This window comes from Pseudomonas sp. DVZ6 (assembly GCF_024259445.1).
Classification (GTDB): Bacteria; Pseudomonadota; Gammaproteobacteria; order Pseudomonadales; family Pseudomonadaceae; genus Aquipseudomonas; species Aquipseudomonas peradeniyensis.
On sequence record NZ_JANCLM010000029.1, the window covers coordinates 1 to 56,619 of the forward strand.

Sequence of the window (56,619 nt, forward strand, 5' to 3'; positions counted from 1 at the left end):
CCCCACGAAGCCCCGTTTCCCTGGAGCCAACATGCAACACAACGTCATCCTGGTCCTGCTCGACGGCCTCAACCACCAGGTCGCGCACCATGCCATGGGCCACCTGCACGCCTACGTCGAGGCCGACCGCGCCGCGCTGTACCGGGTGGAATGCGAGCTGCCGTCGCTGTCGCGACCGCTGTACGAGTGCATCCTCACCGGCGTGCCGCCGATCGACAGCGGCATCGTGCACAACAACGTCAACCGCCTGTCCAACCAGCGCAGCGTCTTCCACTACGCCCGCGAGGCCGGCCTGGGCACCGCGGCGGCGGCCTATCACTGGATGAGCGAGCTGTACAACCGCTCACCCTTCGACCCGCTGCGCGACCGCCACACCCACGCGCCGAAGCTGCCGATCCAGCATGGCCTGTTCTACTACGCCGACCACTACCCCGACTCGCACCTGCTGGCCGACGCCGAGTACCTGCGCCGCCGCCATGCGCCGAACTTCCTGCTGGTGCACCCGATGAACATCGACGACGCCGGCCACCGCCACGGCCTGGACAGCAGCCAGTACCGCAACGCCGCGCGCAGCGCCGACATCCTGCTGGCCGACTACCTGCCGCGCTGGCTCGAGGAGGGCTACCAGGTGCTGGTCACCGCCGACCACGGCATGAACAACGACCGCTCGCACAACGGCTTGCTGGCCGAGGAACGCGAAGTGCCGCTGTTCGTGTTCGGCGAGGCGTTCAGCCTCGATCCCGCGGCCAAGCCGTTGCAGACCGAGCTGTGCGGCACGATCTGCGAGCTGCTCGGCGCCGCCCACGACAAACCGGTCTGCCGGGAGCTGCTCAAGTGAATGCAAGCCATCGCGGCCGCTACCTGGCCCTGCTCTGCCTGCTGCCGTTCGCCGTGTTCTTCATCATCTTCCAGGTCGCGCCACTGGCCTGGGTCGCCCTCAACAGCCTGCAGAGTGAAAGCGGCTGGGGCCTGGCCAACTTCAGCAAGATCTTCGCCTCGAAGTTCTACCTGCAGGCGCTGCAACGCAGCCTGGAGATCAGCTTCTGGTCGAGCCTGTTCGGCATCGTCATCGCCACCCTGGGCGCCTATTCGCTGCGCCGGGTCGACTCGAAACTGCGCGACTTCGTCAGCGCCTTCGCCAACATGACCAGCAATTTCGCCGGCGTGCCCCTGGCGTTCGCCTTCATCATCCTGCTCGGTTTCAATGGCGCACTGACGCTACTGCTCAAGCAGATGGGCCTGCTCGGTGACTTCAGCATCTACTCCAAGACCGGCCTGATCCTGGTGTACACCTACTTCCAGATCCCCCTGGGCGTGCTGCTGCTCTACCCGGCCTTCGACGCCCTGCGCGAGGACTGGCGCGAATCGGCGGCCTTGCTCGGCGCCAGCCACTGGCAGTTCTGGCGGCATATCGGCCTGCCGGTGCTCACCCCGGCACTGCTCGGCACCTTCGTCATCCTGCTGGCCAACGCCCTGGGCGCCTACGCCACCGTCTACGCCCTGACCACCGGCAACTTCAACGTGCTGCCGATCCGCATCGCAGGCCTTGTGGCCGGCGACATCAGCCTCGACCCGAACCTGGCCAGCGCCCTGGCGATGGTGCTGGTGGGCCTGATGACCGTGGTCACGGTGGTCCATCAATGGCTGCTCAAGAGGAGCTACCATGCGCGCTGAAAACAACGCCGGCGGGCTCTACCACCGCGCGGTGGTGTACCTGCTGTTCCTGATCCTGCTGCTGCCGCTGGCCGGCACCCTGCTCTACTCGCTGGCCACCAGCTGGTCAGCGACCCTGCTGCCCAGCGGGCTGACCTTCAAGTGGTACGTCGCGCTGTGGAGCGAGCCGCGCTTTCTCGCCGCCTTCGGCCAGTCGCTGCTGGTGTGCGTCGGCGCGCTGCTGCTGTCGGTGCTGCTGATCCTGCCGTTGCTGTTCGTGGTCCACTACCACTTCCCCAAGCTCGACGCGCTGATGAACATCCTCATCCTGCTGCCGTTCGCCGTGCCGCCGGTGGTGTCGTCGGTGGGCTTGCTGCAGCTGTACGGCAGCGGGCCGATGGCCATGGTCGGCACGCCGTGGATCCTGATCGGCTGCTACTTCACCATCGCCCTGCCGTTCATGTACCGGGCCATCACCAACAACCTGCAGGCCATCAACCTGCGCGACCTGATGGATGCCGCCCAGCTGCTGGGCGCCAGCACCTGGCAGGCCGCCTTCCTGGTGGTGCTGCCCAACCTGCGCAAGGGCCTGATGGTGGCGCTGCTGCTGTCGTTCTCGTTCCTGTTCGGCGAGTTCGTATTCGCCAACCTGCTGGTGGGCACCCGCTACGAAACCCTGCAGGTGTACCTGAACAACATGCGCAACAGCAGCGGCCACTTCAACAGCGCCTTGGTGATCTCCTACTTCGCCTTCGTGCTGGTACTGACCTGGGTCGCCAACCGCCTGAACAAGGACAAGACCTGACATGAGCTTCGTCAGCGTACAGAAACTGCAAAAGAGCTACGCCGGCAGCCCGGTGTTCGAGAACATCGACTGCCAGATCGAGCGCGGCGAGTTCGTCACCCTGCTCGGCCCGTCGGGCTGCGGCAAGTCCACGCTGCTGCGCTGCATCGCCGGCCTGACCCCGGTGGACAGCGGGCGAATCCTCCTCGACGGCCAGGACATCGTGCCAGTGAGCCCGCAGAAGCGCGGCATCGGCATGGTGTTCCAGAGCTACGCGCTGTTCCCCAACATGACCGTGGAACAGAACGTCGCCTTCGGCCTGCGCATGCAGAAGGTCAAGGCCGACGAAAGCCAGGCGCGGGTGCGCGAAGTACTCGATCTGGTCGAACTCGGCAGCTTCGCCGGGCGCTACCCGCACCAGCTGTCCGGCGGCCAGTGCCAGCGTGTGGCCCTGGCCCGCTCGCTGGTCACCCGCCCGCGCCTGCTGCTGCTCGACGAACCGCTGTCGGCGCTGGATGCGCGCATCCGCAAGCACCTGCGCGAACAGATTCGCGCCATCCAGCGCGAGCTGGGGCTGACCACCATCTTCGTCACCCACGACCAGGAAGAGGCGCTGACCATGTCGGACCGCATCGTCCTGATGAACCAGGGCCGCATCGTCCAGAGCGGCGATGCCGAGACCCTCTACACCGCGCCCGTGGACCTGTTCGCCGCAGGCTTCATCGGCAATTACAATCTGCTCGACGCCGACAGCGCCAGCCGCCTGCTGCAACGCCCGGTCAACGCTCGCCTGGCGATCCGCCCGGAGTCCATCACCCTGGGCCTGAACGGCGAACTGGACGGCGAGATCCGCAGCCACAGCCTGCTGGGCAACGTCATCCGCTACCGGGTACGGGTGCGCGACGTCGAGCTGGTGGTGGACGTGCTCAACCGCTGCGCGGCCGACCTGCACGCGGACGGGCAGCGGGTATCCTTGTCGATCGACCCCACGGCGCTACGGGAAGTGGCCTAAGGAGATACAACGCATGGCACTGGCAATCTTCGATCTTGACGAAACCCTGATCCACGGCGACTGCGCGTCGCTGTGGAGCGAGCAGATGGCCCGGCTGGGTTGGGTCGACGGCAAGGCTTTCCTCAAGCGCGATCATGAGCTGATGGAAGCCTACGGCAAGGGCCACCTGGCCATGGAGGACTACATGGCCTTCAGCCTGGAGCCCATCGCCGGGCGTACCCTGGAAGAGGTCGAGCACCTGGTCGAGCCCTGGGTGGAGGACGTGATCGAGCCGATCATCTACGGCGACGCCTGCCGCTGCATCGCCGAACACCGCAAGCGCGGTGACCGGATCCTGATCATCTCGGCCAGCGGCACCCACCTGGTCGGGCCGATCGCGGCAAGGCTGGGGGTGGACGAATACCTGGCCATCGAGCTGGAGGCGGTCAACGGTGTCTATACCGGCAAGACCCACGGCGTGCTCACCTACCGCGAGGGCAAGATCACCCGCCTGCTGGAGTGGCTGGACCAGGAACAGGAGAACCTGGAGGGGGCGAGTTTCTACTCCGATTCGCGCAACGACCTGCCGCTGCTGCTGAAGGTCGATCACCCGCACGTGGTGAATCCGGACTCGGTGCTGCGCGAGCATGCGCAGACCAATGGCTGGCCGATTCTGAGCTGGTCCTGAACGGGCCTTTCGCGGGTAAACCCGCTCCCACAGGTATTGCGTAGCATCAAGCCTGTGGTGATCCTGTGGGAGCGGGTTTACCCGCGAAGAGGCCGGCACAGGCACCATTGATCCGCCACGCTTGCCTCTCCTGCCACAAATGTGCAGTATAGTGCGCACTGTGAGGACGGCCTCACGACGCTGTGCGTGAACATACCGGGGACGGCCCCATCATTGAATCGATGGAGACTCACCATGTCCTGGATCATCCTGTTCTTCGCCGGCCTGTTCGAAGTCGGCTGGGCTGTCGGCCTCAAGTACACCGACGGCTTCACCCGCCCCATGCCCACCATCCTCACCGTCGGCGCCATGGTCATCAGCCTTGGCCTGCTGGGCCTGGCCATGAAGGAGCTGCCGCTGGGCACCGCCTATGCCATCTGGACCGGCGTCGGCGCGGTCGGCACGGTGATCGCCGGGATCATCCTGTTCGGCGAATCCATGGCGCTGATCCGCCTGGCCAGTGTCGCCCTGATCATCACCGGCCTGGTCGGCCTGAAGGTCAGCGCCAGCTGACCTCCCTGCGTTTCCCTTAGCGAACGTCGCCGCGCAGCAGGCTCACCTGCTCGCGCAGCGCCTCGGGCTGCGCCGCCTCCACCGGGATGGCGGCGCCGGCCACCAGGGTCACCCGCGACCACAGGCGCTTGAAGAAGCCCTTGTTCGGGTCACGACTGAAGAAACTGCCCCACAGCCCCTGCAACGCCAGCGGAATCACCGGCACCGGCGTCTCCTGCAGGATGCGGTTCACCCCGCCCTTGAACACATCGATCTCACCGTCCGAACTCAGTTTGCCTTCGGGGAAGATGCATACCAGCTCGCCGTCGGCCAGGTACCGGGCGATACGGGCGAAGGCGCGCTCGTAGGTGGCCTCGTCCTCGCCGCGCCCAGCGATGGGAATGGCGCCGGCGGTGCGGAACACGAAATTGAGCACCGGCAGGTTGTAGATCTTGTAGTACATGACGAAACGGATCGGCCGGCGGATCGCCCCACCGATCAGCAGCGCATCGACGAACGACACATGGTTGCACACCAGCAGCGCTGCGCCCTCGTCGGGAATGCGCTGCAGCTCGCGATGCTCGACCCGGTACATCGAGTGGCTGAGCAGCCAGATCAGGAAGCGCATGGTGAATTCGGGCACGATACGGAAGATGTAGGCGTTGACCGCGATGTTGAGCAGCGACACCACCAGGAACAGCTGTGGGATGCTCAGCTTGGCCAGGCTCAACAGGACGATGGTGATGATCGCCGACACCACCATGAACAGCGCGTTGAGGATGTTGTTGGCAGCGATTACCCGAGCTCGTTGGTCTTCCGGGGTGCGCGCCTGGATCAGCGCGTACAGCGGCACGATGTAGAAGCCGCCGAAGATGCCCAGGCCGACGATCGACAGCATGATCCACCAGGCCTGGCTCATGCCCAGCAACGCCAGCCAGTCATGGGGCACGACGCCGACCGGCACATCCCCCGAATGCCACCACCACAGCAAACCGAACAGGGTCAGGCCGAACGAGCCGAACGGCACCAGACCGATCTCCACCTTGCGCCCGCTCAGGCGCTCGCACAGCAGCGAACCGATGGCGATACCCACCGAGAACAGGGTCAGCACCAGGGTCACCACGGTTTCGTCGCCGTGCAGCCAGTCCTTGGCATAGGCCGGAATCTGCGTGAGGTAGATGGCGCCGACGAACCAGAACCACGAGTTGCCGACGATCGAGCGCGACACCGCCGGGGTCTGGCCAAGGCCAAGGCGCAGGGTCAGCCAGGACTGCTTGAAGATGTTCCAGTCCAGTTTCATTTGCGGCGCGGCGGCGGCGGCGCGGGGGATCCAGCGGCTGGCCAGGTAGCCCAGCACCGCAGTGCCCACCACCCCGGCGGCGGCCAGCACCGCGTACTGGCTGGAGGACATCAGCATCCCGGCGCCGATGGTGCCGGCCAGGATCGCCAGGAAGGTACCCATCTCCACCAGGCCGTTGCCGCCTACAAGCTCCTCCTCACGCAGGGCCTGGGGCAGGATCGAGTACTTCACCGGGCCGAACAGCGCCGAGTGGGTGCCCATGGCGAACAACGCCACCAGCATCAGTTCCAGGTGATGGGTGACAAACCCGGTCGCGCCGATGGCCATGATGACGATCTCGGCCAGCTTGATCGCGCGGATCAACCGGTCCTTGGCGAACTTTTCGCCGAACTGTCCGGCCAGTGCCGAGAACAGGAAGAACGGCAGGATGAACAGCAAGGCGCAGAGGTTGACCCAGATCGAGCGGTCGCCCTCCAGGCTCAGCTTGTAGAGGATCGCCAGGATCAGCGACTGCTTGAACAGGTTGTCGTTGAAGGCGCCCAGCGACTGGGTAATGAAGAACGGCAGGAAGCGCCGCTTGCCGAGCAGGGTGAATTGCGAGGGGTGACTCATCGTCCTTGTACCTGGTTGGGCTTTGTCATTGGAGGCACGTACAGCGTGATAAGCCACAAATCTGCACGGGAATGCCTGGTCATGGCAACCTTGCCGGCACGCTGGAAAGACAGCCAGGGCGATGGCAGACTGCCAGGCACCGAAAACAGCCGCCCATCCAGGGCGCATGAACGAGACCAGGCGCACCGAATGCCTCTCCGCAGGACGCCCCCCAGGAAATGGACATCGAAATACCATGAATGAAGACAAGCGGTTGGCGGCGATGATCGAAACCGCCACCGAAGCCACGAAATCGGCGAAAAATACCGCCGATCTCCTGACTATCGTGGGCAAATTCGTTGACTACAAGGGCAAGCTGCGGTTCGAGTACAAAGCCGACTGGCAAGCGATCCAAGCCTTCACGGTCCTGGCGATCGTCGCCCTGGCGGCCAACTACCTGGGGCCCTGGGCAATCCTGACCTGGTTGGCCGAGGCCTGGGGTTTAACACCGTCGACCTGCGCCTGGATCATCGCGGGGCCAAGCATCCTTTTCGTCACCGGCACGCTTTCCTACATCGCTCGCGGCCGCCACCTGCTGCCCGAACTGTCCAGGGCACTGGCACTGCGCTCGAGCAGGTTCGCCAACGGCCTCGGGGAAATCGGCACGTCCCCCGAACAGTTGCTGGTCCGGTTGCAGCAATCCTTCCGTGATTACGCGCGAGGCAATCACCGTCGCCAGATACAACTCGCGTTGAAAGGCACGTTCAAAGGCCCTCTGCACACCCTCACTTACCACTATGTCGACCTGGAATACGTCGACAGGCATACACAGACCTATACCGAGACAAACAGCAAGGGTGAAACCGTGACACGGTCCCGAAACGTCTACGACCAGTATCGGCGCTACAGCCTGGTGGTGGATTTCCCGTGGGTGCAAGGTATCGCCGTGCGCAGCGACAAACAGACCAAGATCGACCTCGACCACACCTACGAAACCACCTCAAGCGCCTTCAACAGCACACTCACCCTCAGCGGCACAAGTGCGATGGCCTGCGCCCGGTTCGCCAAGCCCGTCACGGTACTGCACCTGCTGAGCATGACCGCGCGCCTGCGCAACCCCAATCTGGAATTCGCCGCCGACGGCGCCGGGCTCTGCCTCAGCTTCGACGATGACAACCTCATCGACTTCGAGATGCCGGGTGACTTGAACAACCCAGGGGCCTTTTACAAGGCCATCGAAGCTGGCATCGACTTGCCCGCGCTGACTACCTTGCTGGAAGCGATCCACGTGCTCGCCGAGCAGCATGACGACAATTTCGAATCACCCACCCCAACCGCCATTCAGAGGGAAAACTGACAATGGATCTACCCGTCATCATCGGCATTAGCGTCGCCGTTCTGGGCCTGCTGGCCGTGATCAGCTATTACAACGCGATCATCGGCGGCCACAACCGTGCGCAACGGGCCTGGGCCGACGTGCTGACCTACGAGCGGCAGAAGAGCAAGGTACTCGACGGCTTGCAGCCGCATGTCAGCCACTATCAGGACTACGAACACAACCTGATGAGCGAGATCACGCGCCTGCGCAGCGCCATTGCCGAGCTGCCGAGCGCGGCCAACGGCACTTCGTTGGTCGCCGCCGAGAGCGCCACTCGCTCGCTGCTCAATGGCCTGCGCGTTGCCGTCGAAGCTTATCCTGACCTCAAGGCGTCCGAGGTGCTCGGCAACTTCATGCGGGAAATCACCGAACAACAGGAAAACGTCGGTGCGGCGATCGTCATCTTCAACGGCGAGGTGGAGCGCTTCAACAACAGCATCCAGATGTTACCGGGCTCGATGGTCAATGACATGCTGAACCGCAAGGCACCGATCGCCCCGTTCACCGACGCAGAGGCCTCAGGCAGCTTCAACTACACGCCCAATCTCTGAATCCCCGCCGTTACTGCCGGGCGATGCAAGGCGAGACGAACAGCTCGCCACGCCACGCCCCACGCAGGGTACGGCTGGCCACCAGCAGCCAGAGCAGCGCCAGCGCTACCACCAGTGCCTGGCCAAACACACTGAAGAAACCCAGCTCAAGCCAGGCCGCCAGCTTCAGGGTGGCCAGGCAATACACACCCAGCGGGAACGTGAACCCCCACCAGCCGAGGTTGAACGGCATGCCCTGGCGCATGTAGCGCAGGGTGATCAGCACCGCCGTAAGCAACCACCACAGCCCCGCGCCCCAGAGCACGATGCCGGCCACCAGCCCCAGCCCGCGGGCCACCTCGCCGAGGCCGCCCAGGCCATTGGCGGCGAACACCGCAGGGGCATCGCCGCCGAGCACCAGCATGCCCAGCGCGCCGGTACCGATCGGGCCCAGCGCCAGCCAGCTGGAGGCGGCCATGTTCGCTGGCGGCAGTTTATGCAGGGCCATGCGCAGCATGAGGATGGTGAGGATGCTGAACGCCACCGGCAACGACACCGCCCACATCACATAGCTGGTGATCACCACCAGAAACTGCCGGTGCGCATCCACCAGGTGCGGCGCCAGCAACCCGCCACTGGCGGCGGCGACTTCCGCCGCCACCACCGGCAGCAGCCACACCGCGGTCATCTGGTCGATGCTGTGCTCCTGGCGGGTGAACATCAGGTAGGGAATGGCCACGCCGCACAGCAGCGCCAGGCCCACGTCCAGCCACCAGAGCATTTCCACCCACGGCACCACCGACTCGCCCCAGCGCGCCAGGCCGAACACCAGGGCGCCGTTGAGGATGGTGGCCAGGCCCATGGGGATGGTGCCAAAGAACATCGACACGGTGGAGTGGGCGAAGATCCGCCGCGCCTCATCGAAGAACATCACCCAGCGGGCGCCATACAAGACGCAGAACAGGGTGAACAGGCCAATGGTCAGCCACCACAGGCCCTCGGCAAGGGTGTCCAGCAGTGGCACCTGCACCTGGTGCAACGCCAGGGCCAGTACGCCGGTGCCCATGGTCGCGGCGAACCAGTTGGGGGTGAACTGGCGAATCACTTCACGGGGATGGGCCAGATGGCTCAACGGGCGCCACGAGGGGGCGCGGGTCTGGGTGCATGGCATGGGATGTCTCCTGGCCTTGTGTAAGGTGGATTTATCTTATGCCCTCGAAGAATATCTATATAACGGGTAATTTCTCTATCTGTTATCTGTTTTGCAGATATAGCTAAAGGCATAGGCTCTGGAATATGCTTGGCGCGGTTTTCCTGATGACAATAATGACAAGGACCTGTCGATGCTCACCGCCCTCAAGCGCTACCCCAACCCGGTACGCCTGCTCCTGCTCACCACCTTCACCCTGACCATGGCCCGGGCGATCACCCTGCCCTACCTGGTGGTCTACCTGGCCGACAATTTCCAGCTCTCGGTCGGCCGTATCGGCCTGGTGATCGGCGGCGCGCTGATCGTCGCCTCGCTGCTGAGCCTGTACGGTGGGCACCTGGTCGACACCGTGCGCAACCATACCCTGGTGATCGCCAGCCTGCTGGTGTTCGCCCTGGCCTTCGTCGGCGCCATCGCCAGTCGCTCGGCCGCCCTGTTCTTCCTCTGCCTGGTGGTGATCAACCTGGCCCTGGCGCTGGTCGACATCGCCGCCAAGGCCGCCTTCTGTGCCCTGTTGCCGGTGGAGCAGCGCGCCGAGGTGTTCGCCATCAAGTACACCCTGAGCAACATCGCCTATGCCGTGGGGCCGATGCTCGGCGTGGCCCTGATCGAGGTGGACGGCCACCTGCCCTTTGTGGTCTCGGCGCTGATCGGCCTCGCCATGTGCCTGGCTTACCAGCGCCTGGGCGTTCGCGACCTGCAGCCCCAGGACCGGCCGCAGCCCGGCGCCGGCTTCGGCCAGGTGGCGCTGGGCCTGCTGCGCGACCGGCGGCTGGTATGCTTCACCCTGGGCGGCGTGCTCAGCGCGGTGGTGTTCGGCCAGTTCACCGCCTACCTGTCGCAGTACCTGGTGGTGACCCGCAACCCCGCCGAGGCGGCGCGGCTGGTCGGCTACCTGGTGACCACCAACGCGGTGACGGTAATCGCCTTGCAGTACCTGATCGGCAAGCGCATCGACCGGCGCCGGCTGATGCCCTGGCTGATGGCCGGCATGGGCCTGTTCGTCGCCGGGCTGCTGGGTTTTTCCCTGGCCGGCACGGCGCTGGCCTGGTGCCTGGCGATGCTGGTGTTCACCCTGGGCGAGATCATCGTGATTCCGGCCGAGTACATGTTCATCGACCTCATCGCCCCGGAGCACCTGCGTGGCATCTATTACGGCGCACAGAACCTGGGCAACCTGGGCGCGGCACTGGGGCCGGTGCTGGTGGGCGTCGCGCTCGGGCACCTGGTGCCGGTGGCGGTGTTCTATCTGCTGATCGGGTCGGTGATACTGGCCGGTGTGTTCTACTGGCTGGGGACGCGCCGAGCTGAGTGATGCCATCGCGGGGCAAGTCGCATCGGCGCACCGCCGCTCCCACGCCCAAGGGCAGCTCGACATTCGTGGGAGCGGCGGTGCGCCGATGCGACTTGCCCCGCGATGGTCCCTGCGACGTCCTGCCACTGCGACCATGGTCGGCGCTGACGAACCGCGCCCTGCGTGCCAGACTGATTGATCGTGACCGCGTTTCATTTTTTGCTCCGGAGTTTGCATGTCGTTGTCCAGCGGGCTGATCGCCGTGGTCGCCCTGGCCTACATGGCCATCATGTTCGCCATCGCCTTCTATGGCGACCGCCGCAGCACGCCGTTGCCGCCGCGCCTGCGCGCCTGGGTTTACAGCCTGTCGCTGGCGGTGTACTGCACCAGCTGGACCTTCTTCGGCGCGGTCGGCCAGGCCGCCGAACAATTGTGGGCGTTCCTGCCCATCTACCTGGGTCCGGTGCTGCTGCTGATCTTCGCGCCCTGGGTGCTGCAGAAGATGGTGCTGATCAGCAAGCAGCAGAACATCACCTCGATCGCCGACTTCATCGCCGCCCGCTACGGCAAGTCGCAGACCCTGGCGGTGGTGGTGGCGCTGATCTGCCTGGTCGGCGTGCTGCCGTACATCGCCCTGCAGCTCAAGGGCATCGTGCTGGGGGTGAACCTGTTGATCGGCGCCAACGCCGATGCCACCGGCAGCCGGGTGCAGGACACCGCGCTGGTGGTGTCGCTGGTGCTGGCGCTGTTCGCCATCGTCTTCGGCACCCGCAGCCTGGACGTCACCGAGCACCACCGCGGCATGGTCCTGGCGATCGCCTTCGAGTCGCTGGTCAAGCTGCTGGCCTTCCTCGCCGTGGGCGCCTTCGTGGTGTTCAACCTGTATGACGGCTTCGACGACCTGTTCACCCAGGCCCGGCAGTCGGTGCACCTGAACGATTATTGGGAAGAAACCATCAACTGGCCGTCGATGGTGGTGCAGACCGCCGTGGCGATGATGGCGATCATCTGCCTGCCGCGGCAGTTCCACGTCACCGTGGTGGAGAACATCGAGCCCCAGGACATGCGCCTGGCGCGCTGGGTGTTCCCGCTGTACCTGGCCCTGGCCGCGCTGTTCGTGGTGCCCATCGCCCTGGCCGGGCAGATGCTGCTGCCGGGCACGGTGATCTCCGACTCGTTCGTGATCAGCCTGCCACTGGCCGAGGCCCACCCGAGCCTGGCCCTGCTGGCGTTCATCGGCGGCGCCTCGGCGGCCACAGGCATGGTCATCGTCGAGGCCGTGGCGCTGTCGACCATGGTCTCCAACGACATGCTGCTGCCCTGGCTGCTGCGACGCAACAACGCCGAGCGGCCTTTCGAGGTGTTCCGCCACTGGATGCTCTCGGTGCGCCGGGTGACCATCGTGGTCATCCTGCTGCTGGCCTACGTCAGCTACCGCCTGCTCGGCTCCACCGCGAGCCTGGCGACCATCGGCCAGATCGCCTTCGCCGCGGTGACCCAGCTGACCCCGGCGATGCTCGGCGCGCTGTACTGGAAACAGGCCAACCGCCGCGGCGTGTTCGCCGGCCTGGCCGCCGGCATCTTCCTGTGGTTCTACACCCTGGTGCTGCCGATCGCCGCCCACAGCCTGGGCTGGTCGCTGCAGTTGTTCCCGGGGCTGGCCTGGTTGCACGGCAACCCGCTCAACCTGCCGATCACCCCGCTCACCCAGGGCGTGGTGCTGTCGCTGGCGGGCAACTTCACCCTGTTCGCCTGGGTCTCGATCCTCTCCCGTACACGGGTTTCCGAGCACTGGCAGGCCGGGCGCTTCATTGGCCAGCAGACCAGCGCCCGACCTTCCAGCAAACCCCTGCTGGCGGTGCAGATCGACGACCTGCTCAAGCTTGCCGCGCGCTTCGTCGGCGAGGAGCGCGCCCGGCAAAGCTTCATCCGCTTCGCCTACCGCCAGGGCAAGGGTTTCAACCCCAACCAGAACGCCGACGGCGACTGGATCGAGCACACCGAGCGGCTGCTGGCCGGCGTGCTCGGCACCTCCTCGACCCGCGCCGTGGTCAAGGCTGCCATCGAAGGCCGCGACATGCAGCTCGAGGACGTGGTGCGCATCGCCGACGAAGCCAGCGAGGTGCTGCAGTTCAACCGCGCGCTGCTGCAGGGCGCCATCGAGAACATCAACCAGGGCATCAGCGTGGTCGACCAGAACCTGCGCCTGGTGGCCTGGAACCGGCGTTACCTGGAGCTGTTCAACTACCCCGACGGGCTGATCAGCGTCGGCCGGCCGATTGCCGACATCATCCGCTACAACGCCGAGCGCGGCCTGTGCGGCCCGGGCGAGGCCCAGGTGCATGTGGCGCGGCGCCTGCACTGGATGCGCCAGGGCCGGGCCCACTCCTCCGAACGGCTGTTCCCCAATGGCCGGGTGATCGAGCTGATCGGCAACCCGATGCCCGGCGGCGGCTTCGTCATGAGCTTCACCGACATCACCCCGTTCCGCGAGGCCGAGCAAGCCCTGCGCGATTCCAACGAAGGCCTGGAACAACGCGTCGCCGAACGTACCCACGAACTGTCGCAGCTCAACCAGGCGCTGACCGAGGCCAAGAGCCGCGCCGAGGCGGTCAGCCAGTCCAAGACCCGCTTCCTCGCCGCCGTCAGCCACGACCTGATGCAACCGCTCAACGCCGCCCGGCTGTTCTCCGCCGCCTTGTCGCAACAGGCCGAGGCCATGAACGACGAGGCCCGGCAGCTGGTGCAGCACATGGACAGCTCGCTGCGCTCGGCCGAGGAGCTGATCAGCGACCTGCTCGACATCTCGCGCCTGGAGAACGGCAAGGTCACCCCCGACATCAAACCCTTCGCCCTCAACGAGCTGTTCGATACCCTCGGCGCCGAGTTCAAGGTGCTGGCCGCCGAAAAAGGCCTGGAGTTCCGCCTGCGCGGCAGCCGCCTGCGGGTGGACAGCGACATCAAGCTGCTGCGCCGGGTGCTGCAGAACTTCCTCACCAACGCCCTGCGCTACGGCAAGAGCCCGCTGCTGCTGGGCGCACGGCGCCAGGGCGAACGCCTGTGGCTGGAGGTGTGGGACCGCGGCCCGGGCATCGCCGACGACAAGCTGCAGGTGATCTTCCAGGAGTTCAAGCGCCTGGACAGCCACCAGACCCGCGCCGAGAAAGGCCTGGGCCTGGGCCTGGCGATCGCCGACGGCCTGTGCCGGGTGCTCGGGCATTCGCTGGAGGTGCGCTCCTGGCCGGGCAAGGGCAGCGTGTTCCGCGTCAGCGTGCCCATCGCCCACAGCCCCGCGCCCGCGACGCCCGCCCCCGTGGAGCAGGCCGGGCAGCCGCTGGCCGGGCTGCAGGTGCTGTGCGTGGACAACGAGGACAGCATCCTGATCGGCATGAACAGCCTGCTCAGCCGTTGGGGTTGCCAGGTGTGGACGGCGCGTAACCAGGCCGAATGCGAGGCCCTGCTCGGCAAGGGCCTGCGCCCGCACCTGGCGCTGGTGGACTACCACCTGGATGACGGCGAGACCGGCACCGGGCTGATGGGCTGGCTACGGACGCGCCTGGGCGAGCCGGTGCCCGGGGTGGTGATCAGCGCTGACGGACGCAACGAGACCATCGCCCTGGTGCATGCCGCGGGCCTTGACTACCTGGCCAAGCCGGTCAAGCCGGCGGCCCTGCGCGCCCTGCTCAATCGGCATCTGAGCCTGGTTCAGTAAGCGCTTCGTCGGCCAGGGCGCGCTCGATCAGCTCGGCGGGCAGGCTCTTGCTGGCCCGGGCACCGAGCAGCTTGAGCTGCTCGCTGCGGCTGACCAGGTTGCCGCGCCCCTCGCACAACTTATTGCGCGCCGCGGCGTAGGCCTTGTCCACCTGGGCCAGGCGCGCGCCGAGCTCGTCCAGGTCCTGGATGAACAGCACGAACTTGTCGTACAGCCAGCCGGCGCGTTCGGCGATCTCCCGGGCGTTCTGCCCCTGGCGTTCCTGCTTCCACAGGCTGTCGATCACCCGCAGGGTGGCGAGCAGGGTGGTCGGGCTGACGATCACGATCTGCCGGTCGAAGGCCTCCTGGAACAGGTTGGGCTCGGCCTGCAGCGCCGCCGAGAAGGCCGCCTCGATGGGCACGAACAGCAGCACGAAATCGAGGCTGTGCAAGCCCTCGAGGCGGTTGTAGTCCTTGCTCGACAAGCCCTTGACGTGGTTGCGCAACGACTGCACATGCTGCTTGAGCGCGGCTTCGTCGTTGTTGCCGACGAACTGCTGGTAGGCCGTCAGGCTGACCTTGGCGTCCACCACCACCTGCTTGTCGCCCGGCAGCATGATCAGTACATCGGGCTGGAAGCGCTCGCCGTCGGCGCTGCGCAGGCTGACCTGGGTCTGGTACTCGCGGCCCTTCTCCAGGCCCGCGTGCTCCAGCACCCGCTCCAGGATCAGCTCGCCCCAGTTGCCCTGGGTCTTCTGGCCCTTGAGCGCCTGGGTGAGGTTGGTGGCCTCGTCGGACAGGCGCAGGTTGAGCTGCTGCAGGCGCTCGAGCTCCTTGCCCAGGGAGAAGCGTTCGCGGGCCTCCTGCTGGTAGCTTTCCTCGACGCGCTTCTCGAACGCCTGGATACGCTCCTTGAGCGGATCGAGCAATTGCCCCAGGTGCTGCTGGCTGGTCTGGGCGAAGCGTTGTTCGCGCTCGTCGAAGATCTTGGTGGCCAGGTCGGCGAACTGCGCGCGCAGGGTGTCGCGGGCCTCCTGCAGGTCCTCGAGGCGTTGCTGGTGGCTCTCCTGCTGTTCACGCAGCTCGGCCTCCAGGCGTGCGGTTTGGGCCTCGAGGCGACGCAGCTCGGCCTCGCGGTTGGCGCGCTCGAGGTGCCAGGCATGGGCGGCGTCACGGGCGTTGTCGCGGTCGATCTGCAGCAGTTCCAGTTCACGGCCCTGGGCGGCCAGTTGGGTCTGCTTGACGGTGTTGGCCTCGCTGAGGTCGCTGACCTCGTCGCGGCTGGCCTCCAACTGCGCCTGCAGGCCGGCCTGGGTCAACTGGGCGGCATTCAGGCGCTCCTCGAGCAAAGCCTGCTCGGCCTTGCGCGCGCCCTGGCCGCGCTGCACCTGCATGACCCAGCCCAGGCAGGGCACGGCGCCCGCCACCAAGCCCAGCAGAATGCTGGTCAGATCCACTGTCATGCTTACCCCGATCGAACATTGACGAATGCTGCGCAGCTTATCAGCCTGGTGGCAGGGCTGCCTGGTCAGTGCCCCCTGTAGGAGCGGCCTTGTGCCGCGAAAGGGCCGTGCAACGGCCCCGGGGATTCGGTGTTGACGCAAAGATCGCCGGGGCCGCTGTGCGGCCCTTTCGCGGCACAAGGCCGCTCCTACAGGGGGACGCGAGGATCGATACCCCTAACCACCGAACCACTGGCGCAACAACCGCCGCGCCTCCTGCGAGCCCTGCCCCGCCGCCAGCTCCAACCAGTAGCGGGCCTGCTCCGGCTCCTGGGACTGGCACAACCGGCCATATTCCAACTGGGCTCGCCGATCACCGGCACGGGCCGCCTGGCGCAGCAATTCATGGCCGATGCGCCGGTCGCGGGCATTGCCGCAATCGCGGCAGAGCATCTGCCCCAGGCGACTCTGGGCCACCACCACGCCCTGGCGCGCCGGCTGCTTGAGCATGCGCCCGGCCAGGTGCTTGACGCTGGGCTTGTCGCCCAGGCGTGGGCTGTCGAGCAGCCACAGGGCCACTTTCAGGGAAAAGCGCTTGGGGGAAGGCAGCGATGGCGAGGCATCAGGACTGGCGAGGTGTTTACCGCGAAGCTTCATGACCAACAGCAAGGGTGACTCGAGAGGCGCGCCACTCTACTCCATTTTTCGTGGTCTGGCCCGGGCGACCTTCGGCTGATCGACATTTTTTTCCATGATTTTTTCTTGACGTTTTCCCAGGGAAAATGCCCATGCCACCTCAATCCACCGATTGTCGGACAATCGATGAAACAGCTGGCACGCCCGTCCTAGAGCAAGCGCCCGGGACAATCCACAGAACCTGTGGATAACTCGGTGGACAACCCCTTGAGGCAGCCCGCAAACCCCTGTGAAATGGGGCTTTCGCTCAAACTGTCGATTTTTTCACCAGCAAAAATTAGTGTTTTTTTTCATTGACTTAAGCCCCCAGTCAAGTCATTGGCGAGCCGTCCACAGGATGTTGCAGGAGGGTTACAACTGTTCAGCCGAGTGTGTACAAGTGCACCAACAAACGGCAGCACGGTGCACGAAAACGGTACAGCCGGGCGATTGCCGGGGCATTTCCCCCTCTTCACAGCAGGCGCGATTGACGACATAATGATCGGCTTCCCGCCAGAATGCCAAAAGCTTGCCAACCCCGAAATGTTCGTGTAGGGTTGCGCCCTGTTAGTACCCAGCTGAAGTCATTCTGGCCACTCAGTCCCCGCAGCCCACCGCTCGACAACGAGCAGGCACTGCCCCATCGGGACCGGCCCATTCGATGATTCACTCGGCAGACCTTGCCCAGCACGAATCACGTTTCAGATTGATCAGGATCTTCCCCGACGCCCAGAACCCTGGTGTCGGTGTGCTGCCTGCCTTCTGTCGTACCTACCAGTCAGCCCAGCGCCCACCTATTGCATGCGCCCCTCTGGCTGCCCTGTTCCAGTCAGGTTCTGCGTCTCCTTAATAAAGACGTCACTGGAACGTTTCTATTGTGCACGGATCAAACACCGTGTCTTACGCAGGAACATCCAACAATATGAGTAACCATCAACAGATCCAGGCTGCCTTTGGCACCCTTTCCCAGGCCTTCGCCCCACTGAAGTGCCTTATCGTTGCCCCACGCAAGGGCAGCTTCAGCTTCACCCTGGTCGACGAGCATGGCATCGCCTGCCACAGCGAGCGGCTCTACCCGGAACAATACAACCGGGCCGAACCGCTGCAGGCAGTGATCGAGCGCACCCGCCAGTCGCTGACCGCATGAACGAATGGCGGGTGATTCACGCCATGAATACGCCATGCAAAACCCAGCCTGAAGGCAATTGGCCTAATCGCCAGCGGGCATATGCCCCGCGCCTTCGGGCTGCAATCGATTTAAAAACAGCCCTTTACACCACAGTTATCACACTACACTTCAACTCGAGCGGCTCCTGCCGCTTCCGGCGGGCCTGACCACTCACCAGCTGCCAAGCTCCAGCGCCCGTCGGCCCTTTCCAGCAGAGGGCATCCAGCAGAGGGCATCATGGGCATCGCTGCGAACGAGTTGAGTCGATATGTGATCCGGCCGACCCTGGTCTACCTGGGTCGTCACTGCGACAGCGCAGAAGCTTTGTTACTGGGCGTTGCCGCAAGCCAGTCTGCGCTGGGGGCCGCCCTGCATGACCGACGCGGCCATGGGCTCTACAGGATCGGTGGGAATCGTCACCGCTGCCTGTGGGACGAATACCTGGCCCGCGACCCCGAACTGGCCAGCCTGGTACGTGGCCTGGCCAGCCAGCACGCCTTCCTGGGCGGCCCGCACCTCGAGCTGACCGTCAACCTGCGCTACGCCACTGCCATCGCCTGGATGCTCATCGAAGAGCAGGCCATGCCGTTGCCGGCGGCCGACGATCTGCTGGGCCTGGCGCGGATCTGGCGGCAGACCTTCCAGCCCCAGGGGCGCCTGCGGGATTTCACTCAGGCCTGGCAACACTGTATCGAGCCAATGCTCACCCCAGCCTCCTGAGCCAACACGTCCTACAACCGGAATAAACGGAATTTTGGTCGGATTGTCCTACAAAACCGCTCTATCTCCTGTGTTTCAGCCTATGGCGCAGCGCGGCATTTGTTGGTAGCTTTTCGCCCCGGAGATCCCAAGGAGTTTTCTAATAATGAAAAAAGTTATGCTCAAAACCTCTCTCGGCATTGCCGTTGCCCTCGCTTCCAGCCAATTGCTCGCCAGCGGCTTTGCCCTGAACGAACAGAGCGTCAGCGGCATGGGGACAGGTTTCGCGGGTCGTTCTTCTTCTGCCGAAGATGCCAGCACCGTGTATGGCAACCCGGCGGGCATGGCCCGCCTGAAGCGCGACCAGATGACCGTCGGTGGTGCCGCGGTCATCGCCAAGTCCGATATTTCCGGACGCGGCAGTAACAAAGGGGGGGAAATGGACGGTGACATGGTGCCCGTGGTCGGCGTGCCGATGGGTTACTACGTCAAGTCCATCGATGACCACTGGAGCGTCGGTTTCGGCGTCTACGTGCCGTTCGGCCTGGTCACCGACTACGGTAGCGACGATGCCGCGCGCTACTGGGGCAAGAAGAGCCATGTCGAGGTCGTGACCTTCCAGCCGACCGTGAGCTATGCGTTCAACGACAAGGTCTCGATCGGCTTCGGCCCGACCATCAACCGCATCAAGGGCGAGCTGGGTTCGAACCTGGCCAGTATCTCGCCGCTGCGTCCGGCTGATGGCGAGGTGAAGATCAAGGGCGACGACACCGCCGTCGGCTACAACATCGGTGTCCTGGTGCAGGCCACCGACCGCACCCGCGTCGGCCTGACCTACCACTCGATGGTCGACTACAAGCTCGAAGGCAAGACCAAGGTCAGCTACCCGCTGCTCGGCCTGGACGGCAACAAGTTCGATGCCACCCTGAAGATCAAGACCCCCGAGTCGGTGGACTTCTCGGTCACCCACGAACTGGACGACCAGTGGACCCTGTACGCAGGCAGCACCTGGACCCGCTGGAGCCGCCTGGAAAACATCACGGTCAACAACGAAGTGCCGGCAGGCCCTGCCGGGCAGTTCAAGACCATCAACGAGGAACAGAACTGGCACGACACCTGGGCTCACGCCATCGGCGCCTCCTACAAGGTGAACAAGGAGTGGGTCCTGCGCACCGGTTTCTCGGTTGACCAGTCGCCGACCAACAACACCAACCGCTCCCCGCGCATCCCTACTGGTGATCGCAAGATTTTCAGCATCGGTGCCGGCTGGAGCCCGACCGACGACATGACCATCGACGTGGCCTACTCCTACCTGTGGGAAGAAGACACCAAGGTCAACAACCAGCCGCACAGCGCGACGGAAGCTGGCCTCAAGGGCAGCTACCAGGCCAAGTACGAAAACAGCGCCCACGGCGTTGGTGCTTCGCTGACCTACCGCTTCTGAGTGGCACCCGCAGCATGAAAAAACCGCCCTCGTGGCGGTTTTTTCATGCCTGCACCCGCCACTGCTCGCCCAGGCGTTGCTGATGTGTATCGTGAGTACTGCGGCCAATCGTGATGCACTGGTGGCAGTGATGATAGATTCCCGCCGAAAACAACCAAGCACCTTAATCAAACAGCTGCATTGCCAGGCTGCCCGAGACCTTCGCCGTCACGAACCGGTCGCACCTTGACTAAAGGAACCTGAGGCCCTCCTTCATTCTCCACTTTTTGACTGCCAAACCCGGGGTAATAATCCTTGTTCGCCTTAAATGCCGCGATATCCATCCCCAATGCCAGTGCATTAGCCCAGGTGAGCCCCCGGTCAAAAATACCTTGCTGAGCCTTATCTCTCTTATTGAACTCACTTCTAGGTTTAGCAGACTGAGGCGTCAACTCGAACAAACCAACCGCTGAGAAGCCTGTGGCCACGCCTCGCGATACAGTTGCTGCGGACTGCAAAAGGACTTGCTTGAACGTTGGAACAGGTCGTCCATCCGCACCATCTACACGCCATGTTCTGTACATCTGGCCGAGCGCCGCAGCGTCCACGCCCAACCAGGGAGTCATCATTCCACCTACGGTCTGCGAGAGTTTGCCGTGGAAGAGACTATTGTTGTATCGCCCATTACGATCCTCACGATTGATCGGATCCCCACTGCAATATGCATACGCATTGATGCCGCCATCTCCAAACGGACTCAGCCGATCAGGAGAGTGGAAACGTTTCAACTCAGGATCGTAGGTCCGGTGCCCATTCCCCGGAGAATAGTTACCCGTCAGCACCTCACAGGGCATCCCACAGTAGGCCAATCGGGGGCCGGCAACCTGCGGCAACGCGCCATAGGGTGTATAGCGCCTGCCCACCTGGCCATCACCAAGCACCGATTGCTGCCAGTCACACATTGCAAGATAGGTAGTAGACATGTCAGACCCAACCGAGCGGTAGATGCCGACAACCTAACATCTGCTCGACCAGCGAATAACTGGCAAAAATGCCAGGTACCCCCTCAAGGCTGCGAAGCAATCGCCTTGTCGATCGCCGCCCTGAACGCCGGATCATCCGGCTTGGTCAGGCTGGAGAAGTTGCCGATCACCTTGCCCTTGCGATCCACCACGTACTTGTAGAAATTCCACTTCGGCGCGCTGCTCTGCCGGGCCAGCTCGACGAACAGCGGGATCGCGTCCTTGCCGCGCACCGGCTGGGCCTTGGTCATGGTGAAGGTCACGCCGTAGTTGGCGTAACAGACCTTGGCGGTCTTGTCGCTGTCGGCGTCTTCCTGCTTGAAGTCGTTGGACGGCACGCCGAGCATTTCCAGGCCCTGTTCGTGGTAGTCCTTGTAGGTCGCCTCGAGTCCTTCGAACTGCGGGGCGAAGCCGCAGTAGCTGGCGGTGTTGATCACCACCAGCGGCTTGCCGGCGAAGCGCTGGCACAGGTCGATCTGCTCCTTGCCACGCAGCTCCGGCAGGCTGCCCTGGAGCAGTGCCGGGCAGTCGGCTGCCCAGCTCGAAGTGGCGGCGGCCAGGGCCAGCAGGGGGAGGGTCAGCCAGCGGGCATGCATGATAGCGGTCTCCTGCACATGATTCCTTGAATGTGCAGGGTAGCGCTTAACACAGGCTCATGCCCAACTGCATCAACGCCAGCCCGCCCTTGTGCCAGCCCCACCACACCAACGCCAGCACCAGCACGGCGGCGACCAGCATCAGGCCACGCCCGAGCAGGCGGTTCATGCGGCCTGGGCCTGCAGACGGGCGACCGGGCGTTCACGCACTGGCCAGTTGAGGGCCGCGGCCAGCAGGCTGAGCAGGATCGAGATCTGCCATACCAGGTCGTAGCTGCCGGTCTGGTCATAGACCACCCCGCCCAGCCAGCCACCCAGGAACGCGCCCAACTGGTGGAACAGGAACACAATGCCGCCGAGCATCGACAGGTTGCGCACGCCAAACAGCGTGGCCACGGTGCCATTGGTCAGCGGCACCGTGGACAGCCACAGCAGGCCCATGGCAATGCCGAACAGGTAGGCGCTGAACTGGGTCACCGGCGCCCAGAGGAACAGCACGATGACCACGGCGCGCAGCAGGTACAGGCCGGTCAGCAGGCGCGGCTTGGACATGCGCCCGCCGAGCCAGCCGGCGGTATAGGTGCCGACGATATTGAACAGGCCGACCAGCGCCAGCACGGTGGTGCCGGTGATCGCCGGCAGGTGCTGGTCGACCAGGTAGGCCGGCAGGTGCACGCCGATGAACACCACCTGGAAGCCGCAGACGAAAAAGCCCAGCGCCAACAGCCAGAAGCCGGAGTGCGAACAGGCCTCGCGCAGCGCCTGGCCGAGGCTCTGCTCGGCGCCATGGCTGGGCAGCGGTCGATCACGCAGCATACCTACGAACGGCACGATCAGCGCCACCATCAGGCCCAGCACCAGCAAGGCCGCCGACCAGCCCAGCCACTGGATCAGGCCGAGGGTGCCGGGGAGCATGGCGAACTGGCCGAAGGAGCCGGCGGCGCTGGCGATGCCCATGGCCATGCTGCGTTTCTCCGGCGGCACGGCGCGCCCGACCACGCCAAGGATCACCGAGAACGAAGTGCCGGACAGGCCGATGCCGATCAGCAGGCCGGCACTCAGCGACAGCGACCAGGCCGAGTCGGCCATGCCCATCATCACCAGTCCGGCGGTGTAGAGGATGCCGCCGATCACCACCACCTTGGCCGCGCCCAGACGGTCGGCCAGGGCGCCGGTGAACGGCTGGGCCAGGCCCCAGATCAGGTTCTGCAGGGCGATGGCGAAGGCGAACACCTCACGACCCCAGCCGAATTCGGCACTCATCGGCGCCAGGAACAGGCCGAAACCATGTCGCACCCCCAGCGACAACGCCAGGATCAGCGCCGCCCCCACAAGTACCCAACCGCTGCTCCGCCAAAGGGAAGTCATTGTCGTTGTCTCCAGCCCATCGCAAGGTTGATACGGGTATATACCCGCTTTCTATCGTGGTCGTTCAGGCAAGCTGCTCCAGCAAGCGCACCAACTCGTCACGCTGGCTTTCACCCAGTCGCTCCACCAACTGCCTCTGAGCCTGCTGCCAGGCCGGGTAGGCGGCGTCCAGGCGCGCCCTGCCCGCTTCGCTCAGCAGCACCACGCGGTTACGCTGGTCGTCGCCGTCGGCAAGACGCACCAGGCCATCGGCCTCGAGCACCTTGAGGTTGCGGCCCAGGGTGCTACGCTCCAGGCCCATGGCCTCGGCCAGGCAGGTGATGCTGGGGCGATCGAGGCGCTGCACATGGCGCAGCAGGGAAAACTGGGCGACATTGATGCCGAAGCCGGCAAGCGCCTCGTCGTAATGCCGGCTCACCCCACGGGCGGCGCGACGCAGATGGGTGCAGATGCATTCACTGGTCAGCATGGTTACGTGTATATACCCGCATTATGGATGTTGCAAGAAATTTCACGGTATCGGTTTAGGTAGCAGGCGCTGGCGGATCGGCTCGAACTCGGCCGTGGCCTTGCGCGGCAAAGGGTCCGGCGCGGCGTTTTCGATGGCTTGCCAATAACGCCACGGCACCTTGGCCGATCCCAGTTCGTAGTCCATGCCATCCCAACTGTCCTCGCGGAAGCTGTAGAAGGCCCAATGCAATTGCTGGCGATCCAGCACCGCGAGCACATCCTCCAGGTATTGTCGGCACCCGGGCAACCGACGCATGCAGCCAAACTCCCCCACCACAAGGCGCGAACGCGGCAACTTGATCGAATCGGCCCAATCCACCGGCTGTTGCAGATAGCGGGCGACCTGCTCGGCATCCCACTGCCGGGTCTGCCCGGCAAACGGCACAGGCCCCGGATAGGCGAAAGGTTGCTCGCGAGCAAGATTAGGCGCACTGGTGGCGGCATAGGGTTCGTACATGTGCACGCTGTACAGCACACGCTCATCCGCCAACGCCTTGGGCCAGTAGCCGAAGGCATCGGCGGCGGCGTACCAGCCGGCATCGACCATGACCGGCGTCTTGCCGTCGACCTTGCGGATCGCCGCCAGCAACTGCCGATAGAGCGCCGGCAGGTCACGCGCCCCGCCCTGCTCGCGGGCGTACCACTGCTTCATCCGATCGAGGTCGGCGTGCTCGGCCAGGTTTCCCTGTTTCTCTGGAGCGGGCTCGTTGATGAGGTTGTACGCGGCAACAGCCGGGTGGTCCTTGAGGGCCTGGGCAACGTCTCGCCAGAAACGGGCGGACTGGGTCCAGTAACGCTTGTCCTGCCAAAGCCTGTCGTCGAAGCGGTTCTGGTTGTTCTGCGCCCAGCGCATGCCGGGGAGCGACAGCGGCGTGATGACCACCTTGAGGCCGGCGGCGTGGGCGCGGTCCAGCACCGCGATGAGCTGCTTCAGGTCGGCGTCGGCCAGGCCCTGGTAATCGTCGGCGTTGCCCAGCAGGAAGTCGCGTTCGGCCGGGTGCCATTTATCGTAGGAGAGGCGTACCCAGCTGGCGCCGTAGCCTTTCAGCGCATCGAAGTAGGCCTGGTCCGGGGGCAGGCGGTTGAAGCTGTTGCCGCCGTGGCGGGGGGTGTTCCAGAAATCGATCAGGTCGGCGGCGGTGGCGGGTATGGCGGCAAGGGCCAGCAGGCTGGCGAGTATCCAGGGGTGCATGGCGGGGGCTCCTGATATTTGGAGGGGCGAACGAGGATAGCCGCATTACGTGGGGATGGTTTCCGAGATCCATGCAGGACACGTCCGCTTTCTGTAGGAGCGGCCTTGTGCCGCGAAAGGGCCGCAAAGCGGCCCCGGCGATCATTGCATTAACGCTGAAATCCTGGGGTCGCTAGGCGGCCCTTTCGCGGCACAAGGCCGCTCCTACACAGGGGAACGTGTCGGCCTGAAGCTATGCGCGTAGTGCCAGGGTAATTACCACCGTCAATTCCAGCAGTTCCAACAGCGCCCCGGCCGTGTCCCCTGTGGTTCCACCCAAGCGACGGCACATCAGCTTACGCAGCCACACGAATACCACCAACGCCGCCAGCAGTGGCCACAGCACCGCCCAGCCTCCCAGCGCCAGTCCGGCCAGCGCAGAAACCAACAATACCCAGATCGCGCCGCGCCGGGGCAGGTGTTCGGCCAGGGCCGCACCCAACCCACCCGCACGCACGTAAGGCGTGCCGAGAAACAGCCCAAGCATCGCCGCCCTTCCCACCACCGGCGCCAGTACCAGCAGGCCGCCAGCGCCCCGCTCGACCAGCACCCAGAGGGCACAGAACTTCAGCAGCAGCACCAGCACCAGCGTGACCACGGCAATCGGCCCGCTGCGCGGGTCCTTCATGATCTGCAAAGTGCGCTCGCGATCACCGAAGCCCCCCAGCCATGCGTCGGCGCTGTCAGCCAGGCCGTCCAGGTGCAGCCCGCCGCTGAGCAGCACCCACAGCGCCAGCAGCAAGGCCGCGTGCAAGGGCGCCGCGGTGCCTTGCAGCAGATGGCTGGCCAGCCACAACAACAGGCCGAACAGCAGCCCCACCAGCGGATAGCACAGCAGCGAACGCCCCATCTCGCGAGGCTCCGGCATGCCCGGCAAGCGTACCGGCAAGCTACTGAGGAACTGCAGGGCGATCCAGAACGGCAGCATCTCAACCCACCTCGCGCATCTGGCCGTCGTTCTCCAGCATCAGGCGAGCCAGCATGCCATGCCCGACCTCGACCTGAAGCAATTGCTCACGCGGCAAGCCACGTGCCCGCGCCAGGAGAAGACGCATCACCCCGCCATGGGTGACCATCAGCACGCGCTTGCCTGCGTACGCACGGCGCATGCCCTCGACCGCCGCCAGCACCCGTTCGGCAAAGGCCAGCACCGGCTCGCCGCCCGGCGGGGTGAACGCATACGGCTCATTCCAGAACTGCCCCAGGGCATCGGCGTCAACCTGCATGATCTGCGCGGCGCTTTGCCCTTCCCACTTGCCGAAGTGCAGCTCGCGCACACCGGCCTCGCGCAGCACCGGCAAGTTCAGGCGCGCACCCAGCTCATCGGCGAACGCCGCACAGCGCTGCAACGGCGAACTGACCAGCACATCCCAAGGGCCGGCCTCGGCGACAGCCTGGCGCATCTGCGCCCAGCCAGTCTCGGTCAGGGCGTCGTCGAGGCTGCCGCGCAAGCCGCCACCCAGTTCCGTCTCGCCATGGCGCAGCAGTTCGAGGATCATGCCGGGCGATCCGCCACCGCCGCCTCGGCGAAGGTCGCCATCTGTCCGTGCAGGGCGCAGGCCAGGCGGATCAGCGGCACCGCCAGCGCCGCGCCGCTGCCCTCGCCCAGGCGCAGGCCCAGGGCCAGCAGCGGCTGTGCCTCCAGGGCCGCGAGCAGGGCCTTGTGCCCCGGCTCGGCGCCCTGGTGGGCGAACAGCAACCACGGCAGGCACTGTGGATTGAGGCGTACCGCCACCAAGGCGGCGACACTGCAGATGAAGCCATCGACCAGCACTGCCACGCCATGCTGGGCGCACGCCAGGTAGGCACCGGCCAGGGCGGCGATCTCGAAGCCGCCGACACAGGCCAGCGCCTGCAGCGGCTGGTCGGCACGCAGGCCGTGCAGCACCAGGGCACGCTCAATCACCTCGGCCTTGTGCCGCACGCCGGCGCTGTCCAGGCCGGTGCCTGGGCCGCTCAGTTCACGCGCCGGGCAGCCCAGCAACGTACTGGCCAGCGCCGCCGCTGCGGTGGTGTTGCCGATGCCCATTTCGCCGCCGATAAACAGCTGGGCGCCGTTATCGAGTGCGCGCAAGGCGCTGTCGCGACCGGCCTGCAACGCCGCAGCCAGTTGCGCGTCGGTCATCGCCGGCTGACGGGCGAAGTTGGCGGTGCCGGGCCCGAGGTTCAGGTGATGGACACCGGGCAGTTGCAGGGTCGGGTCGATGGTACCGAGGTCGACCACCTCCAGTTGAGCATCCAGTTGGCGCGCCAGCACGCTGATCGCCGCGCCACCGCCGACGAAGTTGCGCAGCATCTGCCCGGTCACCGCCTGTGGATAGGCGGAGATGCCCTCCTCCACCACGCCATGGTCACCGGCAAAGACCGTGATGGCGATGCGTTCCAGGCTGGGACGCTCGCGCCCTTGCAGGCCGGCCAGGCGGATTGCAAGGTCTTCGAGCTGGCCGAGGGAGCCGGCCGGCTTGGTCAGTTGCTGCTGACGGGCGCGGGCCTGGTCCATGGCGGCGGTGTCGAGGGGTTGGCAGGCATCACGCCACCACATCTGGGTCATAGGGCAGGTCCTTTGAGCATGAGAGGGAGGCCGGCCACGGTCAACACCACGCGCTGGCAGCGTTCGGCCACAGCCTGGTGCAGCGTGCCCGCCAGGTCGACGTAGCGACGGGTCAGTTCACCCATGGGCACCACGCCCAGGCCGGTTTCGTTGCTGACCAGGATGACGGTGCCCGGCAACTGCGCCAGGCACTCGAGCAGTGCGTCGCGCTCCTGCGCCAAGCGCAGGTCATCCTCGAGCATCAGCAGGTTGGTCAGCCACAGGGTCAGGCAGTCCACCAGCAGACAGCGTCCTTCGGCGGCTTCGGCACGCAGCACATCAGCCAGCGCCACGGGCTCCTCCACCAGACCCCAATGGGCCGGACGGCGCTCGCGGTGCAGGCGCACGCGTTCATTCATCTCGCCATCCAGCGGCCGGCTGGTGGCGATGTAGGTCACCGGCAGGCCACTGGCCTCGGCCAGTTGCTCGGCCAGGCGGCTCTTGCCCGAACGGGCGCCACCGAGGATCAGGTTGCGCATGTCAGGCGACTCCACACAGTTGGCGCAGGTGCGCGGTATCCAGATGCAGCTCGACCAGATCGGCCAGACGCTCGATATCGCGTTCGCGCAGGGCCTCGTAGTCGATGGTCTGCACATCGGCCAAACCTGCCCAGCGCAGCAGCGCGGCGCACGACTGGCTGCCCTCGAACAGGCCATGCAGGTAGGTGGCGAGGATCTGTCCGTCGGCGCTGATGGCACCGTCGGCGCGGCCATCGGCCAGTTGCACCGCCGGACGCTCCAGCGCCGGTCCCTGGGTGACACCGGCATGTATCTCGTAACCCGACACCGGGCTCTGTTCGAGGTCGAGCGTGCCCGTGACATTGCGCAGTTGCTTCTCGGCCTCCAGCACGGTGCTGTAGGCCAGCAGGCCGAGGCCCGCGCTGGAGCCGGCGGGCCCTTCCAGGCCCAGTGGGTCATGCACCTGCTCGCCGAGCATCTGCAGGCCGCCGCAAATGCCGATGAGCTTGCCGCCGTAGCGCAGGTGCCGGGCGATGGCGGTGTCCCAGCCACGCTCGCGCAGTTGCGCCAGGTCGCCGCGCACGCTCTTGGAGCCTGGCAGGATGATCAGGTCGGCGGGCGGGATCGGCTGGCCCGGGCCGATGAACTGCAGGTCCACCTGCGGATGCAGGCGCAGCGGGTCGAAGTCGGTGTGGTTGCTGATCCGCGGCAGCACCGGGACGATCACCTTGAGCACGCGCTCGCCCTTCGTCCCCTGGCGGGTATCGATACCGTCCTCGGCCTCCAGGTGCAGGTCGGTGACATAGGGCAGCACCCCCAGCACTGGCTTGCCGGTGCGCTGCTCCAGCCAGTCCAGGCCCGGTTGCAGCAAGGCGATGTCGCCACGGAAACGGTTGATGACAAAGCCCTTGACCCGCGCCTGTTCGCTTGCCGACAGCAGCTCCAGGGTGCCGACCAGGTGGGCGAACACGCCGCCCCGGTTGATATCGGCCACCAGGATCACCGGGCAGTCGACCGCCTCGGCGAAGCCCATGTTGGCGATGTCGCCGGCCCGCAGGTTGATCTCCGCCGGGGAGCCGGCACCTTCGACCATCACTACCGGATAGGCTGCGCTCAGGCGCTCGTGGGACGCCAGCACCGCCTGCATGGCGATGGCCTTGTAGTCGTGGTAGGCGACGGCGTTCATGCTGGTCACCGCGCGGCCATGGACGATCACCTGGGCACCAGTATCGCTGTTGGGCTTGAGCAGCACCGGGTTCATGTCGGTGTGCGGCGCCAGCCGGCAGGCCTGGGCCTGCACCGCCTGGGCGCGGCCGATCTCGCCGCCGTCGGCGGTCACGGCGCTGTTGAGGGCCATGTTCTGCGGCTTGAACGGCACCACGGCAACGCCCTGGCGCAGCAGCCAGCGGCACAGGGCGGTGACCAGCGTGCTCTTGCCGGCATCGGAGGTGGTGCCTTGCACCATGAGGGTGGTCATGCCGATTCCTTCTGGTAGTCCGCCAGGGCCTGGGCCAGACGTTGTTCGTCCGCCGCCGTGGCAGGCAGGCCGAAACGCAGCGCGGGCGGCTGCTCGAACAAGCGCACCAGGATGCCACGGCGGGCGAGAAATTCATGCAGGTGCGCGGCACGCTCATCACGCACGTACTGGAACAGGTCGCAGCCACCGCTGGGTGGCAGGCCTGCACCATCAAGCAAGGTGGCCATACGCTGGCTGGCCTGGGCGCAACGGGCAATTTGTGCCTGGTGCGCCGCGTCGTCGGCAAAACACGCCTGCCCCAGCACACGGGTCGGGCCGCTGACGGTCCAGGGCCCGAGTGCCTCGGCCAGGCGTCGCAGCACATCCACCTGGGCGACGACAAACCCCAGCCGCACACCGGCCAGGCCGAAGAACTTGCCGAACGAGCGCAACACGATCAAGCCCGGTTGCCCGGCCTGATCGACCACACTGTGTTCGGGCGTGTTGTCCATGAAGGCTTCGTCCACCAGCAGCCAGCTACCGCGCTCGGCCAGGCGCGTATGCCAGGCCAGCAGGCGTTCGCGGGTCACCCGGCGGCCAGTAGGGTTGTTGGGGTTGACCAGCACCAGCACGTCGAGGCTGTCGAGCACGTCCTCGACCTCGGTCTCGTCCAGTTCGACCAGCGTGTGCCCTGCCCGTGCCCAGGCATGCGGATGCTCGGCATAGCACGGCGACAGGACCCCGACCCGCCCGACCGGGCGCAAGTACGGCAAGGCCTGGATCGCCGCCTGGGAACCGGCCACCGCCAGCAACGGCTGCGCGCCGTAGTACTGCCGCGCCGCCGCCTCCAGGCCATCCTCGGTCTCCGGCAGGCGGGCCCAGGCCTCCAGCGGAATCGGCGGTATCGGGTAAGGCCATGGCGCGATACCGCTGGACAGGTCGAGCCACTGCTCCCGAGGGATGGCGTACTGTTTCACCGCCCGCAGCAGGCGGCCACCGTGTTCAAGCATTCAGATAGGCTCCCACGCAGATCAACAGCACCCACAGCCACACGCCGCGCTGCACCAGGCTCCAGCCGCGCTCGATGGCATCGGCGTCGGCCATTGGCCCTTCACCCAGGCGCGGCCGTTCGTGCAACTCGCCGTGATACACCGCCGGGCCGCCCAGCTCCACGCCCAGCGCACCGGCCCCCGCCGCCATCACCGGGCCGGCGTTCGGGCTGTCCCACAGCGGCGCCTGGCTGCGCCAGCAGGCCAGGGCCAGGCGGGTCTTGCCCAGCAGCGCATAGGTCAGCGCCACCAGCCTGGCGGGAATATAGTTCAGGCCATCGTCGATGCGCGCCGCGCACCAGCCAAAGCGCTCGAAGCGCTCGTTACGATAGCCCCACATCGCGTCCAGGGTATTGCTCAGGCGATACAGCACCACCCCCGGCGCGCCGGCCACGACGAACCAGAACAGCGCGGCGAACACCGCGTCGCTGCCGTTCTCCAACACCGACTCAGTAGCCGCCCGGGCCACGGCGGGCTCGTCCAGCTCGCGGGTCTCGCGGCTGACCAGGTAACCGACGCGCCGCCGCGCCTCGGCCAGGTCGCCCTGGCGCAGCGCCTGGGCCACCGGCAGCACATGCTCGCCCAGGCTGCGCAGGCCCAAGGCGCAGTACAGCGCCAGCACATCCACCAGCCAGCCGATATACGGCAGCCACGACAGGATCAGCGCCAGCAGAGTCAGCGGCACCACGGCCAGGAACCACGCGGTAACGCCATGGCTGCGCCAGCCGCGCCCGCCGGCGTTGAAACGTTGTTCCAGGCGCGAGGCGAAGTTGCCGAAACCCACCAGCGGATGACGTCGACGCGGCTCGCCCAGCAGCGCATCCAGGGCCACGCCCGCCACGGTCAGCAAGGCCACGCTCATGGACGCTCTCCCCAATGGTTTTCGTACAGCATCTCGCTCAACGGTCGTTGCTCGGCCCAGTCTTCCAGTACCAACATCGGTGCCGGATAGAACTCGGTCACCGGCCCCAGGCACAGCACCGCCATGGGCTTGGCGCCGGCGGGCATGCCCAGCAGCTCGGCCAGGGCCTGGGGGTCGAACAGCGACACCCAGCCCATGCCCAGCCCTTCGGCACGCGCCGCCAGCCACAGGTTCTGGATGGCGCAGGCCAGCGAGGCCAGGTCCATCTCGGGCAAGGTGCGGCGACCGAAGACGTGCGCCTCGCGCTTGTCCATCAACGCCGCCACCAGCACTTCGGCGCAGTCGTTGATGCCTTCGACCTTGAGCTTCATGAATTCATCGGAGCGCTCGCCCAGGGCCTCGGCGGTGCGTACCCGCTCCTGCTCCACCAGCGCCTGGATCCGCTCGCGCAATGCACGCTGGCTGATACGGATGAAGCGCCACGGCTGCATCAGGCCCACGCTGGGTGCCTGATGGGCGGCGGCGAGCAGGCGCCCGAGCAACTCGGGGGCCACCTCGCCCCCGGCGAAATGGCGCATGTCGCGGCGTTCGCCAATGGCCCGGTAGATGGCCTGGCGTTCGGCTTCACTGTAGGCGTGTCGGCTCATGGTCGCAGCAGCGCCGCCGCCGCATCGGGGTTGGAGGGGAAATAGAAGTGCACGTAGGAGGCGGTCAGGCGCCCCAGGCGATAGACCGCCTCGTTGCCCCGTCCACCGTTGGGGCTCAGGCCACGGGCGATCGGCGTCAGTTCGGTGCTGGTCAGCGAATGGTGGTAGGTGTGGCCACGCAGGGTGCCTTCAGGCAGTTCGACCGCCTGCAGGGCCAGGGCCGCCAGACGCTTCTGCATGGTCGCCTCGCCCGACAGCAGACCCAGCAGCGCCGCACGCACGCCGCCCACATCGGTCAACGCGTCGAGCAGGTAGAGCATGCCACCGCACTCGGCCAGCAGCGGCTTGCCGGCGGCATGATGGGCGCGGATCGCCTCCAGCATCGGCGCGTTGGCGGCCAGGGCCTGGTGATGCAGCTCAGGGTAGCCGCCGGGCAGGTAGAGGCTGTCCACCACGGGAAGCTCGCGATCATGCACCGGCGAGAAGAACTCCAGCTGCGCACCGAGGCCGCGCAGCAGGTCGAGGTTGGCACCGTAGGTGAACGCAAAGGCTTCGTCGCGGGCCACGCCGATGCGCACCCCGGTCAGCGACGAGGTCACGCTCACCGGCTCAGGCCCGGCAAAACTGACCGGTGGCGGCAACGCGGCATCGCAGCTGGCACCGAGCGCTTCGGCGGCAGCGTCCAGTCGAGCATCCAGATCGTTCAACTCGCTGGCCTGGACCAGGCCGAGGTGGCGGCTGGGCAGCTCGATGCCGCGCTCGCGGGACAACCCGCCGTACCAGCGCAGGCCTTCGGTCAGGCTGCCTTCGAGCAGTTGCGCATGGCGCAGGCTGCCGACCCGGTTGGCCAGCACCCCGGCGAACGGCAGGTCGGGCTGGTAGCGCGCCAGGCCCAGGGCCAGGGCGCCGAAGGTCTGGGCCATGGCCGTGCCGTCGATCACCGCCAGCACCGGCACGCCGAAGTGGCGTGCCAGGTCGGCGCTTGACGGGGTACCGTCGAACAGGCCCATCACGCCTTCGATCAGGATCAGGTCGGCCTCGCCCGCCGCTTCCCACAACAGGCGACGACTTTCCTCGGCGCCAATCATCCACAGGTCGAGCTGGTAGACCGGCGCGCCGCTGGCGCGCTCCAGGATCATCGGATCGAGAAAGTCAGGCCCGCACTTGAACACCCGCACCTTGCGCCCGAGGTTGCGGTGCAGGCGAGCCAGGGCGGCGGTGACCGTGGTCTTGCCCTGGCCCGAGGCAGGGGCCGCGATCAGCACGGCGGGACACTGGCGCGACTCACTCACAGTTCGACGCCCTTCTGCGCGCGGATACCGGCCTGGAAGGCGTGCTTGAGCATGCCCATCTCGGTGACGGTGTCGGCCAGTTCGATCATTTCCGGCTTGGCGGCGCGACCGGTGACGATCACATGCTGCATCGGTGGACGGGCCTGGATATCCGAAAGCACCTGATCGAGGTCCAGGTAGCCATGTTTGAGAGCGATATTCAGCTCATCGAGCACGACGAACTGGATCGACGAGTCCTGCAGCAACTGCCGCGACACCGCCCAGGCTGCCTCGGCGGCGGCAATGTCACGCTGGCGGTCCTGGGTTTCCCAGGTAAAGCCCTCGCCCATCACGTGGTAGCGCACCTGCTCGGGGAAACGACGGAAGAACAGCTCCTCGCCGGTACTGTTGCGGCCCTTGATGAACTGCACCACGCCGCATTGCATGCCGTGGCCCAGGGCGCGGGCGAGCATGCCGAAGGCCGAGCTGCTCTTGCCCTTGCCATTGCCGGTCAGCACCAGCAGCAGGCCGCATTCGTTGGGGGAATTGGCGATGCGCTCGTCGATGATCGCCTTCTTGCGCTGCATGCGCGCCAGGTGACGTTCGTCGCGTTCGATGGATTCGCTCATCAGGGGTCTCCGCAGGCTGTCGCGGCGGCGGCGACAGATAAAAGGCAGGCAGACGAGGAGCGCGCAGGGGGCATGGCAACGGCCACATCGCACCGCGCATCACCCTCCGTGATGCCGTTTGGCAGTGACAGGCCGGTCTCCGGGCTCATGAGCGGGCGCAGGCCCTGGCCACGCGCCTTCCCGGACTTGGAAATCCAGTGGCCTTGCGTAACCGTCGACTCATCTACCGTTGCGGGGGCAGCGCCGGGCTCGCGCCTGCTGGCGCCCACCGGCTTCCCAGTTTCACCCTGCCGAACCGCGGCTCGCAGGGCACCTGAAACACGCCGCGAAGGTTAGAGGGTTGAATCGGGAGCGTCAATCGAACGAGGGCCGATCTGGCCTGGATCAATGGCCGATCCGCCAGCTTGTGCCACACTCAAAGCAGTGATATCACATAGCCACCATTTTATCGGCTGACCTCGATCACAATGACAAGGAGAGCGCAGCATGCAAGGCCTGATCATCAACAACCCGCGCCTGGAGTTCCTGCGCCCGGCTCTGGAACGCTGGGTCGACTGCATCGACCGCTTCAACCAGCTGCAGGGCGACAACGAGGCACCCTACTGGCACGGCACCGCCGCCAACGTCGGCCTGCTCGCCGCGGCCGCCTGGCAGGGTGAGCTGGTGGCGCTGGAACGGCACATGAGCAAGAAGCAGCGCGACGAGGGCGAGCGCGATGGGCGCTGCGACCTGTCGATCAGCAGCGCCGAGGAGTCGCTGTACCTGCACGCCGGCCAGCGCTGGCCGCGTATCGCCCGCCTCGACCTGACGGCGGCCCTGCAGGAAACCGCCGCCCCGGCCAAGCCGATAGCCTATGGCAGCCAGCTCAAGGCCGGGGCGTTGTTCGTCACCCCGTGGAAGGCCGGCCAGCATGCCAGCCCCGAGGAACTGCAGGACCTGGTGGACGACCTGCAAAAGCACACGGCCTGCGCGATAACCTGGTACTTCCCATATGCCTACCGCAAGCTGCATAACGAACTGGGACAGTACTATCCCGGGGTGGCATTGCTGCTCAAGCAGGCTTGATCGGCGCCGCCTCAGTTGGCAGCGGCAGCCGGCGGGTCGACGGGAAAGAAACGCTCTGCCAGCCCAGGCGTCCTGAATCGCACCTTGTAGGCCTGTTCGTCGAACAACAGGCCTGTGCGCAGATCGTAGACAGGCCCGACAGCAGGCTTGGGCACCTGCTGGAGCGTGACATGGACGAAGCGATAGTGCTCACCGTAGACCTGCTCCAGGTTGTCGATCCGGAAGTAGTGTCCCGGCAGGAACAGGGTCTCCCCTTCGTCCCAGTAAAGCGAGAATGCGCTGATCGGCGTGCCCTCCTGGTAACGCCCCAGGGGCAGCTCGAACACCACCGACGTGTCGTCGAACACCCCCGGCAGGTGACCGGGTGCATTGACCGAAGGTTGCGAGGCGAACTCGGCGACCTTGTAGGGATTCTCGGTAAACGAGGTCAGGTCGGTATTGACCAGCACATCGCCAACCCGTATCCGGCCATTGCGATAGTGTTCGCCACTGGTGCCACGCGAAGCATGCCCGCCACGATACAGGCTCACCTCACTGCTCTCGGGCAGTTGCTCCAGGGTATCGGCCAGCTTGGCGATGTAGTCATCCTCGTCGCCATAGCGGTACGTGCCTGAGCGGAACACATCGTTCACCCTCGACTCGTCGCTGGTGTAGTACTCGATCAACGAATTGAAGTACTCGCGATCGTAACGGTAGGAATACTGGACAACGCCCTCCATCCGCACGCAATCCAGGCCATGCTCGTCCAGCTCGGGAACCTGGTCGCGCGCCAGGCGTGGAATAGGCTGGGGCTCCAGCAATGCCTTCTGGCGGTGCAAGGCATTGGCGGAAAACGCCTTGGCCCGCGCGTCATCCACCACCACGTGGCGGTTCCAGAAGCGCGAGGTGGCGCTGGGCATGCCTTCGACGACGGGAGGCGCGCCACCGGCCAGCCGCGGCGGCACCAGCAGCTCCCATTCGTTACCGTCGTTCAGGCGCACCGGGTACAGGGGGCCAAAGGCAAAGGGATTATGCGCGGGCACCACCTGCCAGACCCGCAGCTCATGGTTGTAGCGCACCCGGTAGGACAGGCCGTTGAGCATGATCCAACAGCTGCCGTGCGCATCGACCCTGATACCCCGCAAGCGCCCGCTGCCTTGCAACTCCCCCCTCGGCAACACGTTGCTCTCTCGTCCTTCCACCGGCAGCGTGGCGGTCTGCGCCACCTGCCAGCGCTCCAGGTGCACATCCATCTCGCCGGCCGGCGTTTCATAGGCCAGTGAGGCAAAGCTCGACTGAAACCCCAGATCGACCATGTTCAAGGCGGCGAACAGGCTGTCGAGCATGGCATCGCGCAGGGCGCTCTTGCGGCTCTGCTCATCCGCGGCATGCAACGCCGCATCGATGTCCAGGCCCACCTTGCCCAGGCTTGCCCCCAGCAGCATCAGGGTCATTGGCCAACCGAGCGGGGCAAAGCCGCCGAACACCTTGATGAAGACAGACAGGTAACCGCTCCACATCGCCTTGCGCAGGTCGGCATTGCCCAGCATCGCTGCGGCGTTGTCATTCATCTCGCCGGTGGCCTGGCTGGCCAGGTAGGTGAAGATATCGTCGCTGATCGGCCTTTTCAGGTAACCGAGCAACACCCGTGCCGCTTGCTCGCTCGCACTGTTGGCGATGCTTAGCAGGTGGGTCCTCACCGAGTGGGCGCGCGCGGGATCGCGGGCATCGGTGTGCGCCGCCTTGACGTAGCTGGCCAGGGTGTCGGCATCCTGCAACTGTTCACGCAGCCAGCCCGCCATGGCCTGCTCGGAGTCGAAGCTCTTGAACGCGTCGCTCGCCCAAGGGCGGTACAGCAGCGTCCGCCCCGTGTCGGTCGCAAAGCTGTAGAGGCAACCACGATCGCCGCGATCGAGCACGTAGCGACAGGCCGAAAACGGGTGCGTGGTGCTGGCCTGTTTCAGCTTGTCCAGGGTCGGCAGCACGCCGCCCTGCAGGCCGTCGGCGACCATCGCCCGCAGCAGCGTCCAGTCGCTTCGACTGATACGTCCGGCCCGCACCGCGCCCGCCCCCTGCCCCAGCAGGTTGACCTTGGCCAGTACGCGAAAATGCTGCGAGCAGGTGTTCCAGAAGCGGCTGATCGCGCCGCGGTAGGCAACGGCGAAGTCCAACGCCCAGAGATCCTCCTGGACCTTGCTGGCAAGCATTGGCACTTCATTGTGTTCGTCGAAACGATCGGCCTGCCGACCCTGGCGGTAGAAACCACCGTACAGGTCGAGTTCGTCGGTCGCTTCCTGGAAATGCGCATCGAAGCGCTTGATCACCAGCTCGACCAGGTGCATCGACTTCAGCGGCGGGCCGCTGTGCTGCCAGCCGGTGAAACTGCGGTGACTGGAACTGGCGGTGGCGAACTGGTGCCACCAGATGAACCGTGGATCGATCGGCTTGCCCGTGTGCTTGAGCACGATGCGTTGCGCATGCTGGGAGGCCAGCACATAGGGGTCGGGGTATTCGCGAATGATCTCGTCGACCAGGCGTACCAGCGGCCGCCCCGCGTCCAACGCCTCGAGACTGCGCTCCACACGCTCCTTGATACTGCTCATGATCCACTCCCGGGATGTCGTTGTCGGACGGACATCCTGGCTCGACGGGAAATGGCAGACGCGGTAGAAGATTGTCGCAGCACCCGCGAAGGCGGTGGATCCTATGACGCGATTGCGGGTAAATCCGCTCCCACAGGCTTAATGAAGCGCCATCAAGGATTCTGCGCCAGGTGGCCCGGCGGCAGTACGCGCTTGGCCTGGAGGTAGGCCTTGGCCCAGTAGCTGTTGGACAGGTAGTCCAGGCGCACGGTCCCGCCCGTCGACGGCGCGTGCACGAAGCGCCCTTCACCGACGTAGATGCCGGCGTGGCTGACCTGCGAACCGCCGCTGGTGGCGAAGAACACCAGATCGCCCGACTGCAGCGCATTGATATCCACGTTCGGCGCGCGCATGACGATCATCTCGCGGGTCGAGCGCGGCAGGCTGATACCCGCCGCGTCACGGTAGACGTAGCCGATCAGGCCGCTGCAATCGAACCCGGCATCCGGCGTGTTGCCACCCCAGCGGTACGGCGTGCCCACCAGGCCGATGGCGCGGAACAGCACATCGTCAGCCGCAGGCGAGGAAGGCGCTTGATTGAACACCATCGGCGACTTGGCTACCGGTGCCGGTGCGGGCGCACGGCTGGAGCAGGCAGCAAGCAGGGCCACCAGGGAGAGGAATGCGAAGCGCGCCAACATCGCCATGATGCGAACGTCCTGTCAGGAACCCCACGGCCACGGCCGAAGGTAAAAAGAGTTGAGAATTTAGATTAGACGTTTTCTGTAAATGCGCACGGCGGCGAGCTTTTCAGCTACGCCGCCGTGCGAGGTTACAGCATTTTGATATCAAATCAATTGCGCGAGATCGTGGTCGGCGCCATGGCGAGCGCGCGTTTGGCCTCGATGAAGGTCTTGCTCCAGTAGCGATCGCCCAGGCTGTCGATGCGCACGCCACCGCTGCGGCGGCTGCTGGAGTGGATGAACTGGTTGTCACCCAGGTAGATGCCGGCATGGCTGACACGGCCACGGCCGTTGGTGCTGAAGAACAGCAGGTCGCCGGGCTTGAGCTTGTTGCGGGCGACCTTGGGCGCGTCGACGTTGATCATCTCGCGGGTCGAGCGTGGCAGGTTCATGCCCGCCTCTTCGCGGAACAGGTAGCCGATGAAGCCGCTGCAATCGAAGCCGGACTTCTCGGAGGTGCCGCCGAAGCGGTAGCGGGTACCGATCAGGGCCATGCCGCGCTCGAGAATGCTGTCGGCCAGCACAGGCAGCTGGTAGGGCTTGCTGTTGCTGGAGAAGGCCTCGAGGTCGTCTTCGCTGGCCAGTTCTTCCTCGGTGAATACGGAAGAGGCGGAAGCCTTGGCCTTGACCGATTGCTCGGCAGCCACGCGGTGATCCTGCGAGGGTGCGACCGGGCCGGTGGAGGCGCAGCCGTAAAGAAGGGTGACAAGTGCAAGTGGCACGAGGGGTGCGAAGCGCTTCAGCATGGGCACGACCGTGTCTGTAGTCCTTTAGAAGGGGGAAACTATGCCTTCTATCGGACTCATTTGCAAATTTTATCGAAAAAGATGTGACTTTTCCGTTTTGGCGCTCTGGCACCGTGTTCTCAGGGTCACCAGCCGAGGGTTTCCTTGAGGAACGGGATGGTCAGCTTGCGCTGCGCCTGCAGGGAGGCCTGGTCGAGGCGCTCGAGCAGGTCGAACAGCGCGCTCATGCTGCGCGTACCGCGGGTGAGGATGAAGTGGCCGACTTCGTCGGTCAGGTGCAGACCGCGGCGCGAAGCACGCAGTTGCAAAGCGCGCAGCTTGTCCTCGTCGGACATCCCGCGCATCTGGAAGATCAGTGCCAGGGTCAGCCGCGACTTCAGGTCGGCCAGCTTGATCGGCAGCTCCCGCGGCGAACTGGACGCCGCCAGCAGCAAGCGTCGGCCGCTGTCGCGCAGGCGGTTGAACAGGTGGAACATGGCCTCTTCCCAGTCCGCCTTGCCGGCAATCACATGCAGGTCGTCGATGCACACCAGTTCGTACTGTTCAAGGCGGTCAAGCAGTTCGACGCCGCGATCGAGCAGTTGCGCCAGGGGCAGGTAGACGGCGGGCTCACCCAACTGCTGGAAACGGTGGGTGGCGGCCTGCAACAGATGGGTACGGCCCACGCCCTGTTTGCCCCACAGGTAGATGAGGCTCTCGGTCCAGCCGGCGTCGGCTTCGCACAGCCGCTCGACATAGCCCAGTGCCGCGGCATTGGCGCCGGGGTAGTAGTTGATGAAGGTGGCGTCGTCGCGCAGACGCACACCCAGGGGCAACTGGATCGGTTTCATGCTCGCGGGCGGTCGCGGGGACCACAGGGGGCCTTTGATTAACAGTGTGCAAAGTCTATACCCGCAGCGCGGACGGCACAATCGGCGAGGGGAATAGCGCAAGTAAAATCAATTAGTTGCACTACTTTTAAAGCTTCGCGGGGCAAGCCCGCTCCCACGCTGGTACCCCTCACAGGTCGGCGTGGGAGCGGGCTTGCCCCGCGATGGGTCATAGCTCCGGGTCGATCTCCCCGGCATACATGTCCGATTCCTTGTACAGGTCATGCACATGCCGCAGCAGCACCATGATCACCGCCGCCACCGGCAACGCCAGCAACACTCCGGTGAAACCAAACAGCTCACCGCCGGCCAGGATCGCGAAGATCACCGCCACCGGGTGCAGGCCGATGCGGTCACCCACCAGCAGCGGCGTCAGCACCATGCCTTCGAGGGCCTGCCCGACCATGAACACCGCAACGATGCCCAGCATCGGGTAAAGCTCGCCGCCGAACTGGAACAACCCGGCGACCAGCGCCGCGCCGATGCCGATGATGAAGCCCATGTACGGCACGATCGCCGCCAGCCCCGCGAGCATGCCGATCAGCAGGCCCAGTTCCAGGCCCACCAGCATCAGGCCGCTGGAATAGATGACGCCCAGCGCCAGCATCACCAGCAACTGCCCACGCACGAACGCCCCCAGCACCTCGTGGCACTCGCCGGCCAACCCCACTACCTGCGGCTCGCGCTGGCGCGGCAGCAGGCTGCGCAGCTTGGCCATCATCAGGTCCCAGTCGCGCAGCAGGTAGAAGCCCACCACCGGGATCAGCACCAGGTTGGCCAGCCAGCCGATCAGCGCCAGGCTCGAGGCGGTGGCCTGGGACAACAGCACGCCGACGATGTCGGTGGTCTGGCCCATGTGCTCGCCGATGGCGGCCTTGATCTTGTCGAACTTCCAGAAGCCATCGGCCAGGCCCAGGCGGCTCTGCACCCAGGGCAGCGCCACGTGCTGCAACCAGTCGAGCATCTGCGGCGCCAGCTCGTACAGGCGTAGCAGCTGCTTGGCCAGCATCGGTACCAGCACCAGCAGCAGGGCCAGGAAGATCAGGGTGAACAGGCTGAACACCACCACCACGCCCCAGGTGCGCGACAGGCCGAGCCGCTCCAGGCGGTCGACCAACGGGTCGGCCAGGTAGGCCAGCAGGATGCCCACCAGGAACGGCGAGAGGATGTTGTGCAAAAAGTACAGCAGCCCGGCGACCACAAAAGCCGCGCCCAGCCAGATCCAGCGACGCATATCAATCATTCAAGTATTCCTTACCAGCGAAAACGCAGGCCGTCGAACGGCTTGGCGGCGGTGGCCGGCGGCGTTGCGCCGGCCGGGTCCTGCGCGCTTGGCACAGGTGTGGCGGGAGCAGGCTCGGCGGGCAGCTCCTGGAGCTTGGCCAGGCTCAACTGCGCGCGCAGCTGTTCGCGATTGCCGCTGACGCGGTAGGTCAGGGTGCCACCATCGGCCATCTGCAGCCGCGCGCCATAAGGCTCGAGCACCCGGCTCAGCTCGGCGTAGCGTTGCAGGTTCATGCCCTGGACCTGCACCTGCAGGTCGCTGCTGGCGCCGGGACGGGTGACGTAACGCGGCGCCAGGCGATTGCTCACCGCCAGCAACACGGCATCGGCCAGGGCCGACTGGTCGGCGCCCTCGGCGCTGCCCTGCTCGCGCTGATCGCCCAGCCACAGCTGCCACTTGCCCTGCCACTTGCCGTCGGCCTCATGGGCGTGTACCGCCAGCAGCGCATCGGCGCCATAGCGTTCGGAGGCCTCGCGCAGCGGTGCCGGGTCGTTGCCTTCGAGCAACTTGGCATTGGCCACCAGTTGCTCCTGCAGGTCGGCCAACGGCAGGCGCAGGGGCAAGCCACGGTGCTGGGCGGCCCGACGCAGGGGTTCGGCGACGGCCTGGCCATCGCCGACCAGGTTGCTGCCCTCGACGCTGTCGTTGAGCCACCAGCCAAGGATCGACGGCCGGTTGCTGCCCCACAGCGCCAGGCCAGCCTGGCGCAGGGCGCGCTCGGTGCTGCCGGGGTCGAATTCGACCAGCACCGACTCCGGCGGCCCGGCTTCGGTGCCGACCTGGTTGATGATCTGCTGCGGGTCCTTGCGCAGCGCGGCCAGTGCCGGGTTCTGCGCCGCCTTGGGATCGCCGGTCAGGCGCAGCACCAGGGTATCCAGGGCCTTGCCGGTGGCCTGGGCGCGGGCTTCGCTGCCCTGCCCTTCGACCGGTTCGCGCACCTGATACAAGCCGGAGACGGTTTCGGCCTGGGCGACGGTGCCGGCCACAGCCAGGCAGGCGCCCGCGAGGAAATTGAGAAGACGCATTGAGGATTCCTGTCCAGATGACCTTGGGGCGACACGCCCTTGCCTGTCGGCTGTGACCGCGCAACCACGGAAAATGCTCCGCGTTGCCGGCCCGTTACGTGGGTCGCCATGCCTATACCTTATACAGGCACCGGCGCGGCAACCAGTCGCACGGGGTGAAACACGGTTTTTTGCCCAGATTTCCCGCCTGCCCGTCGGCCTGAGGATGGCCGCCTTGGGGCAACCCTGATAAAATCGCGCGCCTTCGCAGACCAGTGACGTACAGGCAGCCGCCGTTTCTGAAACCGGCCTTGGCCGTCCCGGTCGTTTTTCTGAATCCCTCCCTCCTAAAGGCCTGGATCAATGAGCAAGCAACCCTCCCTGAGCTACAAAGACGCCGGTGTAGACATCGACGCCGGCGAAGCACTGGTCGAACGCATCAAGGGCGTCGCCAAGCGCACCGCACGTCCTGAAGTCATGGGTGGCCTGGGCGGCTTCGGCGCCCTCTGCGAGATCCCGGCCGGCTACAAGCAGCCGGTGCTGGTCTCCGGCACCGACGGCGTCGGCACCAAGCTGCGCCTGGCGCTGAACCTGAACAAGCACGACAGCATCGGCCAGGACCTGGTCGCCATGTGCGTCAACGACCTGGTGGTGTGCGGCGCCGAGCCGCTGTTCTTCCTCGACTACTACGCCACCGGCAAGCTCAACGTCGACGTGGCCGCCACCGTGGTCACCGGCATCGGCGCCGGTTGCGAACTGGCCGGTTGCTCGCTGGTCGGTGGTGAAACCGCCGAGATGCCAGGCATGTACGAAGGCGAAGACTACGACCTGGCTGGCTTCTGCGTCGGCGTGGTGGAAAAGGCCGAGATCATCGACGGCTCGAAAGTGGTCACCGGCGACGCCCTGATCGCCCTGCCGTCCTCCGGTCCGCACTCCAACGGCTACTCGCTGATCCGCAAGATCCTCGAGGTTTCCGGCACCGACATCGACAACACCCAGCTCGACGGCAAGCCGCTGGCCGACCTGCTGATGGCGCCGACCCGCATCTACGTCAAGCCGCTGCTGCAGCTGATCAAGCAGACCGGCGCGGTCAAGGCCATGGCCCACATCACCGGCGGCGGCCTGCTGGACAACATCCCGCGCGTGCTGCCAAAAGGCGCCCAGGCCGTGGTCGACGTGGCCAGCTGGCAGCGCCCGGCGGTGTTCGACTTCCTGCAGGAAAAAGGCAACGTCGACGAGCATGAAATGCACCGCGTGCTGAACTGCGGCGTGGGCATGGTCATCTGCGTGGCCCAGGACCAGGTCGAAAGCGCCCTGAACGTGCTGCGCGCCGAAGGCGAGCAACCGTGGGTGATCGGCCGTATCGACGTGGCCGCCGAAGGCGCCGCCCAGGTCGAGCTGCAGAACCTCAAGGCACACTGATGCCCTGCAATGTAGTCGTGTTGCTGTCGGGCTCCGGCAGCAACCTGCAGGCACTGATCGACAGCAACAGCGCCAGCGACAGCCCGGCACGCATCCGCGCGGTCATCTCGAACCGTGCCGATGCCTATGGCCTCGAGCGCGCCAAGGGCGCCGGCATCGAAACCGCCGTGTTGTCGCACACCGGTTTCGACGGGCGTGAAGCCTTCGACGCGGCGCTGATGGCGCTGATCGATGGCTTCCAGCCCGACCTGGTGGTGCTGGCCGGTTTCATGCGCATCCTCAGTGGCGATTTCGTGCGCCACTACCAGGGCCGCCTGCTGAACATCCATCCGTCACTGTTGCCGAAGTACAAAGGCCTGCACACCCACCAGCGCGCGCTGGAAGCGGGTGACGCCGAGCACGGCTGCAGCGTGCACTTCGTCACCGAGGAACTCGATGGCGGGCCTCTGGTCGTACAGGCTGTGGTACCCGTGGCAACGGATGACACCACGCAGACGCTCGCCCAGCGCGTGCACCTGCTGGAACACCAGATCTACCCGCTGGCGGTGCGCTGGTTCGCCGAAGGACGCTTGCGTCTGGGCGAACAGGGTGCATTACTGGATGGCCAGCCGCTGGCGGCCAGCGGTCACTTGATTCGATCCTAGGAGAATTTATGCGTCGCGCCCTGCTCTTGGCTCTCGCCGTGCTCGCCCTGCCCCTCCAGGCAGCTGATCTGAAGCCTTTCGCGGCGAGCTACACCGCCGACTGGAAACAGCTGCCGATGAGCGGCACCGCCGCGCGCAGCCTGGAAAAGAACGCCAACGGTACCTGGAGCCTGAACTTCAAGGCTTCGATGATGATCGCCAGCCTGACCGAGCAAAGCACCCTCAAGTTCGAGAACGACACCCTGCTGCCGCAGCAGTATCACTTCGAACGCGGCGGCCTGGGCAAGGCGAAGAAGGTCGACCTGAACTTCGACTGGGCCGGCAAGAAGATCACCGGCAGCGACCGTGGCGACGCCATCAACCTGCCGCTCAACCGCGGCGTGCTGGACAAGTCGTCCTACCAGCTGGCCCTGCAGCATGACGTGGCCGCCGGCAAGAAGAGCATGACCTACCAGGTGGTCGACGGTGACGAGATCGACACCTACGACTTCCGCGTGCTGGGCACCGAAAAAGTGACCACCAAGACCGGCCAGGTCGACGCGATCAAGGTCGAGCGCGTGCGCGACCCGAGCCAGAGCAAGCGCATCACCGAGCTGTGGTTCGCCAAGGACTGGGACTACCTGCTGGTGCAACTGCGCCAGGTCGAGACCGATGGCAAGGAGTACGTGATCGTGCTGCAGGATGGCACGGTCGATGGCAAGGCGGTCAAGGGTAACTGATACCGCTGCCTGCAACGCCCGAAGCCCCGCCTTGTGCGGGGCTTTTTTTTGCTGCTGTCCGCCCTCCCCTGTGTAGGAGCGGCCTTGTGCCGCGAAAGGGCCGCAAAGCGGCCCCGGCAATTTCTGCGTCGGTGCTGACATCCTGGGGCTGCTGCGCAGCCCTTTCGCGGCACAAGGCCGCTCCTACATGAAACTTGTTTCATCGCTGTTTTATTTACTTAGCCTGCTAACAAACTCTATAAAGGAGGCCTGCGACACAGTGCCGCAGCCAACCAAGCAGTGGAGTTTGACGATGACAGTCCAGGTAACCGAACGCGACGAATCGAAAATGTCCCACGAAGGCCAGGCCGCTGGCCTGCGGATCTGGGACGTGCATCAGCAAGGCCAGCTGGTCGGTATGTTCCATGACGAGCAACAGGCTCACCAGTACCGCATGGAGCTGGAATGCCTCGAGCGCCAACGCCCGGCGCAGTGACCCGGCCCTGCAATAAAAAACCCCGCCAAGGCGGGGTTTTTCGTGCTTACCACATCAGATCGTCTGGGATCTTGTAGGCCGCGTACGGATCGTCCTCGTCCGCTTCCTCGACATGGGTGTTGAGCAGCAGGATACGGTTGGGGTCGCGCTCCTGGATCTTCACTGCCGCCTCGCGCGGGATCACTTCGTAGCCGCCACCATGGGCGACGATGGCCAGCGCGCCATTGCTCAGCTTGCTGCGCATCAGGGCGTTGACGGCGATGCGCTTGACCTTCTTGTCATCGACGAAGTTGTAGTAATCCTCGGTGGTCAGCTTGGGCAGCCGGGTCGCTTCGATCAGTTGCTTGACTTGCGCGGCACGGGCCTTCTGCTCGGCCTTTTCCTGGACCTGGCGGTTCAGCTCCTGGTCCTTCTTGGCCTTCTCGGCCTGGGCTTCCTTGGCCAGGCGCTGCTGGCTGTCGTCCACCTCGACCTGACCCTTGTGTTCCAGGCGTTTCTGTTTCTTCTCGGCTTTGTTGGTCTGCGAGACCTGTTTCTGGTTGACCAGGCCGGCTTTGAGCAATTGGTCGCGAAGGGAAAGGCTCATGGGTGTTCACTCACTTATGCATCGGCTCAGCCGCAGCTGGGCAGGTTCTTTTCCTGACGCTTGGCCTCGCCCCATAAGGCGTCCAGCTCGTCGAGGGTACGATCTTGAATGTTCAGGCCCTGCTCGCGCAATGCCTGTTCGATAAAACGGAAACGGCGCTCGAATTTACGGTTGGCACGGCGCAAGGCGTTTTCCGGGTCGTGCTTGAGGTGCCGGGCCAGGTTGACGGTGGCGAACAGCAGGTCGCCCAGCTCGTCCTCCAGCGCCTCGCTGTCTCCATCGGCCATGGCCTGCAGCACTTCGTCGAGCTCCTCGCGGACCTTGTCCAGCACCGGCAACGCCTCGGGCCAGTCGAAGCCGACCGTGGCGGCGCGCTTCTGCAGTTTGGCGGCGCGAGACAGCGCGGGCAAGGCCGCGGGCACGTCGTCGAGCAGCGACAACTGCTCGGGCTCGCTCTTTTCGGCACGCTCCTCGGCCTTGATCTCCTCCCAGCGCGACTTGACCTGGGCCTCGTCGAGCTTGGGTGTGTCCAACGGTGCGTACAGCTCGCCGGTGGGGAATACATGGGGATGGCGGCGGATCAGCTTGCGGGTGATCGAATCGACCACGCCATCGAACTCGAAGCGCCCTTCCTCGCGGGCCAGCTGGCTGTAGTAGACCACCTGGAACAACAGGTCCCCCAGCTCGCCCTGCAGGTGCTCGAAGTCGCCGCGCTCGATGGTGTCGGCGACTTCGTAGGCTTCCTCGAGGGTGTGCGGGACGATACTGGCGTAGTCCTGCTTGAGGTCCCAGGGGCAGCCATATTGCGGATCGCGCAGGCGGGCCATGAGGTGCAGCAGGTCTTCAAGGGTGTAGGTCATTGTTAAACAGGTCCTTTGGTGTAAGCCCCTTCGCGGGTGAACCCGCTCCCACAGGGATCGCACATAGCCCGAAGCTTGCACTCAACTGTGGAAGCGGGTTCACCCGCGAAGAAGCCACCTCGGTATCAAGGGGTACGATTACGCCGCGTCTCGATGATGTTGGGCAACTGCGAGATCCGCCCCAGCAAGCGCCCAAGGGCGTCCAGGCCTGGGATCTCGATGGTCAGCGACATCAGCGCGGTGTTGTCTTCCTTGTTCGAGCGGGTGTTGACCGCCAGCACGTTGATCTTCTCGTTGAGCAGCACCTGCGACACGTCGCGCAGCAGCCCCGGGCGGTCGTAGGCACGGATGACGATGTCGACCGGATAGGTCTGCACCGGGATCGGTCCCCAGCTGACCTGGATCATGCGCTCCGGCTCCTTGCCCGCCAGTTGCAGCACCGAGGCACAATCCTGGCGGTGAATGCTCACGCCACGGCCCTGGGTGATATAGCCGACGATGGCGTCGCCCGGCAGCGGCTGGCAGCACCCGGCCATCTGCGTAAGCAGGTTGCCGACACCCTGGATCTGGATGTCGCTGCGCTTGCCCGCGCGGATGCCCCGGGCCTGGCGCGGGATCAGCTCGACCGGCTCCAGGCGCTCGGGTTCGAGCAACTGCTGCGCGGCGTTGACCATGTGCGCCAGGCGCAGGTCGCCGGCGCCAAGGGCGGCGAACATGTCCTCGGCAGTCTTGACGTTGGCCTTTTCTGCCAGGCGTTCGAAGTCCACCTGGGGCAGGCCCAATCGGCTCAGTTCGCGCTCGATCAGGGTCTTGCCGGCGGCCACGTTCTGGTCGCGGGCCTGCAGCTTGAACCAGTGGACGATCTTGGCCCGGGCCCGCGAGGTGGTCACGTAGCCCAGGTTGGAGTTCAGCCAGTCGCGGCTCGGGTTGCCGTGCTTGCTGGTGATGATCTCCACCTGCTCGCCGGTCTGCAGGCTGTAGTTCAGCGGCACGATACGGCCGTTGATCTTGGCGCCCCGGCAGTTGTGGCCGATCTCGGTGTGCACCCGATAGGCGAAGTCCAGCGGCGTGGCGCCCTTGGGCAGGTCGATGGCGTGGCCGTCGGGGGTGAACACGTAGACCCGGTCCGGCTCGATATCGACGCGCAGCTGTTCGGCCAGGCCACCGATGTCGCCCAGCTCTTCGTGCCACTCCAGCACCTGGCGCAGCCAGGAGATCTTCTCTTCGTAGTGGTTGGAGCTGGGCTTGACGTCGGTGCCCTTGTAGCGCCAGTGCGCACACACGCCCAGCTCGGCTTCCTCATGCATGGCGTGGGTGCGGATCTGCACCTCCAGCACCTTGCCCTCGGGGCCGATCACTGCGGTGTGCAGGGAGCGGTAGCCGTTTTCCTTGGGGTTGGCGATGTAGTCGTCGAACTCCTTCGGAATGTGCCGCCACAAGGTGTGCACGATGCCCAGCGCGGTATAGCAGTCGCGTACTTCCGGCACCAGCACGCGCACCGCGCGCACGTCGTAGATCTGGCTGAACTCCAGGCCCTTGCGCTGCATCTTGCGCCAGATCGAATAGATGTGTTTTGCCCGGCCGCTGATGTCGGCGTTGACGCCGGTGGCCAGCAGCTCGTTCTGCAGCTGGTTCATCACGTCGCTGATGAAGCGCTCGCGGTCCAGCCGGCGCTCGTGCAGCAGCTTGGCGATCTGCTTGTACTGGTCGGGCTCGAGGTAGCGGAACGACAGGTCCTCAAGTTCCCACTTGATATGGCCGATACCCAGCCGGTGCGCCAGCGGCGCATAGATGTCGAACACCTCGCGGGCCACGCGCAGGCGCTTCTCGTCATCGGCGGCCTTGACCGCACGAATGGCGCAGGTACGTTCGGCGAGCTTGATCAGCGCCACGCGCACATCGTCGACCATGGCCACCAGCATCTTGCGCAGGTTCTCGACCTGCGCCTGGGAGCCGAGCACCAGCGACTGGCGCGGGCTGAGGCTGGCACTGATGGCCGCCATGCGCAGCACGCCGTCGATCAGCTTGGACACCACCGGGCCGAAACGCTGGCCGACCTCGGCCAGGGTCACCTTGCCTTCGCGCACCGAACGGTAGATGACCGCCGCCACCAGCGAATCCTGGTCGAGCTTTAGGTCGGCGAGAATTTCGGCGATCTCCAGCCCCGCCTGGAAACTGGAGGTACCGTCGGCCCAGGAATGCTTGGCCGGATTACCCTTCCTCTCGACTTCATGGGCAAACTCGCAGGCCTCTTTCAGCCCAGGGCGATCGAGCTGCGAATCGACGCTCACCACATGATCGAGCCATGCTTCGAGATTGATACTGCCGTCGTTGTTGACCGGCTGGTGCACTCTCACCTGTACCATCTTTGTTCTACCTTTCCATACAGCGCACCACACGGGTGCACTGGCTATCACCTGTGCGCCCCTCACTCCCTGAAGGGCGCACCAAGAGGGCCAGCCCAGCTAGCCCGCTTCGAATAACGCCATGGCCTCGACATGCGCCGTCTGAGGAAACATGTCGAGAATCCCGGCCCTTTTTAACCGGTACCCCTGCCCGACCAGCACCTGCGCGTCTCGCGCCAGCGTGGCCGGGTTGCACGATACGTAGACCAGCCGCTTCGCGCCCAGCCGGGCGATGCCTTGCACCACCTCGAAAGCCCCGTCGCGCGGTGGATCCAAGAGTACCGCAGAAAAGCCCTCGGCGACCCATCCGGCGCCCGCCAAAGGCTGCGATAAATCGGCCTGAAAAAACCGAGCGTTATGCACATTGTTGCCATCGGCGTTGGCCGCGGCGCGCTCGACCATGGCCTGCACGCCCTCCACCGCCACCACCTCGCGCGCCTGGCGGGCCAGGGGCAAGGCGAAGTTGCCCAGGCCGCAGAACAGGTCCAGGACCCGCTCGTGCGCCTCGGGCGCCAGCCAGGCGAGAGCCTGCTGGATCATCAAGGTGTTGACCTGGGCGTTGACCTGGACGAAGTCACCCGGCCGCCAGGCCAGTTCCAGGCCCCAGGGCTCCAGGGCAAAGCCCAGTTGCGCCGCGGCATCCACCGGCGCCGGCTCGCCCTCGCCCTGCAGCCACAGCTGGGCGCCGGCCTCGCGGCAGAACGCCTCGAGCCGCGCCAGGTCGTCACTTGGCAGGGGCGCTACATGCCGCACCAGCACCGCCTCGGCGGTGCCGCTGAACAGCTCCACGTGCCCCAGCGCCTGTGGCTTGCCCAGGCTGCGCAGCACGGTCGGCAGGTGGCGCATGATCGTTTGCAAGGGTTGTACCAGCACCGCGCATTCGTCGATGCCGACGATGTCCTGGCTGGCCTCGGCGCGAAACCCCACGTCCAGTTGGCGCGCCTTGGTGTCCCAGCGTACCGCGACCCGCGCCCGGCGGCGGTAGCCGAATTCCGGTCCGCTCAGGGGAACAGCCCACTCCTCGGGCTGCACGCCAGCCACCCGCTGCAGTTGCTCGGCGAGCAGGCGCTGCTTGAGTGCCAGCTGGCCGTCATGGGGCAGGTGCTGGAGGTTGCAGCCACCGCAGCGGGCGTAGTGCCGGCAAGGCGCTTCACGGCGCTCGGGGCTGGCCTGGAACACGCGCTCCAGGCGCGCCTCGACCACCTTGCCGCGGGCGGCGAGCACCCGCGCCTCGACGTCCTCGCCGGCCAGCGCGCCGCTGACGAACCAGGTACGTCCTTCGATGAAGGCGATGCCGCGACCGTCACCGGCCACGCGCTCGATCGACAGGCGTTGCTTCTTGCCCACGGGCACCTGTGCGGCACGGTTGCCGCCGGCCGGCTGGAAGCGCAGGCCGGTGTTGCTTTTCTTTCTGGACATCAGGTCGGGTCGAACAGGCCGGTGGAGAGGTAACGGTCGCCGCGGTCGCAGATGATGGCGACCATCACCGCATTCTCGACTTCACGGGACAGGCGCAGCATGGCTGCCACGGCACCGCCGGAGGATACGCCACAGAAAATGCCCTCTTCGCGGGCCAGGCGACGGGTGGTCTCCTCGGCCTCCTGCTGGGACATGTCTACCACGCGGTCGACGCGGGTGGCGTCGAAGATCTTCGGCAGGTACTCGTGGGGCCAGCGGCGGATGCCGGGGATGGCCGAGCCTTCCATCGGCTGCAGGCCGACGATCTGCACCGCCGGGTTCTGCTCCTTGAGGTACTGCGAGCAGCCCATGATGGTGCCGGTGGTGCCCATGGAGCTGATGAAATGAGTGATGCTGCCCTGGGTCTGCTGCCAGATTTCCGGGCCGGTGCTGTTGTAGTGGGCGATCGGGTTGTCGCCGTTAGCGAACTGGTCAAGGACCAGGCCGCGGCCTTCGGCCTGCATCTTCTCGGCGAGGTCGCGCGCGCCCTCCATGCCCTCTTCCTTGGTCACCAGGATCAGCTCGGCGCCATAAGCGGTCATCGCCGCCTTGCGTTCGGCGGTGGAGTTGTCCGGCATGATCAGGATCATCTTGTAGCCTTTGATCGCCGCGGCCATGGCCAGGGCGATACCGGTGTTGCCGGAGGTGGCTTCGATGAGGGTGTCGCCGGGCTTGATCTGGCCACGCAGCTCGGCGCGAGTGATCATCGACAGCGCCGGGCGGTCCTTGACCGAACCTGCCGGATTGTTGCCTTCGAGCTTGAGCAGCAAGGTGTTGCTGGTGTCCCCGGCGATGCGCTGCAGGCGAACCAGTGGCGTATGGCCGATGCAATCGGCGATGGTTGGGTACTGCAGGGTCATGGGCGTTTTCGCAATCCGGACGGCAGGGGCGTCTATCATACCGGCAAACCCAGCGCGGCCATATCACGCAATTGCTGGATGTTATAGCGCATGGCTATAAGGGCATGGACCTGGCACCCGCTTTGTGGGTGATCGCTGGGCAAGCCCGCTCCCATGGAACAAACCGTAACTCATAGATTTAGGTGGACCCTGTGGGAGCGGGTTTACCCGCGAAGAATCCAGCGCGGTGTATGGCACCGGCTCCGCCGGTGTTCGCGGCGGTGCGGCGGTCCGATAAACCCGCTCCCACAGGAGGACAGTTCCCAGCGCGGCAACGCAAGTTTCCTACAGGGTGTGCCAAGCCTTTGTGGGTGCGGGTTTGTCCCGCGATGAGCTCGACTCCCCCGCAGCCAGGCGCATGCACAAGCGCAGGCCATGCTCGCCATTGACCGCCCACACGCTCCCGCCCTGGCGCCGGATCGCATTGCGGGCAATGCTCAAGCCCAGGCCGAAACCACCATCCCCGGGCCGCGAACCCTCCAGCCTGGAAAACGGCGCGAATATCCGCTCCAGGTCTTCCTCGGCCACGCCACCGCCCTCGTCCTCCAGGTCGATACGCCAGTACCCGCCCTCTCGCCAACCGCTCAGGCGCACCACGCCCGCCTCCGGGGAATGACGGATGGCGTTGCGCAGCATGTTCTCCAATGCCTGGGCCAGGTCGTTGAGGCTGCCCTGCACCCAGCAGCCGGCCGGCAAGTCGCAGCGCAGCCGCTGCGGCGCCCAGCCACTTTCGTAGCAGGCGTTCTCGCTGAGCAGATCCCACAGCGCCGCCACCTGGATCGGCTCGAGGTTCACCGGTGCGCGTTCGGCGTCCTGCCAGGCCAGTTGCAAGGTGTCCTCGACCAGTTGCTGCATGCCATCCACCTCGCGGTGCAGGCGTTCGCGCAGGCGCTGCAGGTCGGTCTCGCCATCGCAGGCCACGCGCAGGCGGCTGAGCGGCGTGCGCATCTCGTGGGACAGATCGCGCAGCAACTGCTGCTGCAAGGCCACGGTGCCCTGCAGGCGCTCGGCCATCTGGTCGAAGGCCCGGGCCAGTTCGCCCAGTTCGTCCTTGCGCCGGGTGGTGCGCGAATCCAGGCGCGCGGCCAGCTGGTCGGCCCGCCAGGCATTGGCCTGCTCGCGCAACTGGTTGAGCGGCACGATCAGCATGCGGTACAGGCCGACGCACAGCAGCAGGGTGAACAACCCGGGGATGATGCCGTTGGTGACGACGCGCCAGAACAAGCGGTACTGGCCGGGGTTGAAGCGCTCCGGCAGCTCGATCACCAGCATGCCCTGCTCCGGCGCGCCGGGGAACGGCAGGCGCAACCAGGGCTGGCCGACACTGCGTCGGCTCATGGGCCAGTCGACGCCACGCAGGCGGGTCAGGCGCTGGGCCTGGCCGGCGCTCAGGTCGGCGCTGCCCAACGGTTGCAGGTCACCGTCGAGCACGCCCACCCAGCCCTGCTCGCGCTCGCGCATCTCGGCCAGCCAGGCGTCCACGCCCTCGCGGTCGCCACTGCGCCAGGCCTGCTCGGCCTGCGCCGCGTAGCCGCGCAGCACTTGCCGCGCCGGCTCGGACAGGAAGGCATCCTGGGTTTCCATGTGCCGGCCCCAGCTGTAGCTCAGGCCGATCATCAGCAGGCAGAAGCCCACCAGCAGGACGGTCAGTTTCCAGAACAGCGAGTGACGGTCGAGCACGGTTCAGTCGGCCTCGCCCGCGCCGAACACATAGCCCTTGCCCCACACGGTACGCACCTGCCGCTCGTGGTAGCCGATGGCCTTGAGCTTGCGGCGGATCTGGCTGACGTGCATGTCCAGGCTGCGGTCATGCCGCGAGTAGCCACGCTGCAGCACCTGCTGGTAGAGGAAGGGCTTGCTCAGCACCTCGTCCTGGCTGCGGTGCAGGGTGTCGAGCAGGCGATATTCACTGGGGGTAAGCCCGGCCCAGGCGCCGGCGAGGCTGACATCGGTGGCCTGCTCGTCGAAATGCAATTGCCCGGCCTCCACCCCACGCGGCGCCCGAGCGCGCCGCTCGAAGGCCACCCGGCGCAGGATCGCCTCGATGCGCACCCGCAGCTCGGCAAAGCTGAACGGCTTGGGCAGGTAGTCGTCCGCGCCGCTCTCGAAGCCGCTGATGCGGTCGGCCTCGGCGCCCAGCGCCGACATCAGGATCACTGGCGTGGCGCTGCGTCGACGCAGGCTGGCCAGTGCGTCCAGGCCGTTGAGCCCGGGCAGCAGGATGTCCATCAGCACCAGGTCGAACACCTGCCGGCCCGCCGCCTCCAGGCCTTCCAGGCCATTGCGGCACCAGGTCACCTGGAAGCCGCCGCGCTGCAGCTCGTCATGCAGGTAGGCGCCCAGCACGGGATCGTCCTCGATGGCGAGGATGTTGGTCGCGTGAATCGCTTCAGGATGCATTGGCAACTGCCATCAATTCTCAATTACGCGATTATTGGACAAGCGGTCCGAACAAGGCAACCTCCGTCCGACTGGCGTGACATTGAAGTGCCCACACCGGCAACGCCAGCCGAGAAAAGCAAAAACCATTACAAATCCTGTGCATTACCCCTCAGCGCAGAGTAACGTTCCCGCTGATGCGCGAACCGCGCCTTTAACAGCACATGACAGGAGACAGGTGTGCTCGACCGTTTGGGAATCCGCAGCCGCGTCCTGCTGCTGGCCTTGCTGCCCGCCAGCCTGATGGCCCTGGTGCTGGGCAGTTACTTCACCTGGCTGCAACAAAGCGACCTGCGCACGCAACTGCTGCAACGCGGCAAGATGATCGCCGAGCAGTTGGCACCACTGGCGGCACCGGCCCTCGCCCGCCAGGCTCCGGCGCAACTGGAGCGCATCGCCGCCCAGGCCCTGGAGCAGGCCGATGTGCGCGCCGTGGCGTTCCTTGCCGCCGACCGCACGCGCCTGGCCCATGCCGGCCCCAGCATGCTCAACCAGCCGCCCAGCGGCGGCACCGGCACGCAGCTGCTGCAGCGCACGGGCAACGACGCCACCCGCTACCTGATGCCGGTGTTCGGCCATCACCGCGACCTGGCCACCGACGCCGTGCCCGCCGAGGCCGAGCGCCTGCTCGGCTGGGTGGAGATCGAACTGTCCCATGACGGCACCCTGCTGCGCGGCTACCGCAACCTGTTCACCAGCCTGCTGCTGATCCTCGCCTGCCTGAGCCTGACCGCGCTGCTGGCCCTGCGCATGAGCCGCACCATCAACAACCCGATCAACCGCATCAAGCACGCGGTCAACCAGCTCAAGGACGGCCACCTGGACGAGCGCCTGCCGGCCATGGGCAGCCACGAGCTCGACGAGCTGGCCGCCGGCATCAACCGCATGGCCGAAACCCTGCACAGCGCCCACGAAGAGCTGCAGCACAGCATCGACCAGGCCACCGAGGACGTGCGCCAAAACCTGGAGACCATCGAGATCCAGAACATCGAGCTGGACATGGCGCGCAAGGAGGCCCTGGAGGCCAGCCGCATCAAGTCTGAGTTCCTCGCCAACATGAGCCACGAGATCCGCACCCCGCTCAACGGCATCCTCGGCTTCACCCACTTGTTGCAGAAGAGCGAGCTGACCCCGCGCCAGCTCGACTACCTCGGCACCATCGAGAAGTCCGCCGACAACCTGCTGGGGATCATCAACGAGATCCTCGACTTCTCCAAGATCGAGGCCGGCAAGCTGGTGCTCGACAGCATCCCGCTGAACCTGCGCGACCTGATCCAGGACACCCTGACCATCCTCGCCCCGGCCGCCCACGCCAAGCAGCTGGAACTGCTCAGCCTGGTCTACCGCGACACGCCGCTGTCGCTGGTCGGCGACCCACTGCGGCTCAAGCAGATCCTCACCAACCTGGTGAGCAACGCCATCAAGTTCACCCGCGAAGGCACCATCGTCGTGCGCGCCATGCTCGAGGACGAGCAGGAAGACAGCGTGCAACTGCGCATCAGCGTGCAGGACACCGGCATCGGCCTGTCGCCCCAGGATGTGCGTACCCTGTTCCAGGCGTTCAGCCAGGCCGACAACTCGCTGTCGCGCCAACCCGGCGGCACCGGCCTGGGGCTGGTAATCTCCAAGCGCCTGATCGAGCAGATGGGCGGCGAGATCGGCGTCGACAGCACCCCTGGTGAGGGCTCGCAGTTCTGGATCAGCCTCAACCTGCCCAAGGCCCACGACGACGCCGAGGAACAACCCGCCCAGGCCCTGCTCGGCCGCCGCGTGGCCATCGTCGACGGCCACGACCTGGCGCGCCAGGCACTGGAGCACCAACTGGAGGACTGCGGCCTGGCGGTCAGCGTGTTCGCCTCCTGCGACCAGCTGCTGCAAGGCGTGCAGGCCGCCAGCCAGGCCGGGCAGCCGTTCGAGTTCGCCGTGCTCGGGGTCAACCTGGGCAGCCTGGCCCCGGAACAGCTGGGCCAGTACCACCAGCAGCTCGAACGTCTCGGCTGCCAGTGCGTGGTGCTCTGTCCGACCACCGAGCAGCCGCTCTACCACCCTTACCTGCCCAATGCCCATGGCCAACTGCTGGCCAAGCCGACCTGCACCCGCAAGCTGCGTCGCCTGCTGCTGGAGCTGGTGCAGCCGCGCCGCCCGGTGTGCGAACAGCGCAACCACGGTGGCCAGCGCATGCCGAAGATCCTCTGCGTCGACGACAACCCGGCCAACCTGCTGCTGGTACAGACCCTGCTCGAAGGCATGGGCGCCGAGGTGCTGGCAGTGGACAACGGCTACGGCGCGGTACAGGCCGTGCAGGACGAACCGTTCGACCTGGTGCTGATGGATGTACAGATGCCCGGCATGGATGGCCGCGCCTGCACCGAGCAGATCCGTCAGTGGGAAAGCAGCCAAAGCGGCCCGCCCCTGCCGATCGTGGCCCTCACCGCCCACGCCATGGCCAACGAAAAGCGCGCCCTGCTGCACAGCGGCATGGACGACTACCTGACCAAGCCGATCAGCGAGCGCCAGCTGGGCCAGGTGGTGATGAAGTGGACCGGCCTGAGCCTGGGCTCACCACCACCGGAACGCGCCAGCGAACGCCTGGCCGACAGCAGCGAGCTGAAGGTGCTCGACCCGGAGGAAGGCCTGCGCCTGGCGGCCGGCAAGCCGGACCTGGCGGCGGACATGCTGGCCATGCTGCTGGCCTCGCTG

52 protein-coding genes and 1 riboswitch (1 of these 53 only partly in view) are annotated in these 56,619 nt (G+C 65.6%); of the genes, 19 read left to right on the plus strand and 33 right to left on the minus strand.

The annotated features are described in order from the left end of the window. Window positions 1-31: 31 nt before the first annotated feature. From NMG10_RS16960 to sugE, 6 genes are all read left to right on the plus strand, one after another. Entirely contained in the window at window positions 32-838 is an 807-nt protein-coding gene (locus NMG10_RS16960) for an alkaline phosphatase family protein (protein ID WP_203647659.1), read from the plus strand. Next, window positions 835-1,674: an ABC transporter permease subunit gene (locus NMG10_RS16965; protein ID WP_011532723.1), complete on the plus strand. Its 840-nt coding sequence runs from the start codon at window positions 835-837 to the stop codon at window positions 1,672-1,674. Before NMG10_RS16960 ends, NMG10_RS16965 begins: the two co-directional genes overlap by 4 nt. Next, window positions 1,664-2,458 carry an ABC transporter permease gene (locus tag NMG10_RS16970; RefSeq protein WP_186733775.1) on the plus strand — a complete coding sequence of 265 codons (795 nt, stop codon included), beginning with the start codon at window positions 1,664-1,666 and terminating at the stop codon, window positions 2,456-2,458. The genes NMG10_RS16965 and NMG10_RS16970 overlap by 11 nt, the downstream gene beginning before the upstream one ends. Before the next feature lies 1 nt (window position 2,459). Beyond that, entirely contained in the window at window positions 2,460-3,449 is a 990-nt protein-coding gene (locus NMG10_RS16975) for an ABC transporter ATP-binding protein (RefSeq protein ID WP_254464759.1), read from the plus strand. Between the two features lie 13 nt (window positions 3,450-3,462). Continuing rightward, complete coding sequence (locus NMG10_RS16980) at window positions 3,463-4,116, plus strand: HAD family phosphatase (protein WP_254464760.1); 654 nt, start codon at window positions 3,463-3,465, stop codon at window positions 4,114-4,116. A gap of 234 nt (window positions 4,117-4,350) precedes the next feature. After that, a complete protein-coding gene (gene sugE / locus NMG10_RS16985) occupies window positions 4,351-4,668 on the plus strand; it encodes a quaternary ammonium compound efflux SMR transporter SugE (protein ID WP_050704569.1) in 318 nt (105 codons plus the stop codon). A 16-nt stretch (window positions 4,669-4,684) separates the two neighbouring features. On the opposite strand, the gene NMG10_RS16990 is transcribed toward sugE, so the two are convergent. After that, window positions 4,685-6,559: an MFS transporter gene (locus tag NMG10_RS16990; protein WP_254464761.1), complete on the minus strand. Its 1,875-nt coding sequence runs from the start codon at window positions 6,557-6,559 to the stop codon at window positions 4,685-4,687. 235 nt (window positions 6,560-6,794) lie between these two features. Between NMG10_RS16990 and NMG10_RS16995 the strand changes: the two genes are divergently transcribed. Both NMG10_RS16995 and NMG10_RS17000 read left to right on the plus strand, forming a co-directional pair. Further along, complete coding sequence (locus NMG10_RS16995; protein ID WP_254464762.1) at window positions 6,795-7,895, plus strand: hypothetical protein; 1,101 nt, start codon at window positions 6,795-6,797, stop codon at window positions 7,893-7,895. 2 nt (window positions 7,896-7,897) lie between these two features. Then, window positions 7,898-8,467, plus strand: coding sequence for a LemA family protein (locus NMG10_RS17000; RefSeq protein ID WP_203647666.1), 570 nt, complete (start codon window positions 7,898-7,900; stop codon window positions 8,465-8,467). A 10-nt stretch (window positions 8,468-8,477) separates the two neighbouring features. Here NMG10_RS17000 and NMG10_RS17005 read toward each other — a convergent pair whose 3' ends face one another. Continuing rightward, complete coding sequence (locus NMG10_RS17005) at window positions 8,478-9,617, minus strand: TDT family transporter (protein WP_254464763.1); 1,140 nt, start codon at window positions 9,615-9,617, stop codon at window positions 8,478-8,480. A gap of 172 nt (window positions 9,618-9,789) precedes the next feature. Between NMG10_RS17005 and NMG10_RS17010 the strand changes: the two genes are divergently transcribed. Continuing rightward, window positions 9,790-10,971 (plus strand): MFS transporter, encoded by a 1,182-nt coding sequence (locus tag NMG10_RS17010; protein ID WP_203647668.1) that lies wholly within the window; start codon window positions 9,790-9,792, stop codon window positions 10,969-10,971. Window positions 10,972-11,185: 214 nt separating this feature from the next. Beyond that, complete coding sequence (locus NMG10_RS17015; RefSeq protein ID WP_203647669.1) at window positions 11,186-14,662, plus strand: PAS domain-containing hybrid sensor histidine kinase/response regulator; 3,477 nt, start codon at window positions 11,186-11,188, stop codon at window positions 14,660-14,662. Here NMG10_RS17015 and rmuC read toward each other — a convergent pair. After that, on the minus strand, window positions 14,634-15,992 hold the full coding sequence (gene rmuC, locus NMG10_RS17020; RefSeq protein WP_232856738.1) for a DNA recombination protein RmuC: 1,359 nt from the start codon (window positions 15,990-15,992) through the stop codon (window positions 14,634-14,636). The genes NMG10_RS17015 and rmuC overlap by 29 nt on opposite strands. 330 nt (window positions 15,993-16,322) lie before the next feature. Then, window positions 16,323-16,742, minus strand: coding sequence for a tetratricopeptide repeat protein (locus NMG10_RS17025; protein ID WP_203647670.1), 420 nt, complete (start codon window positions 16,740-16,742; stop codon window positions 16,323-16,325). A 940-nt stretch (window positions 16,743-17,682) separates the two neighbouring features. Here NMG10_RS17025 and NMG10_RS17030 point away from each other — a divergent pair. The 3 genes from NMG10_RS17030 to NMG10_RS17040 all read left to right on the plus strand — a co-directional run bounded on the left by NMG10_RS17030 (window position 17,683) and on the right by NMG10_RS17040 (window position 20,071). After that, window positions 17,683-17,907: a hypothetical protein gene (locus NMG10_RS17030; protein WP_050704563.1), complete on the plus strand. Its 225-nt coding sequence runs from the start codon at window positions 17,683-17,685 to the stop codon at window positions 17,905-17,907. A gap of 258 nt (window positions 17,908-18,165) precedes the next feature. Then, complete coding sequence (locus tag NMG10_RS17035; RefSeq protein ID WP_232856723.1) at window positions 18,166-18,648, plus strand: hypothetical protein; 483 nt, start codon at window positions 18,166-18,168, stop codon at window positions 18,646-18,648. A gap of 145 nt (window positions 18,649-18,793) precedes the next feature. Further along, complete coding sequence (locus tag NMG10_RS17040) at window positions 18,794-20,071, plus strand: OmpP1/FadL family transporter (RefSeq protein WP_203647672.1); 1,278 nt, start codon at window positions 18,794-18,796, stop codon at window positions 20,069-20,071. A 167-nt stretch (window positions 20,072-20,238) separates the two neighbouring features. Here the strand turns inward: NMG10_RS17040 and NMG10_RS17045 are convergent, their stop codons facing one another. The 16 genes from NMG10_RS17045 to cobO all read right to left on the minus strand — a co-directional run bounded on the left by NMG10_RS17045 (window position 20,239) and on the right by cobO (window position 33,739). Further along, window positions 20,239-21,033, minus strand: a complete 795-nt coding sequence (locus tag NMG10_RS17045; protein ID WP_254464764.1) for an RHS repeat-associated core domain-containing protein — start codon at window positions 21,031-21,033, stop codon at window positions 20,239-20,241. Between the two features lie 83 nt (window positions 21,034-21,116). Beyond that, on the minus strand, window positions 21,117-21,668 hold the full coding sequence (locus NMG10_RS17050) for a glutathione peroxidase (protein WP_186712762.1): 552 nt from the start codon (window positions 21,666-21,668) through the stop codon (window positions 21,117-21,119). 46 nt (window positions 21,669-21,714) lie between these two features. Next, window positions 21,715-21,837: a hypothetical protein gene (locus NMG10_RS25960; protein WP_267813785.1), complete on the minus strand. Its 123-nt coding sequence runs from the start codon at window positions 21,835-21,837 to the stop codon at window positions 21,715-21,717. Next, entirely contained in the window at window positions 21,834-23,036 is a 1,203-nt protein-coding gene (locus NMG10_RS17055; RefSeq protein ID WP_186712761.1) for an MFS transporter, read from the minus strand. The genes NMG10_RS25960 and NMG10_RS17055 overlap by 4 nt, the downstream gene beginning before the upstream one ends. Window positions 23,037-23,100: 64 nt before the next feature. Further along, window positions 23,101-23,505 (minus strand): MarR family winged helix-turn-helix transcriptional regulator, encoded by a 405-nt coding sequence (locus NMG10_RS17060; protein WP_203647674.1) that lies wholly within the window; start codon window positions 23,503-23,505, stop codon window positions 23,101-23,103. Between the two features lie 42 nt (window positions 23,506-23,547). Beyond that, window positions 23,548-24,738 (minus strand): glycoside hydrolase family 5 protein, encoded by a 1,191-nt coding sequence (locus NMG10_RS17065; protein WP_254464765.1) that lies wholly within the window; start codon window positions 24,736-24,738, stop codon window positions 23,548-23,550. 232 nt (window positions 24,739-24,970) lie between these two features. Continuing rightward, window positions 24,971-25,705 (minus strand): adenosylcobinamide-GDP ribazoletransferase, encoded by a 735-nt coding sequence (locus tag NMG10_RS17070; RefSeq protein WP_254464766.1) that lies wholly within the window; start codon window positions 25,703-25,705, stop codon window positions 24,971-24,973. Between the two features lies 1 nt (window position 25,706). Continuing rightward, complete coding sequence (gene cobC / locus NMG10_RS17075) at window positions 25,707-26,276, minus strand: alpha-ribazole phosphatase family protein (protein ID WP_254464767.1); 570 nt, start codon at window positions 26,274-26,276, stop codon at window positions 25,707-25,709. Further along, complete coding sequence (gene cobT, locus NMG10_RS17080) at window positions 26,273-27,328, minus strand: nicotinate-nucleotide--dimethylbenzimidazole phosphoribosyltransferase (RefSeq protein WP_254464768.1); 1,056 nt, start codon at window positions 27,326-27,328, stop codon at window positions 26,273-26,275. Before cobT ends, cobC begins: the two co-directional genes overlap by 4 nt. Continuing rightward, window positions 27,325-27,846 (minus strand): bifunctional adenosylcobinamide kinase/adenosylcobinamide-phosphate guanylyltransferase, encoded by a 522-nt coding sequence (cobU, locus tag NMG10_RS17085; protein ID WP_254464769.1) that lies wholly within the window; start codon window positions 27,844-27,846, stop codon window positions 27,325-27,327. Before cobU ends, cobT begins: the two co-directional genes overlap by 4 nt. A gap of 1 nt (window position 27,847) precedes the next feature. Beyond that, entirely contained in the window at window positions 27,848-29,302 is a 1,455-nt protein-coding gene (locus NMG10_RS17090) for a cobyric acid synthase (protein ID WP_254464770.1), read from the minus strand. After that, window positions 29,299-30,291, minus strand: a complete 993-nt coding sequence (cobD, locus tag NMG10_RS17095) for a threonine-phosphate decarboxylase CobD (protein WP_234560836.1) — start codon at window positions 30,289-30,291, stop codon at window positions 29,299-29,301. Before cobD ends, NMG10_RS17090 begins: the two co-directional genes overlap by 4 nt. Beyond that, window positions 30,284-31,192 (minus strand): adenosylcobinamide-phosphate synthase CbiB, encoded by a 909-nt coding sequence (cbiB, locus tag NMG10_RS17100; protein ID WP_203647681.1) that lies wholly within the window; start codon window positions 31,190-31,192, stop codon window positions 30,284-30,286. Before cbiB ends, cobD begins: the two co-directional genes overlap by 8 nt. Beyond that, window positions 31,189-31,839 (minus strand): 5,6-dimethylbenzimidazole synthase, encoded by a 651-nt coding sequence (bluB, locus tag NMG10_RS17105; RefSeq protein WP_234560838.1) that lies wholly within the window; start codon window positions 31,837-31,839, stop codon window positions 31,189-31,191. Before bluB ends, cbiB begins: the two co-directional genes overlap by 4 nt. Continuing rightward, the gene (locus NMG10_RS17110) at window positions 31,836-33,131 is read right to left on the minus strand and encodes a cobyrinate a,c-diamide synthase (RefSeq protein ID WP_254464771.1); all 1,296 of its coding nucleotides are present in this window, start codon (window positions 33,129-33,131) and stop codon (window positions 31,836-31,838) included. Before NMG10_RS17110 ends, bluB begins: the two co-directional genes overlap by 4 nt. After that, window positions 33,128-33,739, minus strand: coding sequence for a cob(I)yrinic acid a,c-diamide adenosyltransferase (gene cobO / locus NMG10_RS17115; protein WP_236247923.1), 612 nt, complete (start codon window positions 33,737-33,739; stop codon window positions 33,128-33,130). The genes NMG10_RS17110 and cobO overlap by 4 nt, the downstream gene beginning before the upstream one ends. Before the next feature lie 112 nt (window positions 33,740-33,851). After that, window positions 33,852-34,071: riboswitch (cobalamin riboswitch) on the minus strand. Between the two features lie 154 nt (window positions 34,072-34,225). Between cobO and NMG10_RS17120 the strand changes: the two genes are divergently transcribed. Beyond that, on the plus strand, window positions 34,226-34,804 hold the full coding sequence (locus tag NMG10_RS17120; RefSeq protein WP_254464772.1) for a hypothetical protein: 579 nt from the start codon (window positions 34,226-34,228) through the stop codon (window positions 34,802-34,804). Between the two features lie 11 nt (window positions 34,805-34,815). Here NMG10_RS17120 and NMG10_RS17125 read toward each other — a convergent pair whose 3' ends face one another. The 6 genes from NMG10_RS17125 to NMG10_RS17150 all read right to left on the minus strand — a co-directional run bounded on the left by NMG10_RS17125 (window position 34,816) and on the right by NMG10_RS17150 (window position 42,033). After that, a complete protein-coding gene (locus NMG10_RS17125) occupies window positions 34,816-37,386 on the minus strand; it encodes a DUF6543 domain-containing protein (RefSeq protein WP_254464773.1) in 2,571 nt (856 codons plus the stop codon). Window positions 37,387-37,538: 152 nt separating this feature from the next. Then, entirely contained in the window at window positions 37,539-38,072 is a 534-nt protein-coding gene (locus NMG10_RS17130) for a C40 family peptidase (protein ID WP_254464774.1), read from the minus strand. Window positions 38,073-38,218: 146 nt separating this feature from the next. Continuing rightward, window positions 38,219-38,854 carry a C40 family peptidase gene (locus tag NMG10_RS17135; RefSeq protein ID WP_110736398.1) on the minus strand — a complete coding sequence of 212 codons (636 nt, stop codon included), beginning with the start codon at window positions 38,852-38,854 and terminating at the stop codon, window positions 38,219-38,221. Window positions 38,855-38,979: 125 nt separating this feature from the next. After that, complete coding sequence (gene hda, locus NMG10_RS17140; protein WP_203647685.1) at window positions 38,980-39,684, minus strand: DnaA regulatory inactivator Hda; 705 nt, start codon at window positions 39,682-39,684, stop codon at window positions 38,980-38,982. A 208-nt stretch (window positions 39,685-39,892) separates the two neighbouring features. Then, window positions 39,893-40,966: an AI-2E family transporter gene (locus NMG10_RS17145; protein WP_254464775.1), complete on the minus strand. Its 1,074-nt coding sequence runs from the start codon at window positions 40,964-40,966 to the stop codon at window positions 39,893-39,895. A gap of 11 nt (window positions 40,967-40,977) precedes the next feature. Beyond that, window positions 40,978-42,033: a DUF2066 domain-containing protein gene (locus NMG10_RS17150; protein ID WP_234560841.1), complete on the minus strand. Its 1,056-nt coding sequence runs from the start codon at window positions 42,031-42,033 to the stop codon at window positions 40,978-40,980. Between the two features lie 342 nt (window positions 42,034-42,375). Between NMG10_RS17150 and purM the strand changes: the two genes are divergently transcribed. The 4 genes from purM to NMG10_RS17170 all read left to right on the plus strand — a co-directional run bounded on the left by purM (window position 42,376) and on the right by NMG10_RS17170 (window position 45,272). Continuing rightward, window positions 42,376-43,434, plus strand: coding sequence for a phosphoribosylformylglycinamidine cyclo-ligase (purM, locus tag NMG10_RS17155; RefSeq protein ID WP_203647688.1), 1,059 nt, complete (start codon window positions 42,376-42,378; stop codon window positions 43,432-43,434). Continuing rightward, window positions 43,434-44,078, plus strand: a complete 645-nt coding sequence (gene purN, locus NMG10_RS17160) for a phosphoribosylglycinamide formyltransferase (protein ID WP_254464776.1) — start codon at window positions 43,434-43,436, stop codon at window positions 44,076-44,078. Before purM ends, purN begins: the two co-directional genes overlap by 1 nt. 8 nt (window positions 44,079-44,086) lie before the next feature. Next, the gene (locus NMG10_RS17165) at window positions 44,087-44,797 is read left to right on the plus strand and encodes a DUF3108 domain-containing protein (RefSeq protein ID WP_050704538.1); all 711 of its coding nucleotides are present in this window, start codon (window positions 44,087-44,089) and stop codon (window positions 44,795-44,797) included. A 292-nt stretch (window positions 44,798-45,089) separates the two neighbouring features. After that, window positions 45,090-45,272, plus strand: coding sequence for a hypothetical protein (locus NMG10_RS17170; protein WP_203647690.1), 183 nt, complete (start codon window positions 45,090-45,092; stop codon window positions 45,270-45,272). 46 nt (window positions 45,273-45,318) lie between these two features. On the opposite strand, the gene NMG10_RS17175 is transcribed toward NMG10_RS17170, so the two are convergent. The 7 genes from NMG10_RS17175 to NMG10_RS17205 all read right to left on the minus strand — a co-directional run bounded on the left by NMG10_RS17175 (window position 45,319) and on the right by NMG10_RS17205 (window position 53,880). Continuing rightward, window positions 45,319-45,858, minus strand: coding sequence for a DUF2058 domain-containing protein (locus NMG10_RS17175; RefSeq protein ID WP_254464777.1), 540 nt, complete (start codon window positions 45,856-45,858; stop codon window positions 45,319-45,321). Window positions 45,859-45,884: 26 nt separating this feature from the next. Then, window positions 45,885-46,718, minus strand: a complete 834-nt coding sequence (mazG, locus tag NMG10_RS17180) for a nucleoside triphosphate pyrophosphohydrolase (protein WP_232856705.1) — start codon at window positions 46,716-46,718, stop codon at window positions 45,885-45,887. Between the two features lie 125 nt (window positions 46,719-46,843). Continuing rightward, complete coding sequence (relA, locus tag NMG10_RS17185; protein ID WP_203647693.1) at window positions 46,844-49,084, minus strand: GTP diphosphokinase; 2,241 nt, start codon at window positions 49,082-49,084, stop codon at window positions 46,844-46,846. Window positions 49,085-49,183: 99 nt separating this feature from the next. Further along, complete coding sequence (gene rlmD, locus NMG10_RS17190) at window positions 49,184-50,542, minus strand: 23S rRNA (uracil(1939)-C(5))-methyltransferase RlmD (protein WP_254464778.1); 1,359 nt, start codon at window positions 50,540-50,542, stop codon at window positions 49,184-49,186. Continuing rightward, a complete protein-coding gene (gene cysM / locus NMG10_RS17195) occupies window positions 50,542-51,441 on the minus strand; it encodes a cysteine synthase CysM (protein ID WP_203647695.1) in 900 nt (299 codons plus the stop codon). The genes rlmD and cysM overlap by 1 nt, the downstream gene beginning before the upstream one ends. Window positions 51,442-51,765: 324 nt before the next feature. Further along, window positions 51,766-53,160: a sensor histidine kinase gene (locus NMG10_RS17200; RefSeq protein ID WP_254464779.1), complete on the minus strand. Its 1,395-nt coding sequence runs from the start codon at window positions 53,158-53,160 to the stop codon at window positions 51,766-51,768. A gap of 3 nt (window positions 53,161-53,163) precedes the next feature. After that, a complete protein-coding gene (locus tag NMG10_RS17205; RefSeq protein ID WP_254464780.1) occupies window positions 53,164-53,880 on the minus strand; it encodes a response regulator transcription factor in 717 nt (238 codons plus the stop codon). Between the two features lie 219 nt (window positions 53,881-54,099). Here NMG10_RS17205 and NMG10_RS17210 point away from each other — a divergent pair, with 219 nt between their 5' ends. Further along, a protein-coding gene (locus tag NMG10_RS17210) for a response regulator (protein ID WP_203647698.1) crosses the window boundary here: on the plus strand, window positions 54,100-56,619 show its 5' portion. The gene runs 237 nt beyond the window's last position; 2,520 of the gene's 2,757 nt are visible here — the first part of the coding sequence; its start codon is at window positions 54,100-54,102; its stop codon lies beyond the right edge, outside the window.

Coding starts and splice junctions, on each gene's coding strand:
- NMG10_RS17050 (WP_186712762.1), bottom strand. CDS start 21,668: ATGCATGCCCGCTGGCTGACCCTCCCCCTGCTGGCCCTGGCCGCCGCC.
- rlmD (WP_254464778.1), bottom strand. CDS start 50,542: ATGTCCAGAAAGAAAAGCAACACCGGCCTGCGCTTCCAGCCGGCCGGC.
- cobT (WP_254464768.1), bottom strand. CDS start 27,328: ATGACCCAGATGTGGTGGCGTGATGCCTGCCAACCCCTCGACACCGCC.
- NMG10_RS17045 (WP_254464764.1), bottom strand. CDS start 21,033: ATGTCTACTACCTATCTTGCAATGTGTGACTGGCAGCAATCGGTGCTT.
- purN (WP_254464776.1), top strand. CDS start 43,434: ATGCCCTGCAATGTAGTCGTGTTGCTGTCGGGCTCCGGCAGCAACCTG.
- NMG10_RS16975 (WP_254464759.1), top strand. CDS start 2,460: ATGAGCTTCGTCAGCGTACAGAAACTGCAAAAGAGCTACGCCGGCAGC.
- NMG10_RS17055 (WP_186712761.1), bottom strand. CDS start 23,036: ATGACTTCCCTTTGGCGGAGCAGCGGTTGGGTACTTGTGGGGGCGGCG.
- purM (WP_203647688.1), top strand. CDS start 42,376: ATGAGCAAGCAACCCTCCCTGAGCTACAAAGACGCCGGTGTAGACATC.
- hda (WP_203647685.1), bottom strand. CDS start 39,684: ATGAAACCGATCCAGTTGCCCCTGGGTGTGCGTCTGCGCGACGACGCC.
- cbiB (WP_203647681.1), bottom strand. CDS start 31,192: ATGAGCGTGGCCTTGCTGACCGTGGCGGGCGTGGCCCTGGATGCGCTG.
- NMG10_RS17005 (WP_254464763.1), bottom strand. CDS start 9,617: ATGCCATGCACCCAGACCCGCGCCCCCTCGTGGCGCCCGTTGAGCCAT.
- NMG10_RS17170 (WP_203647690.1), top strand. CDS start 45,090: ATGACAGTCCAGGTAACCGAACGCGACGAATCGAAAATGTCCCACGAA.
- NMG10_RS17025 (WP_203647670.1), bottom strand. CDS start 16,742: ATGAAGCTTCGCGGTAAACACCTCGCCAGTCCTGATGCCTCGCCATCG.
- mazG (WP_232856705.1), bottom strand. CDS start 46,718: ATGACCTACACCCTTGAAGACCTGCTGCACCTCATGGCCCGCCTGCGC.
- bluB (WP_234560838.1), bottom strand. CDS start 31,839: ATGAGCCGACACGCCTACAGTGAAGCCGAACGCCAGGCCATCTACCGG.
- NMG10_RS16980 (WP_254464760.1), top strand. CDS start 3,463: ATGGCACTGGCAATCTTCGATCTTGACGAAACCCTGATCCACGGCGAC.
- NMG10_RS17130 (WP_254464774.1), bottom strand. CDS start 38,072: ATGGCGATGTTGGCGCGCTTCGCATTCCTCTCCCTGGTGGCCCTGCTT.
- cysM (WP_203647695.1), bottom strand. CDS start 51,441: ATGACCCTGCAGTACCCAACCATCGCCGATTGCATCGGCCATACGCCA.
- NMG10_RS17000 (WP_203647666.1), top strand. CDS start 7,898: ATGGATCTACCCGTCATCATCGGCATTAGCGTCGCCGTTCTGGGCCTG.
- cobO (WP_236247923.1), bottom strand. CDS start 33,739: ATGAGCGAATCCATCGAACGCGACGAACGTCACCTGGCGCGCATGCAG.
- NMG10_RS17150 (WP_234560841.1), bottom strand. CDS start 42,033: ATGCGTCTTCTCAATTTCCTCGCGGGCGCCTGCCTGGCTGTGGCCGGC.
- NMG10_RS17010 (WP_203647668.1), top strand. CDS start 9,790: ATGCTCACCGCCCTCAAGCGCTACCCCAACCCGGTACGCCTGCTCCTG.
- NMG10_RS17090 (WP_254464770.1), bottom strand. CDS start 29,302: ATGACCACCCTCATGGTGCAAGGCACCACCTCCGATGCCGGCAAGAGC.
- NMG10_RS16990 (WP_254464761.1), bottom strand. CDS start 6,559: ATGAGTCACCCCTCGCAATTCACCCTGCTCGGCAAGCGGCGCTTCCTG.
- NMG10_RS17070 (WP_254464766.1), bottom strand. CDS start 25,705: ATGCTGCCGTTCTGGATCGCCCTGCAGTTCCTCAGTAGCTTGCCGGTA.
- NMG10_RS17015 (WP_203647669.1), top strand. CDS start 11,186: ATGTCGTTGTCCAGCGGGCTGATCGCCGTGGTCGCCCTGGCCTACATG.
- NMG10_RS17145 (WP_254464775.1), bottom strand. CDS start 40,966: ATGATTGATATGCGTCGCTGGATCTGGCTGGGCGCGGCTTTTGTGGTC.
- NMG10_RS17030 (WP_050704563.1), top strand. CDS start 17,683: ATGAGTAACCATCAACAGATCCAGGCTGCCTTTGGCACCCTTTCCCAG.
- NMG10_RS17205 (WP_254464780.1), bottom strand. CDS start 53,880: ATGCATCCTGAAGCGATTCACGCGACCAACATCCTCGCCATCGAGGAC.
- NMG10_RS16960 (WP_203647659.1), top strand. CDS start 32: ATGCAACACAACGTCATCCTGGTCCTGCTCGACGGCCTCAACCACCAG.
- NMG10_RS17060 (WP_203647674.1), bottom strand. CDS start 23,505: ATGCTGACCAGTGAATGCATCTGCACCCATCTGCGTCGCGCCGCCCGT.
- NMG10_RS17175 (WP_254464777.1), bottom strand. CDS start 45,858: ATGAGCCTTTCCCTTCGCGACCAATTGCTCAAAGCCGGCCTGGTCAAC.
- NMG10_RS16995 (WP_254464762.1), top strand. CDS start 6,795: ATGAATGAAGACAAGCGGTTGGCGGCGATGATCGAAACCGCCACCGAA.
- NMG10_RS17040 (WP_203647672.1), top strand. CDS start 18,794: ATGAAAAAAGTTATGCTCAAAACCTCTCTCGGCATTGCCGTTGCCCTC.
- NMG10_RS17125 (WP_254464773.1), bottom strand. CDS start 37,386: ATGAGCAGTATCAAGGAGCGTGTGGAGCGCAGTCTCGAGGCGTTGGAC.
- cobU (WP_254464769.1), bottom strand. CDS start 27,846: ATGCGCAACCTGATCCTCGGTGGCGCCCGTTCGGGCAAGAGCCGCCTG.
- NMG10_RS17120 (WP_254464772.1), top strand. CDS start 34,226: ATGCAAGGCCTGATCATCAACAACCCGCGCCTGGAGTTCCTGCGCCCG.
- NMG10_RS17035 (WP_232856723.1), top strand. CDS start 18,166: ATGGGCATCGCTGCGAACGAGTTGAGTCGATATGTGATCCGGCCGACC.
- NMG10_RS17135 (WP_110736398.1), bottom strand. CDS start 38,854: ATGCTGAAGCGCTTCGCACCCCTCGTGCCACTTGCACTTGTCACCCTT.
- cobD (WP_234560836.1), bottom strand. CDS start 30,291: ATGCTTGAACACGGTGGCCGCCTGCTGCGGGCGGTGAAACAGTACGCC.
- NMG10_RS25960 (WP_267813785.1), bottom strand. CDS start 21,837: ATGAACCGCCTGCTCGGGCGTGGCCTGATGCTGGTCGCCGCCGTGCTG.
- NMG10_RS17165 (WP_050704538.1), top strand. CDS start 44,087: ATGCGTCGCGCCCTGCTCTTGGCTCTCGCCGTGCTCGCCCTGCCCCTC.
- NMG10_RS17065 (WP_254464765.1), bottom strand. CDS start 24,738: ATGCACCCCTGGATACTCGCCAGCCTGCTGGCCCTTGCCGCCATACCC.
- relA (WP_203647693.1), bottom strand. CDS start 49,084: ATGGTACAGGTGAGAGTGCACCAGCCGGTCAACAACGACGGCAGTATC.
- NMG10_RS16970 (WP_186733775.1), top strand. CDS start 1,664: ATGCGCGCTGAAAACAACGCCGGCGGGCTCTACCACCGCGCGGTGGTG.
- sugE (WP_050704569.1), top strand. CDS start 4,351: ATGTCCTGGATCATCCTGTTCTTCGCCGGCCTGTTCGAAGTCGGCTGG.
- cobC (WP_254464767.1), bottom strand. CDS start 26,276: ATGATCCTCGAACTGCTGCGCCATGGCGAGACGGAACTGGGTGGCGGC.